Here is a 57,671-nt window from a genome sequence, read left to right as displayed (position 1 = left end):
TTCGGCTTCGGCGGCGAATTCCGGCCGCGATTCCAGTTCGTCGTCGCGGGAAATCTGATCGCCGCGCTTGTCTTCCATGCGCTTGAGGGCAAGGCGCCGCTCGCCCAGCGACAGCCAGCGCAAGGCCATGCCGGTCAGCACGGCGATGGCGAGGAAGGCGATGGCCGACTCGACCAGATGAGCGGCCAGCGCCATTGCCGTGAGGAAATAGCCGGCGGCGGCGAGCACCGCCAGTCCCAGCGAATGCGCGGTCAGCACGATGCGCAGCAGCTGGCGCAGGCGTGCGGGTTCGTTCTGGCCGCTGCGCTGGCTCCACAGCGCACCCGGCGCGAGCAGGCGCCAGCTGACCCGCGCCAGCAGCAGGCTGGCGACAATGAACAGCAGCCGCGCCAGACCGGCACTGGCCAGTTGTTCGCCAAAGTAGAAATAGACAGAAAGGAAGAATTGCACTGGCAGGAAGCTGATCAGCATCCAGCGGCGCAGGAAGTTCAGCGCCTGGCGGCGCCCCTGCGACCAGCGGAAATGCGCTGCCGCCAGTCCCTTGTCGGCATTCAGCCAGCGCACGAACTCCAGCGCGTACAGCGGGGCGATCAGTTCGGCCGCGCCCTGCGCCAGCACGTCGGCGAAGGGGTAGCCGCTTTCGCCGGCGCGCACGAGCAGGCGCGAGATCAGCGCAACCAGGGCCGGCCAGGGCGCGGCGGCGACCAGGGTCAGCAGCAGCGCGCGGCCGCTCAAGCGGTAGCGGTCGGTGCGAATGCGGCGCAGCGGCTGGGCAATGGCGTCCAGCGCCGCCGGTACGCGCCGGCGCAACAGCCAGAGCCCGACGACGATGGTGATGCCCAGCAGCGGCGGCCAAGGTCGCGCCCAGGCCAGGCGTGCTGTCTGACGGGCGGTTTCCCACCAGCGGCCGGGCTGGGCCAGATCGGCCACGCCGCTGGCGACTTCCAGCGGCAGCTTGCGGTCCAGCGGCGCGTGGCTGGGAGTCCACAACAGGCGTGCATCGAGCAGGTCGCGCAGGGCGGCGGTGTCGCGGGCCAGTCCGCTGAGTTCCTGTTCCGCATCGGCCAGGGCGTCGGCCAGGCGGTTCTGCAACAGGGTCAGCTGCGGTACCACTTCGGCCCGTGTCGCGAACAGGCGGTATAGCGACTGGCGCACGGCGCTGCCGGGGGCGGCCTGTTCGGGCGGCAGGCGCTTGAGTTCGGCGCTGACCGGGGCGGCCGGGTCGGCCAGAAGCTGTGTGGTTTCGCGCAGTTCGATCAGGGCAATGCGGGTCTGTGCCAGCTCCGTCTGCAGCGCCGCCAGGCGGCGCTTGAGCAGCGGTACCGATTGCAACTTGCGCCGCTCGGCCAGCAGCACGAGGCCGACGGCCTCGCTGACGCCGCTGTACTTGACGCGCTCGGCTGTGTTCTTCAGTGCCAGCGCGGTTTCGCGGCTTTGCCGCGCATAGGTGTCGCGCGCTTCGCGTACCTCGGCCAGGTGGCCTACGGTCTGCACCAGTTCGCTGCCGTAGGCGGCATTCCGCTGCGCCACGTCGCGCAGCACTTCGTTGCCTTCGGTCAGGTCGGCGGCCTCTTCGTGCAGGCGCGAACTGAGCGCAATCGCCTGGGCACGGGTACGGTCCAGGATCAGGCTCTGCAGCGCGTCGACCTTGTGCTGCAGTTCGCCCACTTCGCGCTGACGCAGGCGCAGCCGGGCCGATTCCAGGCGCAGGCGCGGATCGTAGCTGCGCAGTTCCTCTTCCAGTAGGGCGATACGTGTCAGCGCCAGGCGCAGTGCGGCCTGGCCGCGCAAGCGGGCCGCCTCGGCCAGCAGTGCCGGCGCCTGTTTGTCGGCGATGGCGGGCTCGCGCGCCTTGTCCGCATCGGCCTGGGCGGTCTTGAGTTCGTCGCGGATCTGTGCCGGGCGTTCATGCTGGCCGATGACGCGGGCCTGCAGCTGTGCCACGGCCGCCTGCGCTTCGGCCAGGGCGGCGCGTTCGTCGCTGCGCTGGGCTTCGAGCTGGGCCACGCTGGCGCGCTCCGAGAGGCCGGCGCGCCAGGCCAGCAGGCTGGCGGTGTTGTCCTGCAGCAGTTGCTGCTCCAGGGCCTGGGCCTCGTCGTCTGCTGTCGCCGCGCTCGCACGCAGGTCGCGCAGCTCGCCGGCACTGGCGCTGGCGCGTTCGTCGTCGGTCTGGGCTGCATCGAGCAGGGTCTTGATCGCCTCGCCCTGCAGCGCATCGGTGTTTTTGCCGTCGGCCAGGGTCTGGCGCGCGCCCTTGATCGCGGGCAGCAGGCTGTGCGGCAGCGTGTCGCCGGCAGCGCCGCCTGCGGCTGGGCTGTCGGGCAACAGATCCTTGAGCCAGCGTCGGCGCAGACGGCTTTCTTCACCGACGTCGATCTCGGCCAGAGCCCGGTCGAGGATCTGCTTGAGTTCGGGCCAGTCCTTGCGGATGGCAAAACCCAGCGCCTCGTCGGTGCCGATCTGGCCCAGTACCAGCAGTTGGTCGCGCACGCCGCTGCGGTTGGCGGCAGCCTGGGCGGTGACGAGGTCGCCGACCAGCATGTCAACCTTGTCCTGGTTCAGCGCGGCCAGCGCTTTGCCTGTGGAGGGGAACAGCTGGACCCGCGCCTTCGGCGCAACCTTGTTCAGCGCCTCCAGGCAGCCATGTTGCTCGGCTACACCGATGCGATGGTCGTCGATCTGGTCCAGCCGGGCGAGACCGCCACCGCGGCGCACAAACGCCGCACAGGGCAGGCGCAGATACGGCGAACTGAACAAGGCGATTTCGGCACGATCGGCAGTGGCGAAAGCGCTGGACAACATATCGACACGGCCATCGCGCAAGGCCTGCAGGGCGTCCTTCCAGCTTTTTACCGGGACCAGGCGAAAGCGCAGGCCCGAGCGTTCGGCTACCAGGCGCAGGTAGTCGGCGGCCAGTCCTGTCTGCTGGCCGTTCGCATCCAGGCTGTCGATGGGGGCGAATTCCGGATCGGGCGCAACGCGGATTTCCGCATGCTGCTGGCGCCAGGCCTGCAGCGGGTCGGTAGCAGCGGGGTCCGCCGCGGCAGCGGCCCAGGTTCCCAGCGCCAGCAGGTATGCGATCAGGTGCGGCCACAAGCGTGTCGGCAAGTTTCTAGACTCCGTTCTGGGTTCGGGCAGCCCGGCTGCGGTGCCGGCCGGCGCTGCAGCACAGCCGCTACACCCCCGGCGCCTTATTGCCGTATGCTTGCCGATCCTTTGTTGTTCCGCAGCCGCGCGGCGGCCACGTTGTCGTGGCGACGGCGCTACGAGCTTTGGTCCCGCGCTTGCGCTGACCGCAGGCGGGACGATAACATACCGCTCTTTTCCGCCTACGATTCGCTTCTGGAGCCACCATGAAAGCCGACATTCATCCCAAGTACCACCCGGTGGTGTTCCAGGATGTGACCACCGATTTCTCCTTCCTGACCCGCTCCACCATGTCCAGCAAGGAAAAGGTCAAGTGGGAAGACGGTCAGGAATATCCGCTGATCAAGATCGATATTTCCAGCGCCTCGCATCCGTTCTATACCGGTAAGCACAAGATCATCGACACCGGTGGTCGCGTGGACAAGTTCAACCGCCGCTACGCGGCCAAGAAGTAAGTCTGCCGGTTTCCGCGGCGTTCGCGCCGGCGGGAATGCCAGTTCAGCAAACGCCGACCCTCGTGGTCGGCGTTTGCATTTGCGCGCACGCAAAGCGCGCGGTAGCCGGTCCGCCGGCAGCGGCGGCAACTGGACCAAAGTCGCAACAATGCGGGCTTATGCTCCGGACGGCATACCGTTTCCGATTCAAACGCGTGTGCGATAATCGCGCATTGTCCTGCGTGGCCCGGCCTAGGTTCTGGCCACGCGCTGGCCGTTTGCACGCCGTCGCGACCGGCCGTTTCGAACCGAACTAAGTGACCAGGAGTCTGCCGTGTCCGAGAAGACCGTTCTCATTACCGATGCCGCATCCAACCGTTCGACCAGCCTGCCGGTGGTCAGCGGCACCATGGGCGATCCCGCCTTCGACATCGGCAAGCTGAACAAGGACACCGGCTACTTCACCTACGACCCGGGTTTCATGTCCACCGCCGCGACCAAGAGCGCGGTCACCTTCATCGACGGCGACCAGGGCATCCTGCTGTATCGCGGCTACCCGATCGAACAGCTGGCCAAGCAGTCCAACTTTCTCGAAGTGGCGTATCTGCTGATCAACGGCGAACTGCCCAAGCCCGACGAATTCGCCAAGTTCGACCATGAAGTCACGCATCACACGATGATGCGCGAGTCGCTGAAGAACTTCTTCCAGGGCTTTCATTACGACGCGCATCCGATGGCCATGCTGATGGCGGCAGTCGGCTCGCTGGCGGCGTTCTATCACGACTCTCTCGACATCAACGATCCGGCCCAGCGCAAGATGGCGGCGATCCGCCTGATCGCGAAGATGCCGACCATCGCGGCAGCGGCTTATCGCTATTCGATCGGCTGGCCGATCCGTTATCCGCGCAACAACCTGGAATATTGCTCGCGCTTCCTGCACATGATGTTCGAAGTGCCTAGCGAGCCGCTGCAGATCAATCCGGTGGCGGCCAAGGCGCTGGACCTGCTGTTCATCCTGCACGCCGACCACGAACAGAATGCCTCGACCTCGACCGTGCGCCTGGTCGGTTCCACCGGCGCCAACCCGTATGCCTGTGTCGCTGCCGGCATCGCCGCGCTGTGGGGGCCGGCGCATGGCGGTGCCAACGAAGCCGTGCTCAAGATGCTGGCCGAGATCGGCGACGCCAAGAACGTAGGCAAGGCGGTGGAACGCGCCAAAGACAAGAACTCGGGCTTCCGCCTGATGGGCTTCGGCCATCGCGTCTACAAGAACTTCGATCCGCGCGCGACCATCATCCGCGAGATGTGCCACAAGGTGCTCGGCGAGCTGGGCGTGAACGATCCTCTGCTTGATGTGGCGATGGAGCTGGAACAGGCTGCATTGAAGGATTCCTACTTCGTCGAGCGCAAGCTTTATCCGAATGTGGATTTCTACTCCGGCATCATCTACAAGGCGCTGGGCATCCCGACCGAGATGTTCACCGTGATGTTCGCTATTGCGCGCACGGCCGGCTGGGTGGCGCACTGGCTGGAACAGCACGAGACGCCGGACGCGAAGATCGGCCGCCCGCGCCAGGTGTATACCGGCGCGCCTACGCGCGCCTACGTGGCCGCCGAGCAGCGCTGAGCGGAAAAGCCTTTCTGGCGTGCGACGCAAGCCCCGGCGAAAGCCGGGGTTTTTGTTTGTCCGGGCGCAACTGCTTCAGTGTCGAAGCCGACCTGCCATCGTCCTGCGCGTGAATTGCCACCATGCCGTCGGCTGGTCGCGCGGCGTCCCTCGTTTCTGCCGTGCCGGCACTGCGGGCGGCGCGGGAACGCGGCGATGCTGCCGCAGCATCCTGATCCCGTCCGCGAGGCGGAAACGGGTGACTGCCTGCGCTGTGCCTGATGTGCCTACCGGCTGGGGGGGGGCGGCGCAATTCGCTACGCTCATCGGCGCCCTACAAAAGCGAGCGCGCCGCGACCGCACAGGGAGTCGATGAATGTGGCGAATTCGCGAGCTCGCTGTGTGGCCGCAATCATGCCCGGTGCTTGCGACAGCGTCGGGGCAGTTCGCCAGGCCGATCGCCCGCTGTGGAGCAGTGGATTAGGCGGAATCGTCCAGCAGTTGCCTGGCTGCGGCCAGGTTCGCACGGCGCATCGGCTTGCCGTCGATGCGGTCCAGCGGCGCCTGGCGCAAGGCGTCCAGGGGCAGCAGGGTCAGATCCAGCGGCATGTCGTCGGCACTGAAGCGATAGGCGTCGACACGCTCGATTTCCTCGGCCGACCAGCGCAGCTGGCGCTCGATCTGTTCGTAGGGAATGCCGTTTTCGTCGAGGAATAAAGCCAACGCCTCGGGGTTGTCGCAGAACAGGTGCAGGCAGACTGCGGAATACTGGTCGGCGGTGCCTTCCAGCACAGCACCGACCAGGCGCGGTTCGAACGCATGGAAAAACTGCATCGCCTCGACTGCGCATTGGCGCAGCGCGCGCAGGTAATCCAGGCGGTCTTCGCCGCCAAACAGGCGCTGATACTCGCGCAGGGCGTTTTCGATCTCGGTATTGCGCGGCAGGTGACGCTCGTCCTGTATGCCCAGACGCTGTGCCGCGCGCAGCTTGGCCTGGTGATAGTCGCGCAGGCCAAGCTCGCTGATCAGGCGAGCCGCCTCGGCGGCGATGCGCTGGCGCTGGTCGTCGCGGCGATCCTCGCCACGGCGACCGCGATGGTGCGTGGATTCGCCCATCAGAAGATGTCGTAGGCCTCGCCCTGCTGGCCTTCCTCGTTCTGCGCATCGGGCGGCGGGGCAGCCAGGCGCTCGATGTCTTCGCTCTTGAAGATCTCCAGGATGGAGCCGCTGTCGTCGCTGGACGCGAGATAGCCGGTGCTGGGATCTATGCGTGCGGTGCTGATGCCCGGCGGTGGCACGAACGGCGTTTCCGCCTTGCCGTCCAGGGCGACACGCATGTAGTCGACCCAGATCGGCAGCGCCGCCCTGGCGCCGAACTCGCCGCGACCCAGCGAGCTGAAGTCGTCGAAACCGACCCAGACACTGGTCACCATCTGGTCGTTGAAACCGCTGAACCAGGCGTCGCGATGTTCGTTGGTAGTGCCGGTCTTGCCAGCCAGGTCGTTGCGCTTCAGTTCCATCGCTGCGCGGCCGGTGCCGCGGCGGACCACGTCACGCATCAGCGAAGTGACCAGGTGCGCCGTGCGCACGTCCAGCGTACGCGGTGCCAGGCGCGGCTTGCCTGGCTCGGCTGCAGCGGCGTCGGGGCTGGGCACTGCGGCGGCGTTGGCGCTGCGGATTGGATTGAAGCGCGGACTATTGCCGGGCTGGGCCGTGGGGACGGCCGGATTGGTCACCGCCGGCACGGCTTCCCGTGCCAGGCGTGCATCGTCGAGCAGGCGCTCCGGGCAATTGCGGCAGGCCCGCGGTGCATTCGCCGCGTAGACCTCCTTGCCGTCGCGGTCGCGGATGCTGGCGACGAAATAGGGATCGACCAGCATGCCGCCGTTGGCGAGAACGGAATAGCCGCGTGCCATGGTCAGCGGCGCGACGGAAGCGGTACCCAGCGACATGGACAGGTTTTCCGGCATCGCTTCCAGCGGCAGGCCGAAGCGAGTGATGAATTCGCGTGCATAGCGCACGCCGATCGCATCGAGCAGGCGTACCGAGATCAGGTTCACCGACTTGACCAGGGCCTCGCGCAGGCGCATCGGGCCCTCGAACTTGTCGTCGTCGTTGGACGGTGCCCATATGCCGTCGGGGCGCGACGGATCGGGAAATACCAGCGGCGCATCGTTGAGGATGGAACTGGGCGTGAAGCCGTGCTCGAACGCCGCGGCGTAGAGGAAGGGCTTGAAGCTCGATCCGGGCTGGCGCGCGCTCATGGTGGCGCGGTTGAATTTGCTGCGGCCGAAGCTGAAGCCTCCGACCAGTGCCCGGATGGACCCATCTTCCGGATCCAGCGACACCAGTGCTGCCTGGGCGGCGGGCAATTGTGCCAATGTCCAGTTTTCCTCATCGCCGCGGGCAACGCGGACAATGTCGCCGACCTTGACCACCGCATCGACGCTCTTGGGGGCTGCGCCGCGGCTGTTCTCGCTCTGGTACGGACGAGCCCACTCCACCGCTTTCTTTTCCAGCACCACGCTCTGGCCATCAGCCATATAGAGCTGGGCATGATCCTTCGCGGTTTCGGTGACCAGGGCGGGAATCAGCCCGGCCAGCGGGCGGAAACTGGCCAGTTCGCGGGCGTAGTCTTCGGGTGTCGCATCGGGCTTGAGTTCCGCATGCGCTTCGGCACCGCGATAGCCGTGGCGCCGGTCATAGTCGATCAGCGCGCTGCGCACCGCCTGATTGGCCGCGTCCTGCATGCGGCTGTCCAGCGTGGTCTTGATGTTGTAGCCGTCACTGAGCGCATCGTTGCCCAGGCGTGCCAGCGCTTCGACGCGGACCATTTCGGCCAGATACGGCGCCTCCACTTCGATCGGTGGCTCGTGCGCGTAGGACTTGTCCGGTTCTGCCGTGGCGGCCTTCATCTGCTCTTCGGTGATGAAGTTGTTCTCGAACATGCGTGCAAGCACGTAGTTGCGCCGTTCTTCCGCGCGCTTGCGGTTGAACAGCGGATTGCCCGACGACGGGAACTTGGGTAACGAAGCGAGCATGGCGCATTCGCCCAGATCCAGCTGGTCCAGCGTCTTGCCGTAGTAGAACTCGGCCGCTGCGCCGACACCGTAGGCGCGGTGGCCAAGGAAGATCTTGTTGAGATAGAGCGAGAGAATTTCGTCCTTGCTCAGCGCACCTTCGATGCGCAGGGCAAGGAACAGCTCGGAAATCTTGCGCGTATAGGTTTGTTCGGGGCTAAGGAAAAAGTTGCGCGCCACCTGTTGTGTAATGGTGGAACCGCCCGGTCCCTTGTCGCCGCCCGTGCGCACCAGATGCCATACGGCACGGAATATTCCCTGCACATCGAAACCGGGGTGTTCGTAGAAGCGCGCATCTTCGGCGGCGAGGAAGGCGTTCTTTACCTTGTCCGGCACATTCTCGATCGCGACCGGAATGCGCCGCGTCTCGCCAAAGGTGGCGATGAGCTTGTCATCTGCGGTATAGACGCGCAGGGGCACCTGCAGGCGTACATCGCGCAGTGTCTCTACCGAGGGAAGGCGGGGTGAGATGAGCCAATAAGCGATGCCTACCGCGAGGCATCCGAGCACGGCTCCGGTCAGCGCGAGATACAGCGCGTAACGGAACAAACGAAAGAAAAGGCGCATGAGGAGCCGGGAATGTGATGACAGTCAAAGTCGGCGCGACCGGGCCCAGAGTATAGATCCTGCCCCCGTTTGCCGATAGCAGAAATATCCGCTCAGGGCCCCGGTTAGTGTGACAAAACCCATGGATTTTCATGGTCTTGGAGAATATTCTTCGGGTCGTTGCCATTTGGTTAAGTTTCGTATTTAATGTGACTGCGCATCTTTCGCTCGTAAGAGCGCGTGGGAAGGGGAAAAATGTGGGCCTGTTCAGTCCGAAAGCGCCGCCGCTGATTGGGGTGGACATCAGTTCGACGGCGGTTAAGCTCCTGCAGCTCAGCCAGTCGGGCGGTCGTTACCGCGTCGAGCATTACGCGGTAGAGCCGCTCCCACCCAATGCTGTGGTCGAGAAGAATATTGTCGAGGTCGAAGCCGTCGGCGAGGCGATCCGTCGCGCGCTGGGCCGCTCGGGGGCCAAGACCAAGTTTGCTTCCGCCGCGGTTGCTGGTTCGGCCGTGATCACCAAAGTGATCCCGATGCCTGCCGACCTCAGCGAGGAGGATCTGGAAGGCCAGATCCAGGTCGAGGCGAACCAGTACATTCCCTATCCGATCGAGGAAGTCAGCCTCGATTTCGAGACGCTGGGGCCAGTCAAGGACAACCCTGACATGGTCAACGTACTGTTGGCCGCCTCGCGTACCGAAAACGTCGACCTGCGCGTCGCCGCGCTGGACTTGGCCGGGCTTTCGGCCAAGGTGGTCGATGTCGAAGCGTTCGCGATGGAGAACGCCTTCAAGCTCATCGCCGACCAGCTCGCGGTGTCCAAGGACGCGGTAGTCGCTGTCGTCGATGTCGGCGCGACCATGACGACGCTGATCGTGCTGAAGAATCAGCGCACCATTTATTCGCGCGAGCAGGTCTTCGGCGGCAAACAGCTGACCGACGAAGTCATGCGCCGCTACGGTCTGTCGTACGAGGAGTCTGGCCTGGCCAAGCGCCAGGGCGGCCTGCCCGAATCCTACGAAATCGAAGTGCTGGAGCCATTCAAGGAAGCCATGGTCCAGCAGATCAGCCGATTGCTGCAGTTCTTCTTCGCCGGCAGCGAATACAGCAAGGTCGATCAGGTCGTCCTGGCCGGCGGTTGCGCCTCGATTGCCGGCGTGGCCGACATGGTGGAAGAACAATTGGGCGTTCCCAGCGTGGTCGCCAATCCGCTGGCGAACATGTCGCTGTCCTCCCGCGTGCAGGCGCAGACGCTGGCCCAGGATGCGCCGGCGTTGATGATCGCCTGCGGCCTTGCGCTCAGGAGCTTCGACTGATGGCCAGAATTAATCTATTGCCCTGGCGCGCCGAACGGCGCGCCGTCCGCCAACGTGAATTTGCCATGATGCTTGGCGCGGCGGCCGTGGCAGCGGTACTTGCCGTGGGCGGTGTCTGGTACTGGATGAATTTGCGCATCGAGAACCAGGCCGATCGCATCAGTTACCTGCAGGAACAGATCAAGGATGTCGAGAAGAAGCTGACCGAGATCAAGGAGCTGGACAAGACGCGCAGCAAACTGCTGCAGCGCAAGCAGGTGATCGAGCAGTTGCAGGCTAACCGTTCGCAGATGGTGCATATGTTCGACGAACTGGTCCGTACCATTCCCGATGGCGTGCGCCTGACTTCGCTCAAGCAGGTCGGCGACGTGCTGACGCTGGAGGGCGTGGCCCAATCCAACGCCAGCGTGGCGACGTACATGCGCAATGTCGAGGCATCGCCCTGGCTGGGACATCCCGATCTGAAGAAAACCGAAATCAAGCGCACGAGCGAGAAGCGCATGCCGTACGACTTTGCGATGGATGTGAAGTTGCGCAAGCCGGCGAGCGCCGAAGGCGAGGAGGGGCAGGGTGGCGATGCTGCCGGGGCTCCGCCTGGCGCAGCAGCGCCTACGGCGGCGGCACCTGCCGCGGTTCCCGCAACGCCCGCGCCTGACGCACAGGGGGCAAAGAAATGAAGGCCTCGGATTTCAAGAATCTGGATTTCCAGAATTCGGGCAACTGGCCGCAAGGGGTAAAAATGACCTTTTGTGTGCTGCTGTTCCTGGTCATCTGTCTGGTTGGCTGGTACTTCTGGATCAAGGGGCAGCAGGAAGACCTAGAGGCCAGGGAGTCGCAGGAAATTTCTCTGCGCAGCGACTTCTCGATCAAGCAGGCCAAGGCAGTCAATCTCGAAGCCCTGCGCCAGCAGCTGGAAGAAATGAAAGACATGCTGCGGCAGATGCTGCGCCAGCTGCCTAGCAAGACCGAGATGCCGGAACTGCTGGTCGATATTTCGCAGACGGCGTTGTCCACAGGCATCGAGAACGATCTGTTCCAGCCAGGTGCCGAGACGGTCAAAGAGTTCTATGCGGAAAAACCGATCAGCCTGCGCATGGTCGGTTCCTACCACCAGTTCGGCGCTTTCATCAGCGGCGTGGCCTCTTTGCCGCGAGTCGTCATCCTGACCATGCACGATGTGTCGCTCAAGCCTAAGGGCGCAACTACCGGCACCCGGGTCAGCCAGGCTCAGGCTGCACTGATGAACGGCGGAACGCTGTCGCTTGAAGGCACAGTGAAGACCTACCGTTACGTGGAAGACGACGAGACGCCCGAAGCGGCTGAAGCAGCCGGCAAGCCAGGTGCCAAGGCGCCGGCCAAGCCTGCGGGAGGGAAGTGAGCATGCGCCTGCGAACATTCGTCGTTCCCCTGTTGGCCATGCTGGTGCTGGCGGGTTGCACTGCGGGCCGGCGCGACCTGGAAGACTGGGTCGCTGCGGAAAAAGCAAAGAAGGGCGCGCCCATCGATCCGTTGCCGGTGGTCAAGACTTTCGAAACCTTCGAATACAAGGCCCAGGACACTGGCGGTGCCGACCTGCGCGATCCCTTCAGCCCGAGTGCGGAAGAGGCGCGTCAGGAAATCGCCGAAGGTGGTGCAAATGGTCCGACTCCCGACAAGGGCCGGACCAAGGAGCTGCTCGAGGCTTTCCCGCTCGACGGCTTGGCCATGGTTGGCACGCTGGGGATCGGCACTGCCATAGAAGGCTTGGTGAAAGATCCGGACGGGGTGGTCCACCGTGTCCATGAAAACAACTATCTCGGTCAGAACTACGGCCGTGTCACATTGATTGCCGAAGACCGCATCGAACTGGTCGAGCTGGTTCCCAACGGTGCCGGCGGCTGGATGGAGCGTCAGGCGTCCATGGCGCTCGGCGAAAAATAGAGGCCCATTGGGGGTGACTTTCATGACTACGACAGCTGCCAAAAATTCTGGACGTTCGTCCGGTCCCCTCAGTCGTCTGCTGCAGCGATGCCTTCCGGCGTTGATGCTCGCAGGTGCCCTGGGCTCCGGATCTGCCAGTGCCGAAAACGTACTTGAGAAAATCAGCTACAACACCTTGCCTGGCGGCCGGGTGGAAGTAACGCTGCAGCTCTCTGCGCCGGCCAACGATCCTCAAATATTCACCACCGATACGCCACCGCGCATCGCCCTGGACCTGGCCGACACGCGCAGTGCCCTGGCTCAGCGCAATGTGGAAATCAATACCGGCTCGACCACGGCAGTGTCTGCGGTGGAAGCCGCCGGCCGCACCCGGGTCGTGGTCGACCTTGTGCGTCCGTCCAGCTATGAAAGCAAGATCGACGGTCGCAATCTGATTCTGACCATCGGCAACGGCGTGACCGGTTCGGCCACGGCCACCGCCATGGTGTCGAACGATCCGAACAAGGCGGTCGCGGCACGGGGCGTCGAGGTGTCCAACGTCGACTTCCGCCGTGGCAAGAACGGCGAAGGACGCGTCGTTATCACCTTTACCGGTGAAGGCGCGACGACCGACGTGAAGCGCGAAGGCGACAACATCACGCTCGATCTCTACAACGCCAAGCTGCCGCCGAATCTGGCCCAGCGCCTCGATCTGCTGGATTTTGCCACGCCGGTGCAGTTCGTCGAAGCCCGTTCCCGCGGTGCTGGCGCGCGCCTGGAAATTACCGCCAAGGGGCCGTACGAGCAGCTGGCCTACCAGTCCGGTAACGAATACGTGCTGGAAATCTCGCCGAAAAAGGCGGAAGTCGACAAGAAGAAAGAGAAGGGTGCTCCGCCGGAATACACCGGTGCCCGCGTTACCTTCAACTTCCAGGACATCCCGACCCGTTCGGTGCTGCAGCTGATCGCCGACGTGTCCGATCTGAATATCGTGGTCGCCGATTCGGTTACCGGCAACGTGACCCTGCGCCTGATCAACGTGCCCTGGGACCAGGCACTGGACCTGGTGCTGCAGGCCAAGGGGCTGGACAAGCGTCGTCGCGACAACGTGATCTGGGTTGCGCCGCAGAAGGAAATCGCCGAGCGCGAGCAGGCGCTGGAAGATGCGCGCATTGCCTTGGAACAGCGCGTGGAACTGGACTCGGCCTATATCAAGGTCAGCTACGGTAAGGCCAAGGATATTGCGGCCCTGCTGACCAGCAAGAGCGGCGGTGGCGGTGGCGGTGGCGGTGGAGGCAATGAAACCTCGCGCGGCTTCCTCTCTTCTCGCGGTTCCGTCACCTTCGACGAACGCACCAACACTTTGCTGGTCAACGATACGCCGGAGAAGTTGGTCGAAGTGCGCAATCTCGTACTTACCCTGGATCGTCCGGTGCAGCAGGTGCTGATCGAGTCGCGCATCGTCATCGCCAATGACGATTTTGCCAAGGAACTCGGCGTGCGCTTTGGCGTGAGCGGCGGCTACGAGGACAACAACGGCAACGTGGTTTCGCTGTCGGGTTCGCAGGTAGCTGCCGATACCATGGCCAATGTCGCGCTGAACAACCGTTTTGCCGGCAATCGCGGCACGCCGGTCAGCGTACCGGGACAGACCCCGGGCGGCATCGCTACGCCTTCATTGGGCAATCGCTTGGGTGTGAACATGCCGGTTTCCTCGCCGGCCGGCAGTTTCGGCCTGGCTATTCTCGGCGCCGACTATCTGCTTGACCTGGAACTTTCCGCCGCACAGACCGAGGCTCGCGGCGAAGTGATTTCGAGTCCGCGCGTGATCACTGCCAACCAGCAGGAAGCCGTGATCAAGCAAGGCCAGGAAATCGGCTATGTGACCCTTCAGGCGTCCGCGACCGGCGGTGCCGGCCAGGCCACCGTGAACTTCAAAGATGCGGTGCTGGAACTGAAGGTCACACCGACCATCACCAACGACGAGCGCGTGGTACTGGCTCTCAATGTGAAGAAAGACAACATCGCGGCGCTGGTCGCCAATCCGGGTGGCGGCTTCGTACCGCAGATCGACAAGCGCGAAATCAACACGACGGTACTTGTCGACGACGGCCAGACGGTCGTGCTCGGCGGTGTCTATGAAGTGGAGACCCGCGACGATGTCAAGAAAGTGCCCTTCCTCGGCGACATACCCGGCGTGGGCGCACTGTTCCGTAACAAGACCAGTAGAAACGAGAAGGCAGAGCTGTTGATTTTCGTGACCCCACGCATTCTCAACGAAAGCCTGAAATAGACGCTTGAGCTCGCACGCCCGGCCGTTGACAACGGTCGGGCGTTGCGGCCAGAAACGCAATAAATTGCGAGCTTGGAGAGACGACATGAGAGTTTTTAATCGTTGCCTCGGTCTGCTGGCTGCCAGCCTGATGCTGGCCAGCTGCGGCGGCGGAGGCGGTAGCGGCGGCGACGGTGCGTTCCAGCCCACGCCGAGCGGAACCTTGGATTTGCGCGCCAGCACTACGCAATTGCCGTTGAACATTGGCGATGTGGCGCCGTTCGGCGGATCGCCGTTCATGAGCGAAGTCGATGTGACCTGGCGCCGTGCCAACGGCGATCTGGTGACCGGCCAGGAAATTGCGGTATCGATCAATCCGGTGGCAACGGCTTCGTTCTCTACTTTGGACGATCCGACCACGCCCATCTTGCGGGACGATCAGGGGCGTTACCTCAGCGGCAACGAGTTCCTCACGCGCCTGGGCAGCGGCCCGGTGGACGTTACCGGCGGCCACGCGACCATCTTCGTGCACTCGTCGTCGACCTCCGGTACCGCGACGCTGACGGTTACGGCGCGCGATACCGGTTCGAACACGACCATCGCCAAGACGCTGAGCTTCACCATCAATCCGTCGACCACGCCGTTGCCGGCGTCGATCGCCGTCGGTGCCAGCCCGACGCATGTCTACCTCAACGATACCGGCGGCAACAGCAGCTCGATCCTGTCTGCTGTCCTGCGCGACGGCAGCGGCCAGCTGGTACCCGATCCGGTCACCGGCAACACCGCGTACAACAATCTGCAGTTCGACGTGGTCGGCGGGGCCAATAGCGGCAACCTCAGCGCACTGGGTGCCGGCGGCGCTGTTTCGGGGGCCTCGATCAAGACCCGTACCATCCAGGGTACGGCTTCGGTCTCCTTCACTGCAGGCACCATCCAGGGCCCGGTGCAGATTCGCGTCACAGCAGATCGTGCCGACGGCAATGTGGACAACGGAATCACCAATCCCGTGTCGGTGGTGCAGACGATCAGTGTGTCGGACGGCAAGCTGTTCAGCCTGTCCATCACTTCACCCTCGCAGAGCGCGATTCTGATCAACCGCGTGCTGAATACGCCGATTTCTGACGACAGCTCCGAACCGTTGCCGAATATCGCCAACGGCAGCTACTCGCTCGTGGTCAGCGCGCTGGCTACCGATCGCCAGGGCAATCCGGTTCCCGAGGGCACGGTAATCCGTTTCGGCGCAATCGACTCGCCGCTGACCGGCTTCCCGGCCCAGGGCTCCGGCACCTTCGTAATCGGCGGCAACGACGGCAATCCGCAGGAATCCGGCACGCTGTTCACCGCGCCGACCGGCCGCTTCACCGGCACCGGCGACCGTCCGGGCCCGGGCGATACGCTGCTCGCTTTCGGCGACCTGGTCCCGGGCAACCGCGATCTCGAAAGCGCGCGCACGATTGCTTCGATCAACAGCCTGACCAGCCTCAACGTCAGCGTGCCGTTCAATCGCAACGACGACACCGGCAACAGCGTCGACTACGGCTCGGTGATCCCGTACGTGATCGGCCGTGCCCAGGACGTCGCTGTGCGCGATACCGGTAGCATCGACATTCCCGAGTTCCCGGATACGGGCACGCTGGGCGTCACCGACCGCTTCGGCGTCGCCAGCGCACTGATGACCTATCCCATCCGCAAGCTGGGCAAGAGCGTCTACCTGTTTGCCCAGGGCGATGGTGTCGGCGTCAATAACGGACAGAAGAAGGTCACCGACATCTCCGGTATCGTCTTCCCCGGTGTGGCCGATGCAACGCTCAGTGCGAACCCGGAAGAGATCCCGGGCAACACGACGGCCTTCGTCACCGTTTGCATCGTCGACAAGTACAACGCGCCGCTGCAGGGCATCTTCATCAACTATTCGTTTGCCGGCCTGCCGGTCGGTGCCGTCGGTTCGGTCGACGGCAACGGTCCGCAAGGCAGCACCGACACGGCGACCGGTCCCTCGGGCTGCGTGCTGGCCCAGGTCGTCACCACCGGCATGGGGGCTACGACTGGCGGCGGCACTACTGGCGAGCCCCGCGTGATCTTCTCCGCCATTGGCCTGAGCGACACGGTCAATATCATCGCGACGGGCAATCGCTCATTGACGGCGCAGCCTGGCGCGTTCCGCGGCGGCGGCGGTGTGATTACCCTGACCTTGCGCGACGCCGCCGGCAATCCGGTTCCTGGTGTGTTGATCACTGGCGAGTGCACTTCGCCTGTCGGCCTTAGCATACAACCGGGTGTTACCAACGCTCAGGGCCAGACCACAGCGACGGCGATCGACAACGGTCTGAACGGGTATGGCACGTCGGAAGATGCCGAGTGCACCTTCACCGCTGCCTCCGGCGAAGAGACCACGGTCACCTTCACCGGTATCGACTTCTGCGAGTCAGGTGCGGTCAGCCCGCCGCCTCCGCCGGAGCTTTGCGGCGGTACGGTCGATACATTCGACCTCACAGTCAATGTGAACCCGATGGCGGCTGGCAATCCGGCCTGCGGCCTGACCGTCACCAGCACGCCGACAGGCATTGCCTGCAGTGCGCCGGCCGGTAACGCTGCCGTCAGCTGCGTCGCCCCGTTCAACGAAGGTGTAGCCGTCAGCCTGACTGCCACGCCGACCGGTGCAAACTGCCCGCCTGCCGCATTGCCGCCCAATCCGCCATCGCGGACGGTGATATTCAGTGGCCAATGCGCGCAGACCGGCCCGCTTACCGCCAACGCAACCATGAGCTCGGCGCGTGCCTGCAACGTGTCCGTGACGGTTCCGTAAGCGAATTACGCAAACCGAGTAACGACAAAGGCCGCCGCGAGGCGGCCTTTGTCGTTACCGCCGTTGTGCCGTCGTTGACTACCGATGAGGGCTGCGCTGGCCGAAATCCGTACTGGAGCAGCGTGACAATGGCAGCGAGGCGTGCAGCAGATGCCCTGTCCCATCCCGCGAGCATGGGGTGCCCTGCAGCAACGGGCGCCTGCTAGCATCGGATCATCCCCGGAGGCAGCTTCTTATGGCCGCAACCTCGTTCCGCGTCGACGTGCCCGCCGGCAGCGTGCTGTTTCATCAGGGCGATGCGCCGACCTCGGCATTTCTGCTGGAGAGCGGTTCCATCGAAGTCATTACCGTGCATGGCGACGTATCGCGCCGACTGGGCGTGCTCGGTCCCGGCGACCTGCTCGGCGAGATGGCGGTACTCGACGATTCGCCGCGCAGCGCCACCGCGCGGGCGCTGGCCGACTGCGTGCTGATGCCGATCGACCGCAAGCAGTTCGCCGAGCGCCTGGATTCGGCCGACCCGGTGGTACGCGCCCTGCTGCTGAGCCAGATTTCGCGTTATCGCTCGGCCCTGGCACAGATGTCGGGCCAGATCGAACCGTCTGCCGCGTCCCTGCCGGTACCGCGCAGTTCCGACGCGTCGGTCGCGCTGGACAAGATCCGTCTCGAAGGCCATCTGCGCGAGGCTTTGGACAAAGGCGAACTGGAAGTCCGCCTGCAGCCGATCCTGGACATTGCGCACCATCGCATCGCCGGCTTCGAAGCACTGACGCGCTGGACCCATCCGGAGCGCGGGCCGATCTCGCCCGCCGAGTTCATCGCGCTCGCCGAAGAAACCTCGCTGATCGTGCCGGTCGGCGACTACGTGCTCGACCAGGTCTGTTCGGCACTGCAGCAACTCGCTCCGGGCGATGCCGCAGACCCCCTGTTCGTGGCCTTGAATGTGTCGGGCCGCCAACTGGCCGATCCGGCGCTGCTGGACCGCTTTCTCGCCGTCATCCGCGCGCATGGCCTGCAGCCGGCGCAGCTGAAGATCGAGATCACCGAAAGCCTGGTGCTGGACTACGTACAGGTCAGCCGCATCATCGAGCGCTGCCACGCCGCCGGCATCAAGGTGGCGCTGGACGATTTCGGCACCGGTTATTCCAATCTCGGCCATTTGCACAAGCTGGAATTCGATACCTTGAAGCTGGACCAGGGATTCGTGCGCCAGATGCACGAGCCGCGCTGCCTGGCCATCGTGCACGCGGTGGTGGTGATGGCGCATTCGCTGGGCTGCAACATCGTCGCCGAAGGCGTTGAAACCCAGGCTCAGCTCGATTCGCTGCGCGAACTGGGCTGCACCTACGCCCAGGGCTATCTGATCGGCAAGCCGCTGGCCCTGGTCGATGCCGTCGCCCTGGCGACAAGCGCGGCGGCATGATGACGCGCAGGCGCGCATGCCCCTGCCTTTCGGCGCTTGCGAAAGAGTGGGGTGCTGCCACTAGTGTCGCGCCGGCCGGGTCTGCGGCTGCCTGCTTCTGCCGCGGTCCGCGCCCGGTATGTTGCGCCGTCGTAGTGGCTGGTCGTCGCGATGAGCGACTCGGCTAAACTTTCTCGTTCCGTGGCGGTCATACCGCCGTTTTCGACGCCTTGCTGGTGAACTCTCCATGGATCAACCCGAACCGCAGCGCACCTCGTCGCTGATCGAAACCTTTTCAGCGCTGCGCGACGAGCTGTCCGCCTGCATCATCGGTCAGGCGCATCTGGTCGACCGCCTGCTGATTGCCCTGCTGGCTGACGGCCACCTGCTGGTCGAAGGCGCGCCCGGACTGGCCAAGACCACCGCGATCAAGGAACTGGCCAGCCGAATCGAGGCCGATTTCCATCGCGTCCAGTTCACCCCTGACCTGCTGCCCGCCGACTTGACCGGCACCGAGATCTACCGGCCGCAGGAAGCCCGCTTCGAATTCCAGCGCGGCCCGATTTTTCACAATGTGATTCTGGCCGACGAGGTCAACCGCGCCCCGGCCAAGGTGCAGTCGGCCCTGCTCGAAGCAATGGGCGAGCGCCAGGTCACCATCGGCCGCACCACGTATCCGCTGCCGCCGCTGTTCCTGGTCATGGCGACGCAGAACCCGATCGAGCAGGAAGGCACGTATCCGCTGCCGGAAGCCCAGCTCGACCGCTTCCTCATGCATGTTTCCATCGGCTATCCGGACGCCCAGTCCGAAACCGCCATCCTGCGCCTGGCGCGGGAGCGTGCACGTGCCGAACTGCACCACGTTCCGCCGCCGCGCAAATGCCTGAGCCAGGCCCAGATCTTCGCCGCGCGCGAGGCTGTGCTGGATCTGCATCTGGCACCGGCACTGGAGCAATACATCGTCGAACTGGTGGTGGCCACGCGCAATCCGGCCCGCCATGGCGACGATCTCGCCCGCTGGATCGCGTTCGGCGCCAGTCCGCGCGGCACGATTGCCCTGGACCGTTGCGCCCGCGCCCATGCCTGGCTGCGCGGCCGCGACTACGTATTGCCCGAAGACGTGCACGCAGTCGCGCCCGACGTACTGCGCCATCGCGTACTGCTGAGCTACGAAGCCGAAGCCGAAGGCGTGCGCAGCGACCAGGCGATCGCCCAGTTGCTGGCGCGCATCGCCCTGCCTTGAGCCGCGCATGAGCTTGCCTGGAAATCCGGCCGTCGCCACCGCGGCGCACCAACGCGGCGCCGCCCGCGGCGGCGTCGAAGTGGTGCTGGACGATCTGATCGCCCAGCGCATTGCCGCGCGCAGTCTGGTGCTGGCCGCCTCGCGCAAGGTGGCCGCGGCCCAGGCCGGCATCAAGACCTCGCGCTTCCGCGGCCGCGGCGTCGACTACGTGGAATCGCGCAGCTACCAGCCCGGCGACGATATCCGCAGCATGGACTGGCGCGTCACGGCGCGGACCGGCCGGCCACATACCAAGGTGTTCCAGGAAGAGCGCGAACGCAGCGTACTGCTGTTGCTGGATCACTCGCCCAGCATGCATTTCGGCACCCGTGTCTGCTTCAAGTCGGTGCAGGCGGCGCGCGCCGCGGCACTGATTGCCTGGAGTGCGATCCGCGGCGGCGACCGCGTCGGCGCGCTGGGTTTCGGCAGCGGCGTGACCGGCGAAGTGCGACCGGCCGGCGGTCCGCGGGGCGTGCTGCATTGTCTACGCGCGCTGAGCGACTGGGACACGTTGGCCCGCGTCGACCGCAGCGACAGCGCCACGCCACTGTCGGCCGCGCTGGAACGCGCACGCCGCCTGGCCCGTCCCGGCAGCCTGGTCATCCTGCTCAGCGACGGCTTCTGTGCCGATGCGGCTGCCGAAGCACCGCTGGCGCGGCTGGCGGCGCATGGCGACGTACGCCTGCTGACGCTGACCGATGCGCTGGAACTTGCCGCGCCGCCGCGCGGACGCTACGCCATCGAAGTGGCCGGCGCGCGGCGCTGGCTGGAGTTCGGCGGCAGCGCCGATGCGCAATGGGTGGCCGGCTTTCGCGCGCGGCGCCAGTTGCTGCTCGATCAGTGCAAGCGCCTGGGCATCGCCAGTCTCGCGCTGGATACGCGCGATGATCTCAGCCGCCGCCTTGCCGCACTGGGCCTGGCCCTGGCCACGCGCCGGAGCCCCGGCTGATGGCCGCGCCCGACCTGCCCACCCTGCGCGATATTCATCTGCCGCCGTCGCCGTCCTGGTGGCCGCCGGCCCCGGGCTGGTGGCTGCTGGCCCTGTTGTTGCTGGCCGCGCTCGCCTTTGCTCTGTGGCGTCTGCGCCAGGCCTGGCGCAGACGCCGCCGGCATCGCGCCATCCTGGCCGAATGGGACCGTCTGGGCAGCCCCCCGGCCGATGCAGCGGCGCTGCCTGCCTGGCTGGCCCAGGTTTCCCAGTTCCTGCGCCGGCTTTCGCGCGCCGTGCGGCCCGAGGCCGCGGCGCTGCAAGGGGCCGACTGGATCCGTTTTCTTGATCGCCACGACGACGGTTTTGCCGCCTACGCCGACGCCCTGACCGATGCGCCGTACCGGCCCGCCAGTGCCGGCATCGACGCGCCGCGGCTGCAGGCGCTGGTGCGCGGCCATGTCTGGCGCGTGCTGCACAGCGAGTTGCGCAATGTTTGAATTTGCCTGGCCCTGGCTGTTCCTGCTGCTGCCGCTGCCCTGGCTGGCCGCGCGCTGGCTGCCCGCCAGCGCCGAGCAGGGCAGTGCGCTGCACCTGCCGTATGCTGGCGTGGTCGATGCGCTGAGTGCGGCCTCATCGTCGCGCCGTGACGCGCGCCAGCGCCTGTGGCCCTGGCTGGTCTGGTGCCTGCTGCTGGCCGCCGTGGCGCGGCCGCAATGGATAGGCGAGCCGGCCGACCTGCCGCGCAGCGGGCGCGAACTGCTGCTGGCGCTGGACGTGTCGGGCAGCATGAATATCGCCGACATGTCCCTGGGCGGACGCCAGGCCACGCGCTTCCAGGCCATGCAGGCCATCATCGGCGACTTCATCGAGCGTCGCGGCGGCGACCGCGTCGGCCTGATCCTGTTCGGTTCCAACGCCTACCTGCTCACGCCGCTGACCTTCGACGTGAAAACGGTGAAGACCCAGCTGGAAGAATCTGTCGTCGGCCTGGCCGGCCGCGAGACCGCGATCGGCGATGCGCTGGGCCTGGCCGTCAAGCGCCTGCGCGACCGGCCCGAGGCACAGCGCGTGGTGGTATTGCTGACCGACGGCGTCAATACCGCCGGCGAGATCGATCCGCGCAAGGCCGCCGAGCTGGCCGCCGCGGAAAAAGTAAAGGTGTATACGGTCGGCCTGGGCTCGGAGCGCATGCGCGTCGACGATTTCTTCGGCAGCCGTACCGTCAACCCATCTGCCGACCTGGATGCGGGACTGCTCACCGAGATGGCGCAAAAGACCGGCGGGCGCTTCTTCCGCGCGCGCGACACGCAGGAATTGGCAGGTATCTACCGCGACATCGACCAGCTCGAACCCGCCGCCGACCAGAGCCAGCGCTACCGCCCGGTGGACGAATGGTTCCATCTGCCGCTGGGCCTGGCGCTGCTGCTGGCCCTGCTGCCGGCGCTGTCGCTGCGACGCCGGCGGGAACCTGTGGAGAGTGCGGCCTGATGGATATGTTGCATTTTCTGCGTCCCTGGTGGTTTCTGGCCTTGCTGCTGCTGCCGCTGCTGTGGCGTGCGCTGCGCGCCGACGGCGGTCTGCAGCGCAGTTGGGCGCGCGCCGTCGATGCGCATCTGCTGCCGCATCTGCTGGCCGGTGCCGAAACGCCGCGCCGCGCACCGCTGCTGCTGGTGTCGGTGGCCTGGACCATCGCCTGCGTCGCCGCGGCCGGGCCGGCCTGGGAACGCCTGCCCACGCCGCTGTACCGCAACCAGGCGGCGCGCGTGATCGCGCTGCAGCTGAGCCCCAGCATGCTGGCGGCGGATCTCAAGCCGACCCGGCTGACGCGTGCCCGTTTCGCCATCCGCGACCTGCTCGACGTGCTGGCCGACGGCCAGGTCGCCCTGCTCGGCTATGCCGGCGACGCCTTCGTCGTGGCGCCGATGACCGACGACGGCGCCACTGTGCGCAATTTGCTGATGGAACTCGATCCGGGTGTGATGCCGGTCGCCGGCAATGCCACCGGCGCGGCGATCCGCCGCGGCGTGGAACTGCTGCACCAGTCCGGCGCGGCGCGCGGCGAGATCATCCTGGTGCTGGACGAAGCCTCGGCCGATGCCCAGGGCGAAGCCCAGGCGGCGCTGCGCCAGGGCGTGCGCGTTTCGGTGCTGGCCGTGGGCACGGCGGCCGGAGCGCCGGTCAGCCTTCCACAAGGCGATTTCTGGAAAGATAGCGCCGGCAATATCGTCGTGCCGCGCGTCGATGCCGCCAGCCTGCAGACGCTGGCCCGGGTTGGCGGCGGCAACTTCCGCGTGCTCGATGGCAGCGCCGCGCCCGACCTGGCCGGCCTGGTCGCCGCCACCGGCACGGCCAGCATCGACGCCAAGGATTCGCCTGGCGTGGACAGCGCCCATTGGCTGGATCGCGGCCCCTGGCTCGCCCTGTTGCTGCTGCCGCTGGCCCTGGCCGGTTTCCGCCGCGGCTGGCTGGCGGTGCTGCTGCTGGCCTGCCTGGGCGTGCAGCAGCCGGCGTATGCGCTGTCCTGGAGCGATCTGTGGCAGCGCGACGACCAGCAGGCCTGGCAGTCGCTGCAGGCTGGCGACGCGGCCCAGGCGGCGGCCCAGGCCAGCGACGCCGACCTGCGCGGCGCGGCGCATTTCCGCGCCGGCGATGCGGAGGCTGCGGCCAAGGACTGGTCGCACGGCGAATCTGCCGATGCCGCCTACAACCGTGGCAATGCGCTGGCGCAGCAGCAGAACTACGAAGCGGCGATCGATGCCTGGAATCAGGCCTTGCAGCGCGACCCGCAGCATGCCGACGCCCTGGCCAACAAGCAGGCCGTGGAAGACTGGCTCAAGCAGCAAGAGCAGAAGCAGGGCAAGGACAAGAATTCCTCGTCCAAAGACCAGCAGCAGCCCCACGGCGCCAAGCCCGACCAGCCGCAGCAGGGCAACCAGAATTCCTCCGATTCAACCCAGCAGTCGCAGGACGCCAGCGCCGGCGAAGACGGCCAGCAGCAGGACGGCCAGTCCGGCCAGCAGGGGGAGGCGGCGCAACAGGGCCAGCCCGGTGCCGAGTCCAAGGGCGAAGACAAGTCCGGCACGGCCGGCGAAACCCAGCAGCGCCAGGACCAGGCTTCCAAGCAGGGCCAAGCCAAACCCGGCGAGCGCGACGAAGCCGCCGGCAAATCGGGCCAGCCCTCGGCCAAGGCCGATGCGAGCCAGCAGCAGGCCTTCCAGCAGGCGATGGAAAAGGCTTTGCAGCAGGGCAAGGACGCTGCCGGCCAGGCCCAGCCCGGCCAGAAAGATGAAAAGGGCGAACAGCAGGCCGTGACCGCCGGCACGCCGCAGGAATCGGCCGAAACCACCGCCGAGCGCGAACAGCGCCAGGCAGTAGACCAGTGGCTGCAACGCGTGCCGGACGATCCGGGCGGCCTGCTGCGGCGCAAATTCCAACTCGAATACGAACGCCGCCAGCGCGGCGGACAAGGCGGCGAGCAATGAACACCTTCCCGCGATGGGCGCTACGCACGCTGCTGGCCTTGCTGCTGGCGGCGCTGGTCTGGCCGGCCTTGGCTGCCGATACCGTGCGTGCATGGCTGGATCGCGACAGCATGCAACTGGGCGAAACCGTCACCTTGAACGTCGAAACCAGCGGCGCGCTCGGCGAGCCCGATTTCAGCGGGTTGGAAGCCGACTTCGAATTGCTCAACCGCTCCAATTCCAGCTCGGTCAGCATCGTCAACGGCAGTGCTTCCAGCACCCAGCTCTGGGCCATAGGGCTGAAACCGCGGCGCGAGGGCAAGCTGACCGTACCGGCACTCAGCGTCGGCACGCACAAGACCGCGCCGGTCGAGCTGAACGTCGGCGCCGCGCCCGTGGTGGCCAGTGCCAAACCTGGCGACGACCTGTTCGTCGAACTCAGCGCCGATCCGCTCAATGCCTATGTGCAGCAGCAGGTGCGGGTGACGCTGAAACTGTTCTATGCCATCAACCTGACCGACGGCGGCCTGGACGAGCTGACCGCGGCCGATGCCGTAGTGCAGAAGCTGGGCCAGGACCGCAGCTACGAAGCCGAGCGCGACGGACGGCGTTACCGCGTGCTGGAGCGGCGCTATTCCGTGACCGCGCAGAAAAGCGGCAACCTGGCGCTGCCCGCAGTCAATTTCCGCGGCCGCGCGCTCAGCGGCAACGACCCGAATGCCATGTTCTTCGGCCGCGGCCGTGCGGTCAGCGCGCGCTCCGACGCGCTGTCCATCGAGGTACGTCCGCGCCCGGCCGAGTCGGGCAACAGCCCGTGGCTGCCGGCGCAATCGCTGGAGCTGCGTATCGACGGCGCCAATCCCGCGGCGCCCGCCCGGGTCGGCGAGCCGCTCACTGCGACCATTACCGCGACGGCCCAGGGCCTGGGCTTCGAACAGCTGCCCGAACTGGAAATGCCGGCCATCGAGGGCGCGGAAATCTATCCCGACAAATCCACTACGCGCTCGCGCGAGAACAACGGCTGGATCATCGGCGAGCGCAGCCGCAAGTTCGCCATCGTGCCCAAGCGCGCCGGCACCTTGCATGTGCCGGCGATGCAGCTGAACTGGTGGGATACCGCCAGCAACAAGGCCGCCCTGGCGCAGACGCCGGCCTTCGACGTGGAAGTTGGCGCCGCGACGGCGGCCGATGGCGCGGGCACTGCGGCGGTGCTGCCCAATGCCGCACCGACCGAAGCCGCAACGCCGGGCCTGGCGACCGCTGCGTCCGGCTACGATTCGTCGCGGGCGGAAATCTGGCGCCTGCTCGCGATCGGCAGTTTTGTCTTGTGGATTTTGACCCTGCTGGCCTTTCTGTACTGGCGCCGCAGCCCGGTATCGCTACCCGTTGCTGCGGCCAGCCCGGCAGCGGCACCGGGTTCGCGCAAGGCTTTCGACCAGGCCGTGGCCGGCAACGATGCCGCCGCCACGGCGCGCCAGCTGCTGGCCTGGGCACGGCACGAAGGCGCAAGCGCGCGCAACCTGGGCGAACTGGCGGCACAGCTGCAGTCGCCTGTGCAGCGCGACGCCATCGCCGCGCTGCAGGCCAGCCTGTATGCGGCAGACGCCACGACATCGGTGCCGGCCGGCTTCGCCGCCAGCTTCAGCCGCGGCCTGGAACTGGCAAGCCGCGCGGCCGCCAACGACGATGCGGTACTTCCCCCATTGTGGAAAAGTTGATGTCTGTGGCGCAGGCGTGACGCCGGCGCCGCAGCGCATTGCAGGGCTGGCGACCTAGGTTGCGGCTTTCTTCAGCGCAACGAAACGCACGTAGTCGCGCACATAGTCGTCCGCCTCGTAGTGATGCGAGGCGAACACCAGCAGCACGGCATCGCTGGAATACTTGTACTGGATGCCCCAGGTGATCGGCGGCATAGGAATGCCCAGCTCGGGCCGGTCGAGCAGGAATTCCTGCTGCCGCTCGCCGTCCCACCGCTGCGCGCCGCACTTGGCCGTTACGCGGTCGCCGCCGCCGCCGACGTACTCGATGAATATGTGATCGCAGATAGTGCAGTCGCTGCCGATGTGCGCCTGCGGCAGCCCATGGGCGAAAGCCTATACGCGGGTGTCGTCGCCGATTGCGCTGCTTTCGCAGCAGGCCAGGGGGTGGACGTAGAAGCTCATGGACGCATGCTCATTCAGTGCCGGCGGCCTGGACGCCGTCGTGCGCGCCCAGACGCGCCGTTTCGCCGCTGCACCAGACATTGGGAAAATGGGAAAAATACTTGGCCTGGAAGCGGCTGCCGTCGCTGTCGCCGAGCAGCCCCAGCGGCAGCGACGGAAACGCCGCCAGGCAGGCCAGGCGGCCGGGCAGCTCTGCCTGCGCCACGCCGCTGGCGTCGAGCACGTCGATCTTCATGCCCAGCCCGCGGCAGCCGCTTTCGTCGCTGTACACCGGCAGCAGCGGACAGCCCAGCACCAGGTGCGACAACCCGCCCGCGTCGCCCCACAGCGTCGACAGCATCAGGCGCGACTTGATGCGCGCATAGACCTGCTCCACGGCCGCTGCGGGCAGCGGCGCACCGAAGGCGAGCACGGTCTTTAGCGACAGCAATTTGTGCGTCTGCTGCGGCTGCAGACCGCTGTCGAGAAAGGCCTGCAATGGATCCGCAGCGATGGCCAGCACGCTGACGCTGTGCTGGTCGAGCAGATCCCAGCTGCCGGCCCTGGCCAGGTCGAAATCCGCATCGGCCATCACCAGGGTGGCGCCGACAGCCAGGCCGGACACCAGCCAGTACCACGCGCTCTGCCCCGGCTGCGCGCTGAACAGGATATGGTCTTCGCGCTTGAGGTCGGCGTGCAGCAGCAGTTCCTTCAGGTGCTGGATCAGCGTGCCGCCGGAGGAGTGCAGGCTGATGTCGCCGTCGTCGCCGCACAGCGCGAACAACGGATGATCGAAGCCGGCCAGCTCGAACTGCAGCGGCGGCGCCTGTGCAACCAGCAGTTCGCTCCAGTTGGCATGGCCGGGGCGATGCATGTCGACAAGAATGGAAAGTTCAATTTTGGGAACTTTATCGGCTGCCGCCGCCGTGGCGACGAGCAGGCGTGGCTGCAGTGCGGCGGCCGCGGCCTGCAGGCGCGCAGCGTCGCAGTCTGCCGGCAATGCAGACCAGATCGCGCCGGCGGCGACGGCCGCAAGCAGGGCGACTACGGCTTCGATGCCGTTCGGCAGTATTGCCAATACCGTATCGCCGGGCCGCAGTCCCAGCGCGCGCAGACCCGCTGCAGCGCGGGCGACCTGCTGCTGCAATTGGGCATAGCTGAGTTCCTGCCGGTGACCATAGGCATCGCTGCCGATCAGGGCGCAGCGCTCGTCGCGGAAACGCAGCAGGTTCTGGGCGAAATTCAGCCGGATGCCGGGAAACCAGCGCGCACCGGGCAGGCGTCCTGCATCGACGATCACCTCGTGGAACGTGCCCGAGGCGCGAATGCCGCAGAACTCCCACAGCATCGGCCAGAAACGTTCCGGGTGGCGTATCGAGAAATCGTAGAGCGGAGCGAAGCGGCGCAGATCGTCGTTGCCGGTCTGCTCGCGCACATAGCGCACGAAACGGTGGATGTTGGCGCGCTCTATGCGCTCGGAACTGGGTTCCCAGATCGGTTTCTTCATGGCTTGGTGCCTGTCTTCCGTGGCGCCGCGGTTCCGGGTAACTCCGTGGCTGGGGCCAAGTTTGCCAGAGCTATCCGGCCTTGGCGCAAGTCCATTGCAGTAGCAGTTGGCGTTCAGCAATGTGCACGCGCCGCTGTGGCGCGCCGCCGCGCCGGATCGACTACCCGGTCGTCCGGCGCGTGGCAGTGCAAGACGAGCGAACGGGCAATTCCCCTACGCGGCCTCAGAAGCGATAGCGCACCTTGGCGAGAAACTGGTCCGCATCGCGCAGGCTGAGCGCGTCGGTAAACAGGTCAATGCTGTCGTCATGCCGTTCGCGCCGCTCGTAGCCGCCGCGGCTGTAGACCAGGTACAGCTCGGACTGCGGTGCAAACTCGTAGCGGTAGCGCAATTGCAGGCCGAAATTGTTGACGCTGAAATCGTCCGCCGTGCCGTCCGGGTACAGGCTTCCACGCGGGCCGATGCGGTACGCCGTCGCGTCGTGCGCGTCGATGGCGAACCACTGCAGCTTGGCGCGCAGTTCGTGGCGCGCGCGGGGAAACCAGTTGATGTTCACCGCCGTGTCCCACTGCGTGCGGCGATAGCTGGCAAGGCGGTCGCCGTCCAGCCAGATCAGCCAGTCGCGGCTCCAGCGCGGACTGATTTCGCCGTCGATGGACAGACGGTCGTTGACGCTGTAGCTGATGCTGGATTCCAGCTGCAGCGCCCAGTCGTCCACGCCTTCCTGCAGTGCCCAGACGCCGAGCTGGTACTGCCATTTGCCGCGGCGCGCGCTCTCGAATTCGGTGAACAACGATTGCCGTGCGTCGCGCCAGATCTTGCCGTTGCCGCGCGTGATCTGGTCGTCCCAGCCGGCGCTGTCCAGGCGCAGTTCGAGGAAATGCGAACCGCCGGCGCGAAATTCCGCGTTGCGCGTGAGGTAGCCGTAGGCACTCAGCCGGTCGCCGTCGTCATTCGCCCGATATATGCCGATACCGCGCCAGGTGATGGCAGCGATGGACGAATCGGCCGGCAGGTTGCTGCGCTTGTAGCTCGACTCCCACAGCGCGCGATTGAAATTGTTGCGCGGCATATAGCCGGCGTCGTTGAAATCCAGCGCGCCGCCGAGGTGAGTCAGTATGGCGATGTGCTGCCATTGCGGCGTCGGATTGGACAGCAGGCGCAGCACGCCGCCGCTGTCGCGGCTGTTGACCCCGGCCTGGTCGATGTCGCTGAGCAGAAACTGGCCTTCCAGGCGCAGACCCGGCGATATGGCCCAGCGCCAGTCGTTCGCCATCACCTGGGCCTGGCGGTCCAGTGCGGGGCGATCGACCGAGGTGATCAGCGTGCCTATGCTCGACTCGCCGATCGGATACAGCAGCCGTGCTGCAGCAAAGCGGCGGCCCGCGTCGTCGGCTTCCTCGGCCAGCAGCGCGCCGTATTTCAGATTGCCCGCATTGCCGTTCACCTTCACCGCCGCGGCGATGTCGGCCGCGTTGCCGCTGCCGTCGTCGGAAGCAGCGCCTATGCGCCGTGTATACAAAATCACGCCGTCCGGCGCACTTTGCAGGTCGAACAGCGCCTGGTTCTCGGTGAAGAACGGGCGCTTGTCCGAGTAGAAGGTTTCGATCGCGTCGAAGTTGACCACCAGTTCATCCGACTCGACCTGGCCGAAATCCGGATTCACCGTTGCCGTGAGCTGGAAATCGCCGCTGGGCTTCCAGAACAGGTCGGCGCCGGTACGCAGCTCGCTGCCCGGATGCTTCAGGTCGTACAGCGCCGAGACGTACGGAAAGAAATCCAGCACCTGGCTGCGGTACTGCGCAATCATGACGCGCTCGAAGCCCGACAGATAGACCGAATTGTCGTAGAACACCGGCGGCATGGCCGACCGCTCGCTGCGCGAGGCAACGACGCGATCCACATTGACCGCCACTTCGCGCGTCGGCGTGCTGCTGCCGCGCATGGTTGCGATGGTCCAGGGCAGCAGGATTTCCACGCTCCAGCCGGCCTCGTCTTCCTGCACCGCGTGCTGCCAGTCCGCGTCCCAGTCGGTGCTGAAATTGTTTTCGTTGGTGATGATCGCGTCTTCGATCGAATCGGACATCGATACGGTGAAGTTGTAGCCGGTCTTGCCGTCCGCATCGAAATCGATGTTCACATTGACGCGATCGGCATTGCGGATGCGGTCGCGCGGCGTGAACGGCTTGACGCGCGGAATATCCGCCGGCTGTTCGCAGCGGAAGGCGAAGGCAATGCCTTCGGGCGTGGACAGCATGCGCGCTTCGGTGACGACCGTGGCCGCGTCCAGCGTATACGGCTGCACGCGCTTGAAATCGCGAAAGACGTGGGCGTCGCGCCATTGCGCTTCGTCGATGCGTCCATCGATGCGCAGTGCCGTCTGTGCCGAGGCGGCGGCGGGAACCAGGGACAGCAGCAGGAGGCGCAATAGCATGAGAAGTCGTATCGGTATTGGACGGCGGGCGGATGCTAAGCGGTGTTGATGCCGGAAATGCGCGACAAGGTTGCAGCCAGCGCCAAATCGGTGAGCTTTTGCGTCGGAACGAAAAGGCCCGCGCGCGGCGGGCCTTTTCGCTTGCAGCAGGTTTTGCAGGTTCAGCCCAGTGCGGCTTCCAGCTGCGGCACCAGGGTGAACAGGTCGCCGACCAGGCCGATGTCGGCAATCTCGAAGATCGGCGCTTCGCCGTCCTTGTTGATCGCGACGATGGTGCCTGCGTCCTTGATGCCGGTCAGATGCTGGATGGCACCGGAAATGCCGATGGCCAGGTACAGCTCGGGCGAGATGATCTTGCCGGTCTGGCCGACCTGCATGTCGCTGGGCACGTAGCCCGCATCGACCGCGGCGCGCGAGGCGCCGACGGCAGCGCCGAGCTTGTCGGCCAGCTTGTAGATCACGCTGAAATTTTCCGCCGAACCGACACCGCGGCCACCGGACACGACGCGGCCTGCGCTCTGCAGGTCGGGACGGTCGCTCTTGCCCTGCTGCAGTTCGACGAAGCGCGTATGTGTCGGCAGTTCGGCGCTGATGCTCAGCGCTTCGACGGCAGCGCTGCCACCGGCTTCCGCCGCGGCGAACGAGGCTGTGCGCACAGTGCCGATCAGCGTGGCGGTTGCCGGAGCTTCCACGGTGATGATGGCGTTGCCGGCGTAGATCGGGCGCTTGAAGCTGTGCGCGCCCAGCACTTCGGCAATATCGGACACCTGGGCCACGCCTAGCAGTGCGGCAACGCGCGGAGCGAGGTCTTTGCCGAAGGTGGTCGACGGCGCCAGCACGTGGCTATAGCCCGCCGCGGCAGCGACCACCTGCGGCGCGTAGACCGCAGCCAGCGCATGCGCATTGGCCGTGTTGGCCACGGTCAGCACCTTGCCGACCCCGGCAATCGCGGCGGCTTCGGCGGCAATGGCGTCGGGCGCATCGGCCAGCACGAGGATGTCGATGCTTTCCGCATGGAACGCCTTGGCGCAGGTGACGCAGCGCGCGGTGCTGGAATTGAGCTTGCCGTTGAGGTGTTCGGCGACGATCAGAACTTTGCTCATGAACTTTATCCCGTTGGTTCTGCCCCGGCCGGCGCGATGCGCGGCAGCCCGGGCGGAGGAATTACACCAGGCCCTTGGTCTTCAGCAGCGCTACCAGTTCGGCCACGTCCTTGACCATCACGCCCTTGCTGCGCTTGGGCGGTGCGGCATAGGCAGTGGTCTTCAGGCTGTCGCCCGATTCCACGCCGAGGCTTTCCAGCGGAATGCTTTCCAGCGGCTTGCTTTTGGCCTTCATGATGTCGGGCAGCTTGGTGAAGCGTGGCTCGTTCAGGCGCAGGTCGGTGGTGATTACCGCGGGCAGATCGATCTCGATGGTTTCCAGGCCTGCGTCGACTTCGCGCGTGACCTTGGCCGTGCTGCCGGAAATCTCCACCTTGGAGGCAAACGTGGCTTGTGGACGGTTCCACAATGCGGCAAGCATCTGGCCGGTCTGGTTGCAGTCGTCGTCGATGGCCTGCTTGCCCAGGATGACCAGGTCGGGCTGTTCTTTCTCGATCAGCTTGAGCAGGGTGCGGGCGGCGGTCAGCGGCTGTATCGCTTCGCTGGTGACCACGTGGATGGCGCGGTTGGCGCCCATGGCGAGGCCGTTGCGCAGGTGCGCCTGGCAGTCGGCCGGGCCGATGGTGGCGACCACGACGTCGGTCGCGATGCCCTTCTCGCGCAGGCGCAGCGCTTCTTCCAGGGCAATTTCGTCGAAAGGATTGGCCGACAGCTTGACGCCTTCGGTGACCACACCGGAGCCGTCCGGTTTGACCTGGATGCGCACGTTGTAATCGACAACGCGCTTATAGCCGACGAGGATCTTCATGCAACGGATTCCGTTCTGGATGAGGGAAAGCGGCGCGGGCCGCGGCCGGAAAGCCGCTGATTCTACCGCGCCGGGCGGGCCGCGGCAGGTCAGTTGGTCCGGACAGCTTGCAGCCGCAGCAGGATGGCGGCGGCGAAACGGTCGGCTGAGCCGGCGCCGTGGGCGAAGAATAGGGAGGGCTCGCTGAGTTCAAGCTCCAGAAGACGCGGGCTGCCGCCGGCGTCCTGGATCAGGTCTACGCGCACGTACAGCAGCGGGTCTTGCGACGGAATCCGGGCCAGCGTTTCGCGCGCCAGCTGCATTTCCGCCGGGCTGGGCAGGCGCGCGGTGATGTGCTCCGCTGCGAACAGGGCGCGGGTGGAATCCTCGCCGCGGCGCAGCAGCGGCCCCTTGCGGATGGCATGGCTGAACTCGCCATTGAACCAGAGCAGCGCGGTCTCGCCGTGCTCGTCCACGCGCGCCAGATAGGGCTGCAGCAGCGCACTGCGGCCAGCGTCGAGCAGCCGCCGCAGATGCGCCAGGGCGGCATCGCGCGCGCTGGCCACATGGCGCTGCGCATCGCGCGAACCGGCGCCGACGCAGGGCTTGATCACGAATTCGAAGTCGTCCTGGCCGGACGCATACGCGGCGAGGAACGCATCCAGCGCGGCAGTGGCGTCGGCGCCGGGTTCGGCGAATTCGCCGGGCACCGTGGCGATGCCGGCGCCGGCCAGTTCGCCCAGGTAATGCTTGTCGGTATTCCAGCGCAGTATCGGCGGCGGATTGAGCAGCAGCGTCTGCGTGGCGGCACGCTCGGCCCAGGCGAGGAATTCGGCCAGGCGGTCGCTGTAGTCCCAGGGCGAACGCAGCAGCACGAGCGAATAGCGGCCCCAGTCGGCCTGTGCATCGTCCCAGTCGACCACGGCCACTTCGGCGCCGGCGCGCTGCAGCGCCTTGACCAGCGGCGGCAGGTCTTCGTCGAGATCGCGCGCGGCGCGGGCGGTGACCAGGGCGATATGCGGTGCGGACATGGCGGACTCCTTGCGCGTTGTGCGACCGCAGAGTCTAGCGCGACGTGGATGCTCTCCCGGGTTGGCACCGGCGAGTCCAGGTCAGGTGGCCCGGACTCGAGCAACTGCGCTGCCGCATCATTCCTTGCCTTGCGCGACACCAGCACCAGCGCTCCATGCGACAGAGCTCATCCAGCCAGTCCGTGCCCGCGCTGTACTGCACAGACCGACACACGAGTGCGCTGCTGGTGCAGTGCGCAAGCGGAGCGCCGGTGGCATCGCCAATATGGGCGAAGGTTCGAAGCTTGCGCTCAGGGGAGTCCAAGGATGGCCTGTTCCTCTCGCATTTGAATCTTGCCCTCGTCCTCCGGCGCGGAAGCGGGTTGAGACGGACAGTTCTGCAGCGCGCCAGCGTCATTGAACTTGATTTCGCCGCCATCGCGCGGGGTGGCGGAGGAAAACACCGGCAACGGAACGCTGTCCACATCGGGTCCGTCGCCTGCACCTGCGGAAGTGCTCCAGTAGATAGGTTGTGCAATGTCGCCCCAGAGCAGGCCGCGGCGTTTTTGTATCGGGTCGAAGCACCACGTATCCACGCCGGTTGGCGGCGGGCTTACGAAGCAGTTTTCGTAGGGTGTTGCGAGCACAGAAGGGGCTACGATTTCCTTGCTTGCCTGGCGATATTGTCCGCGCGTGAAAGACGAACGGAGCGAGGCGTGCGGCGACGTCTGCATCACAGGAACGGCGCGTATGGGGAATCGCTGGGTGGCGTTGTCCGGTCGGCCGACAATCAAGGCGAGCCGCAGATGGCCTGGCTGGGGTGGGATGCCCAACGCAACGGCGCCGCTGGCACCGGCAAAGCGGAACAGTAATTTCGAAGGAGAGCCCGCGCACGCATAAAATGAGTACACATTGCGCAACGGGTACGTCGCGAACTGCGGCATATAGTTCGTGCCATTCCAGAAATAGTCGGTGTTGTTCCAGAAGGAAACGAACGTCGGTTCGCTGACGTCGTACGTGCCCAGCGCGATGCCATCCGCTTCGGAACCTCTGAACAAGTCCTTGTGCTGAAATAGCGTCAACCCGCCATCAGGAACCGGTCGATGTCGCAGATGAGCTTCGGTGATTCGGAGTACGCGAGCAAGCGCAAGCGGACGCGCCGTGAGACGTTCCTGGCGGAGATGGAGCAGATCATTCCGTGGACGATTCTGCTGAACCTGATTGAGCCGGTGTATCCGAAGGCGGGTAACGGTCGGCCGCCGTATCCACTGAAGGCGATGCTGAAGGTTCATCTGATGCAGAACTGGTTCGGGCTGAGCGATCCGGCGATGGAAGAAGCGCTGTACGAGATCGCATCGATGCGCCAGTTCGCTGGTTTTTCGCTGACCAAGCCGATTCCGGACGAGACGACGATTCTGAACTTCCGTCGGTTACTGGAGACGTTCGAGCTGGCGCCGGAGATTCTGGCGCGGGTGAACGGGTATCTGTCGCGGAAAGGTCTGCTGCTCAAGCGGGGAACGATCGTGGATGCAACGATCATCTCGGCGCCGAGTTCGACCAAGAATGCCGAGGGAGAGCGTGATCCGGAGATGCATCAGACGAAGAAAGGCGAGCAGTGGTATTTCGGCATGAAGGCGCACATCGGTGTTGATGTAGATTCAGGCCTGGTGCACACGGTAACGACGACGGCGGCCAACGAGGCAGACGTCACTGAAGCGGAATACCTGCTACACGGCAAGGAGCAGGTGGTGTACGCGGATGCGGGCTATAGCGGTGCGGACAAGAGCGCTGCGCGCAAAGGTCTGGAGTGGAAGATTGCGCGCAAGCGCGGCAGCGTGAAGGCCATGCCGGAAGGGCGAGAGAAGCTGGTGATCGAGCAAGCGGAGAAGCAGAAGGCCAGCATCCGAGCGATGGGTGAGCATCCATTCCGTGTGGTGAAGCGCCAGTTCGGCTACGTGATGGTTCGCTTCAAGGGATTGGCGAAGAACACAGCGCAGGTCGTAACACTGTTCGCGCTATCGAATCTGTGGATGGCGAGAAAGCGATTGTTGGCGATGACGGGGAAGTTGCGTCCGCAGGTCGCTTGTTGAGGGCGAAAGGCCGCAAATTGCGGCCTTCGCGCTGCGATTCTTCCGAATTCGTGGTCAATTCCAGCGCGCACGGCGCGAAATAGCACTTTTGGCGCGTGGCGCTGACTTGTTCAGACCTTCCCTAAGCCCAACAGTGTCCATAGTGAGATCCGGTTCACTGTGAATTCCTTAGTCGGCAAACCAGCGTCAATGCATCGACGCAACGCCCATTGCACGAGCAATGGCCAAAAGCACGGCGACGAGCACGACGGCCCAAGGGAGCGTCAGCAGCCACCAGGGATTGTTCTGCCGAATCATCAGCGCTAGACCGCCGCCTACCGACAGTACCAACGACCCAATGTAGGCGTAGCCGTAAAGCGCGCCGACGCTCGGCGGATTGAAGGCGGACGGCGTTACGAAAGCGAAGACAACGACAGCGGTTGCCACAACATTCGCGGCAAGGACCATAGGCCCAAGCCAGCCGCCCAGGCCGCGTGGGCGAGCGCTTGCGGCCAAGCGGTCGGTGGGAGGGATGGGGGGGGCTTCGCGAAGCGGTGAGTTCATAGTTGCTTTCTCACATCGCATCGATGCGCCAGACGCCGGTGGCATCCCGCGTGAAGTGAATAGGATAGCCGCGCAACTTGCCGGAAACTTCGCGGACTGCCACCACGTCCGCTCCATCGAGTCCGAGGGTGCCATCGGCAAGTGTGCCAAGACCTGCGCCGGCAATGGGCATTTTCGCTCCCATCGCCGTGAAAAATGCCAGGAGTTTGGGGTGGAGCCCGCCGGTAACCGATCGCACGGCTCCGGCAGCGTCCTGCGCGACCAGCCTGGCTTTCAGGTTGGCATATACGGAGCAGACGTTCGTTCTTTGCTCTGCCAAGTCAACAGCGATGACCTTGCGGCTCACGATGCGATGGCTGTTGTCCGACAGCGTGATGTCGGCTGTTGCCGTATATACGCCTGGGCCTGCGTACATGGTCAGCGGGATGGGGCTTGAACCGTTGTAGTCGGGGGTTCTATCGGTGGAATAATCTATGATTATATTTTGTGCAGTCAACTCTAGGCCCGGGCGTAGGCGAATGGCAAAACCTACAGGTAGTGGCGCGAAGCCTGCATCCGCGTCGGCTTCCAACGTAGCGTCCGGTTCGATGCTGGATACACTGATCGTCGTACTGGCGGTTGCTGAAAGTCCATCGGGAGTCGTGGCCACCGCGGAAAGTTGGCTTGTTGTTGCGTCGAGCGTCAGCGTACGCGTCAGGAACGTGCCGTTGTAGACGTAGGCGCGTTCGCCATTCACGGCTACGCCGACGTTAGGCTGTCCGGAGATTGTGCCGCTGATTTGAACGTGCCGTCCGGTCAAGCTGCCGCCAGTAGGAGAGGTGATGCTGATAGTTGGGGCAATACCGCTCGCTGGCGCACCGACGTTACCGTAGGCAGGCCCCAAGCCGGTGCTGGTCGGACTGTTGAATCCATCCACAAAGATGACGTCGTAGACCGCGTTCTGAAGCCCGCAAATTTCCGCTCTCGTATCCTGAGGTATCCAAAAAATCAGGAAGCTAGCGGTCGCGGCTAAGAAAATGTAGAAAGGGTTGAAAAACTGTGCGATGACTTATGTGCGTGATTTCAAGCACAACGGCGGAATGCTGGAGGGAAGAGGGCACATCGTTTGGACTCTGAATACTGTCGCATGAAGCGTGGGCAGACCGGCGTAAATCCAATTGAGCCGATGCTATCACGGAATTTTCGGAGCTATGCGTACGTTTCGGTATTGATGAATTTTCCATTTGAAGTTGTCGAGCGGATCGTTGCAACAACAATCTGTAAAAAAAACCGGCGCGAGGCCGGTTTCTTTTTGTGCGTTTCCAATCCTAGCTATTCCTTGCGCAATACCAGCACCGGCGAAGTACGCGCAATGCGCCGCGTACCGAGCCAGCCGGCGAAGGTGACCAAGGCCACCGCCGCGACTACGCCGATGGCGAACGACAGCAGCGGCGGATGCCAGGCGATGCGGAAAACGCCGCGGCCCAGCGACAGGCCTGCGCTGATTGCACCGAGGGCCGCGATCAGGCCGGCGATCAGGCCGAGCAGGGCAAATTCGCCGAGTACCGTGGACAGCAGCTGTCCACGCTTTGCGCCCAGCGTGCGCAGCAGCGCGGTCTCGAAGCGGCGCTCCTCCGCACTCACGTTCAGGGCGGCAATCAGCACCAGCAGGCCGGCCAGCAGGCTGAAGCCGAGTACTGCCATCACGGCGCTGCTGACGCGATCGATGATGTCGCGCACGCGGTCGAGAATCGCGTTGATGTCGATCATCGACAAATTGGGAAATTGCCGCGAAATACTGCGCAGTTCCACCGTTCGTTCCGCCGGCAGCCAATAGCTTGCGATCAGGCTGTGCGGCAGTTCGGCTGCAGTGGCCGGATCGAGCAGGACGAAGAAATTCACCCGGAACGAGGTCCAGTCGACCTGGCGGATGCTGCTGATCTGTGCATCGATGCGGCGGTCGCCGATGGTGAAACTCAGCGTGTCGCCGAGTTTCAGACCAAGCATGTCGATCCACATCTGCTCTACCGAAATCTGCGGCGCGGTGGCCTTGCCGTCGAACCAGGCGCCGCCCTTGAGCACATTGGATTCGGGCAGGGCAGGGCTCCAGGACAGTCGCGTCTCGCCGTTGATCCAGCCGGCGGCGCGGCGGTCTTCGTAGTCTTCCGCACGCGGAGCCTTGCCGTTGATGGCGACGAGTTTGCCGACGGCCAGCGGCAACACATTCAAATTTTTCGCGCCGAGGTTTTGCAATTGCGTTTCCACGCTGGTGCGCTGTTCGGTCTGCAGATTGAGCAGGAAATGGTTCGGCGTCTGCGGCGGCAGGTCGGCGCGCCAGGCGGCGAGCAGGCCGGGGCCGACGACGGCGAGCAGCAGCAGTGCGGTAAAGCTCAATGCCAGTGCCGTGGCCTGGATCAGGCTCAGGCCGCGGCGACGGGCCAGATTGGCCAGGCCAAAACGCAAGGCCCCCGGCAGGCTGCGGCCCAGGCGGCGCAGCAGCACGATCAGCAGCAGGCCGGCGCAGACCGTGGCCGCGGTAACGCCGAGCAGGCTGCCGGCCAGTGCCGACGCAATGGTGCTATTTCCACTTTGCGTCATGATCAGGCCGAACGCGACCGCAGGCGGCAGCAGGTACAGCAGGTCGAAACGGCGCGGACGCAGGCCGACCGCGCGCTGGAATACACGCATCGGCGGCACGTCGCGCAGGCGCGCCAGCGGCGGCAGGGCGAAGCCGACCAGCACGGCCAGGCCAACCGCGATCGCCGCGAGTGCCGGCAGCAGGCTGGTTGCCGGCGCCGCGGCGGGCAGCAGGTTGCCGGCGTAGTTCAGCACGATCTGCTGCAGTAGCAGGCCGATGCCGGCGCCGGTCAGGCAGGCGGGCAGGCCGAGCATCAGCACGGTCAGGCTCAGGCTGGCGAGTACGCGGTGCTTGCCCAGGCCAAGCGCGCGCAGCAGGGCGACCTCGTCGATCTTGCGTCGCGCATAACGCTGCGCCGCGAGGGCGACGGCGATGCCGGACAGCAGGGCCGACAGCAATGCGGCCAGGCGCAGGAAGGATTCGCCGCGCTCGAATGCGGTGCGCAGGTTCTGCTGTGCCTCGGCCACGGTGACGAGTTGCGCGCCGTCTTTCAGGTTTGCCTTGGCGAAAGCCTGGAATTGCGCCAGCGCGGCCGCATCGCCAGCCAGCATCAGCTTGTGCCGCGCGCGGCTGCCGACGCCGAGCAGGCCGCTGGACTGGGCATCGTCCAGCGCCACGATCAGCCGCGGCGCCAGCGAAAACATCTGCCCGCCGTCGGGCTGGCGCAGGATTTCGCCGGCGATGGTCAACGGCTTGCCGGCGAGTTCCAGCGAGTCGCCGAGCTTGAGGCCCAGCGCATTGATCAGCAGTCCGTCCGCGTAGGCCTGGCCGGGGCCGGGTGCGTTGACGTCGCGCTCGCTGCCGTCGCTGCCGCGGATGCGCAGCACGCCGCGCAGCGGATAGCTCGCATCGGTGGCGCTGACCTGGGCCAGCTGGCTCTTGCCGTCGGCAAACACCACGCTGGGAAATTCGGCGCTGCGGTTCTGCTGCAGATTCAGGCGTTGTGCTTCGGCGGAAAACTCCGGCGCAATCTCGCGCCGCGCCGATACGCCGAGATCGCCGCCGATCAGTTCGGCCGCACTCGCCACGATGGCACGTTCCACCCGCTGGCCCAGCGTGGCCACGGCGGTGAGCGCGGCCACGGCCAGCACCAGCGCCGCAGCCAGCGTGCGCAATTCGCCATGGCGGAATTCGCGCCGCAGCGCGCGCGCGGCAAAGCGGAAGATATTCATGCGGCCTCGTCCACGCGGCGACCGCCGTCCAGGCGCACCACATGGCGGCAGCGCTGGGCCAGATTCAGATCGTGGGTGACCAGGATGAGCGTAGTGCCGCGCGCCTGGTTGAGATCGAACAGCAGATCCGAAACCGCGCGGCCGGTGCGCGCATCCAGGTTGCCGGTCGGCTCGTCGGCGAACAGCAGCCGCGGCGAATGCACGAAGGCGCGCGCAATCGCCACGCGCTGCTGCTCGCCGCCGGACAACTGGTGCGGATAGTGGTGCAGGCGTTTTTCCAGGCCTACCGAAGCGAGTGCCTGCTGCGCTGCGCTGCGTGCATCACCGCCGCTGTCTTCCAGCTCCAGCGGCAGCATCACGTTTTCCTCGGCGGTCAGTGCCGGCAGCAGGTGGAAGCTCTGGAACACGAAACCGATGCGGCGGCGGCGCAGGGCCGCACGCGCTTCTTCGTCGAGCCGGTTCAGATGACTGCCGTCAAGCACGATGTCGCCGCTGTCGGGGTTGTCCAGGCCGGCGAGCAGCCCCAGTAACGTGGTCTTGCCCGAGCCCGACGCGCCGACGATGGCCAGCGTCTCGCCGGTGGGAACCGTAAGGCTGACTGAATCGAGAATCTGCAAATGGCCGTCGGGGCCGGCTACGGCTTTGCTAACATCGCTGGCACTCAATATCACATCGGCGGACTGCGGCATGCGTCGTTTCCTGATTTTGGTTTTATTGCTTGTTCCACTTTTCTGTTTCGCTGCACCGGCCGCGAAAACCGGCACGGTGCTGGTGCTGGGCGATTCGCTCTCCGCCGCCCACGGCATTGCCGCGGACGCCGGCTGGGTCACCTTGCTGCAGCAGCGCCTGGCCAGGCAGACGCCGACGCGTGCGGTGGTGAACGCCTCCATCAGCGGCGAGACCAGCGCTGGCGGCCTGGCCCGCCTGCCCCGGCTGCTGGCCGAACACAAGCCTGCCCTGGTGCTGCTGGAGCTTGGTGCCAACGACGGCCTGCGTGGCCTGCCCTTGAGCGAACTGCGCGCCAACCTGGTGCAGCTGTTGCAGCACGTCCGCGCCGCCAAGGCGCAGGCCGTGCTGCTGGGTATCGAACTGCCGGTGAACTACGGACCGCAGTACCGCGACGGCCTGCGTCAGCTGTATCGGGACGTGGCGGTTGAATTCAATGTGCCGCTGGTCCCGTTCCTGCTCGAGGGCGTGGCGCTGGACCCGAACCTGATGCAGGACGACGGCCTGCACCCGACGGCGGCCGCCCAGCCCAAGCTGCTGGAGACGGTGTGGACGGTACTTGCCGCGCAGTTGTAGCAGGTTTGTTTTAGGGCGGAATTAGCCCGCGCGACAGCAGGCGCCAGACGCTGCGGCAGGCCGCGTCAGGGGCCGCCGGCAGGTCTGCAATCCGCTGCGACACTGTTCACGCCGCCATCACCGGAGCGCCGCCACTCTTCACAAATGTGAAGACCCACTTGGCCGCCTGGGAGGCACGATGAAGCAGCGCGAGGAACCGGCAGGACTGATCCTGCTGATCGAAGACAATCGCGGCATCGCCGAGATGGTCGGCGAGTACCTGGAGCGCCGCGGCTACGGCATCGACTACGCCACGGACGGGCTGACCGGCCTGCGCCTGGCCACCAACAACAGCTACGACGTGATCGTGCTCGATCTGATGCTGCCTGGCATGGACGGCATCGACCTGTGCCGCCGCCTGCGCAACGAAGCGAAGAAATCCACGCCGGTACTGATGCTGACCGCGCGCGACACACTGGACGACAAGCTGGTCGGGCTGGATGCGGGCGCCGACGACTATCTGGTCAAGCCATTCGAGATCCGCGAACTGGAAGCGCGCGTGCGTGCGCTGATCCGGCGCGACCGCCGCCTGGTCAGCGCCGAAGTGCTGAAAGTATCCGACCTGGTACTGGACACCGCCACCCTGCGCCTGACGCGGGCTGGCCAGGAACTGGTCGTCTCGCCGATCGGTATCAAGCTGCTGACCATCCTGATGCGCGAATCGCCACGCGTGGTCAGCCGGCGCGACATCGAGCGCGAGATCTGGGGCGACACCTTGCCCGATTCCGATACCTTGCGCTCGCACCTGTACAACCTGCGCAAGATCATCGACAAGCCGTTCCAGCAGCAGCTGCTGCATACCATCCACAGCGCGGGCTATCGCCTGGCCGATCTCGATGCGGAGCTGGCCGCAAGCAGCCAGGCCTGATCGATGCGGCGGCCGGCTGGCATTCGACGCAAGATCTGGGTCGTCTTCGTACTGCAACTGGCGGCGATCAGTTTCGCTACCGTGGTCGGCGTCTACGGCGCCGCCACGATACTGGAAGACCTGCTGATCAAGCAGGCGCTGAAAGACGAGGCGCAGCACTATTTCCGCCGCTTGCAGGAGCGGCCGGCGGCGGAGCTGCCGAATACCTACAACCTGCGCGGCTACCTGATCGCCGACGAGGCGCAGCGCCCGGGCCTGCCCGAGGAACTGCGCCCGCTGGGCGCGGGCTACCACCATGTGCGCGGCGGCGGCCGCAACGAACTGGTGTACGTGAGCCAGGCCGAGCAGGGCTGGCTGTTCCTGGTGTTCAGTCAGGAACAAGTGCACAAATTGGCATTCCTGTTCGGCTTCGTGCCGCTGACGGTGGTGCTGCTGATCATCTATCTCACCACCTGGCTGACCTATCGCGCCTCGCGCAAGGCCCTGTCGCCGGTAGTGGCGCTGGCCAGCGTAGTCCGCGACTGGGACCCCAAGCAGCCCGACCTGGCCGCGCTCGACCTGGACAACCTGCCCGGCGATGTCGACCACGATGTGGAAGTGCTGTCGCGCGCCTTGCACAGCTTCGCCACGCGCATCGACGAATTCGTCGAGCGCGAGCGCAATTTCACCCGCGATGCCAGCCACGAATTGCGCAGCCCGCTGACTGTGATCAAGCTTGCCGCCGACGTGCTCGACGACGAGGAGCAGCTGACCGCCTTCGCGCGCCGTTCCGTGCGCCGTATCCGTGCGGCCACGCGCGACATGGAAGCGCTGATCGAAGCCTTCCTGATCCTGGCGCGGGAATCCGATACCGGCCTGCCGGAAGAAGATTTCCTGATCGGTGAACTGGTGGCTGACGAAATGGAACAGGTGCGGCCGCTGCTGGAAAACAAGCCGGTGCACCTGGTCCTGCAGCGCGACGGCGATTTCTGCCTGCACGCGTCGCCGCGCGTATTGTCGGTGGTGGTGGGGAACCTGTTGCGCAACGCCTGCCACTACACCGAACACGGCCGCGTCGTCGTCACCATCGGCAAGGATTTCGTGCGCGTCGAAGACACGGGCGTAGGCATGAGCGACGACGAACTCGCCCACGTCTTCCAGCCGTTCTACCGCGCCGAGCGCAGCCAGCGCGGCGGCCATGGCGTAGGTCTGACCATCGTCAAGCGCCTGTCCGACCGCTTTGCCTGGCCGCTGCAGATCCAGAGCGTACTGGGCCAGGGCACGGTTGCGACGGTGCAGTTCCCCGCCGCGATATCGCCTGGCGATGGCGATTCGCCTTGCGATCCGGTGCAGGGTTGAGTCTCGCCGCTCGGCAGCGCGATGTGGGCCGATAGGGCGCCGATGCCGATGAGCACAGCGAATTGCGCCGCGTAATGCGTGCGACGGAGGCCGGCTGCGATGCCTGGCGGTGCAATTCGCGTTGCTCATCGAACCCTGCGGGTAACCGCGCTGCGCTGTGGCAGGGCGCTGACGAGCGCAGCGAATTGCGCCGCCAGCCAGTGGGACGAAGGAATTTCGCCTGCCTCGCGGTGCTGGCGCTCGCGGTGAACGCACTCTGAAAAAGTGCGCCGCTAGTCCTCGACCAGGCCTGTTTCCACCGCCCGCGCCGGGTTGGCGAAGATCGCCATCGCCGTGCGCATGCGCTTGAAGCCGAGTTTCAGATAGAAGCCTTCCTTGCCCGGATTCGCATACAGAATGATCTTGCGATGTCCGGCGGAAAGATCGCGCAGCCGCGTAACGATGTCGCGGCCCAGGCCTGTGCCCTGGTATTGCGGATGTACGGCGACGTCGCAGATATACGAACAATCGACGCCGTCGGCCAGTGCCCGCCCGACCCCGGCCAGTATGCCGTCGGCGTAGACGAAGCAGGTATAGCGGCTGTTGCCGAAGGACGTTCGCAGGTCGGCGGGTTTCTTCTCGCCCAAGGGGGCGATGCGATAGAGATTGGACAGTTCGTCCCAGTCGACGCTGTCGCTATCGAGTTTCCATTCCATCGTTGTCACCTCAATACGTCGTTTGGGGTAAGCCGCCAGGCGCACCCCAACATCGAGGAGTTCCCGCAACAAAAGCCTGTGCCGGAGGAACGCTTTGCTTGTGTTCCGGCGACGGGCCTTCCTTCGGCATGGGCTGTTTGATGGTGATATACCCCGGTGTTGGGCGCACCTGCGGCTTGTCCCAACCTACGATTTCTCTTTTTCTTCATTTTTCCAGGCGGTAATTCAGCCCTGCGCGGTTTTCCGTCGTCGCGTTCTGCGCTTCCAGCTCCCACATGCGCGACAGCTTGTAGCGCAGGGTGATGACTTCGCCGGGAGTGAAGATGCCGACGCCGTAGCTCAGGTACAGTTTGGGAGAAAGATACTTGCCCACGGTAAGAGCAGCACCGCCCAGGGCCGCGTTGTCGCTGACGCCGGCATCGACGCCCAGGCGCGCGCCTATGCCCTTGGCGAGCAGGTCGCCGGTGGCGGAACCCAGCGCCTGTGCGGCCGCGCCGACCAGGTCGCCTTCGCCGCTCTTCAGTGCCGACAGCGGCCGTCCGGTGATCAGGTAGGAAAGTGCTTCGGACTGTTCCATCGCCGGCTCGGAGAACACCGTCAGTACCGGCACCTGGGCCGTGCCCTGTACGCGCAGGCCGGCGGTGACTTCCTTGAGTTCGCGCACGGCCTTGAGGTCGAGGCCGGGGTTGTCGATTGCGGTACCGGCGAACAGCAGGCGGCCGGTCTGGATTTTCAGATCCTGGCCGTAGGCCTTGTAGGTGCCGCCGACGCGGATTTCGCCGCGGCCTATGGTCTGGCGGCCAGGGCGCTCGACCACGACCAGCTGGCCCTTGAGGTCGCCGTCGAGGCCGAAGCCCTTGAGCTTGACGTCGTCGCCCAGGCGCAAGGTGATGTCGGCGGTCACGGGCAGGGCGTCCTTGCTGTCGACCTTGTCCGCGTCGACGATGATCACGTCGGGCGAGGTCTTGGCCGCACCGCCGCCGGGCAGCTTGGTCAGGTCGATGTCGGCCTTGGGCATGCCGACTTCGCCACTGGCGTAGAGGCCTTGTGCATTGCGCTTGACGCTGAGCTTGGGCGCGACGATGACGTGGGCGGCGGGAATGTCGGCGGCGAGGAAATCCTGGCCTTCGATGTTCACTTCCAGCGGTGCGTCGTCGGCCAGGCCGCCGTTGCCGGATACGTTCAGGCGGCCCTTGCCCGAGCTGACGCCGCCGCTGACGACGATGCGCCCGGCGCCGTCGATGTCGACGCCGACCTTGCCGTCGACCAGCTTGAGTCCGGCCTCGGGGATTTCCGCGGCGAAGCCGTCCAATCCGACTGTGCCGCTGAGCGCGGGTTTGGCGACGGTGCCGGAGAGGTTGATGCGGCCGTCGACGCGGCCCTTCACATTCACCACTTCGGCCGACAACAATTCCACAAAGGAAATGCTCCCCAGGGCGATCTGGATCTGCCCCGACAGGGCCTGCTCGGCACCGTCGACGGCGATGTTGCCGTCGATGCGGCCGTTGTCGGACAGCTGCGCCTGCAGCGTGATGCGCTGCTGCTGCGGCGCGAGCGTGGCGCTGAGGCTGAGGTTGTCGTATTGCAGCAGCGCTTGCTCGGGCCGGTCCGGATAGGCGATGCGGCCCTGCGCCGAGGCTATGCGCGCGCTGCCGTTGAGTTCGCCCTTGGCACTGCGGCGCACATCGCCTTCGCCGTTGATCTCGCCGTCGAGGCGGAAGGTGGCGTCGGGCGAGGCGAGGGCCGCCAGCATGGCCAGCGGCAGGCGTTCGATGCGATAGCTGCCCTGGGCGCTGCCGTCGGCCGCCTGGTTGCCGGCGACGCAGAGCTTGGGGCCGTTGGCGACCAGGCACAGGTCGCCCAGCTTGGCCACGCCGGCCTGCCAGGACAGGCTGGCCGGCGCGTCGAGATTCCACTCGGGCTGGTCTTTCAGGGCCAGCTTGAGCTGGTTCAGCGTGCCGCTCCAGTTTTCGCCGGCCAGCGCGCCGCGCAACTGCAACTGCGCCGACAGCGCATCGCCGCGGGCGTTGAGCACGAGTTCGTGCGCGCTGCGGTCGCCCTTGCCGTCGAGGCTGACGCGGTCGAATTGCTGTCCGCCGGCGGTCACGCCGGTGGCGAGCAGTTCGAGGTTGCCGCGCGGCGCGCCGATGTCGGCGACATCGACATTCACTTCCAGCGAGGTGGCGCGATTCTGCTCAAGCACCAGGTTCTGGCCGTTGAGATTGCCGCTCAGGCCCAAGGCCGGCCATTTGCCCTTGAGCTGGAACTGGCCGCGCACGCGGCCCTGTGCCTGGGGCAGCACGTCGGCGAGCGAGGCGATGCTGAAGCCGATCTGCGCGTCGGTGGTGTTCTTGCCGCCACGGCCCTGGATGGCGAGGTTGCTCTGGCCCGAGGCCAATGCCAGGGTGCCGTCGACGACGAACTCCGGTGCGATCTTCAGATCGGCGGTGCCGCTGACCGGGCGCTGGCGCAGGCTGCCATCGAGCTTGTCCAGCTTGAGCGTGGCACTGATGCCTTTTTCTTCGCTGCGGCCTTCGCTGGCCAGCGTGAAGTTCAGCGCGCCGGGCCATTCCGGCGCAAATGCCCCGGGATCGAGCTGGCTGGCCTGTACGTCGAGTTTCCAGCCGAGTACCGGCTTGAGCAGCACGTCGCCGCTGGCCAGCAGGAAGCCGGCCTTCGCCTGCTGTTTTTGCTCGATGCGCACTTCGCGCAGGTGGACGATATCGCTGCTGCCGTTGACGGCGAGCGCGATGTCCATGGGCTTGCCGGGCTGGCCCAGCTGCAGCTGGCCCTTGACGGTGTACTTTTCCGCATTGCCGGCAAAGTCCACCTGGCCCTGGCTGGCCAGTTCCTGGCCGGCGAGTTCCGCCGGCAGCAGTACGTCGGTCCAGCCGAGCTTCAGGTCCGCACTGCCGGCCTGCTCGCCCAGTGGTACCTGCCCGCTGAGTTTCAGTTCGCCGCGCACATCGCTGGCGCGCAGCGCCAGCGATTCGATGGTCAGCTGAGTCGCATCCAGGGTGTAGACGGCAGGGCCGACCAGCACACGGCGCTGGTCGATATCGACGGTGCCGCCGAATTCGCCGCGTTTGGTGCTGAATTTGCCGGCGATATCCAGCGCCAGCGATTTCAGCGTGCTGTCCTTGAGCAGCAATTTCGGATCGAACGCCGGCGCCTGCACGCGCACGTCCCAGTCGCGCTGGTCCAGTGCAATGCCGCCGCCGGCACTGGCTGCGCTGGCGGTGAGCACGATGGGTTGCGCCAGCGCGACCGAGAGCCTGGGCGAATTGCCGTCGTTGCCGAAATCCAGGGTGCCAGCGTAATCGGTGCCGTCGAGCTGCCAGCGGAAGCGGCCCTTGGCATTGCCGCGGTAGTCGCTGAAGGACTGCAGGTCGGCGTCGAGATCGACTTCGCCCTGTTTTGCACGCAGGGCGAGCTGCTTGACGACAAGTCCGCTGGAACCCCACCAGGCGTTGGCGGAGAAACTGTCGGCATCGAAGACGGGCTGGCTGTCGTGGCTGACGGCAATGCGTTCCAGCAGCACGCGGTCGACGCGGATGTCCAGCGGTGGCTGCAGGCTGAATGGTTCGTTCGAAGCGGGCTGCGGCGGCTGCGTGGCCGTGGCTACGACGATGTCGCTGGCTTCGAGGTTTTCCACATGGGCGGTTTTCGACAGCAGAGCAAGAATGGCCACGTCCAGCGTGACCTTGCCGACCTGCGCGTCGACGCCGGCGTCGCGCCAGCGCACCTGGTGCAGTACCAGCGGTCCGGCCAGCTTGCCTTCGCTGGAACCGATGCTGAGCTTGCCCGCCGTGGCGCCCAGCGCCCGGTCCAGTGCGAAACGGGCGCCTGATTCGGTCTGCAGCAGCCAGAGCAGGCCCAGTGCCAGCACCAGCAGCAGGGCGGCAACGGCGCCGATGATCCATTTCAGCCAGCGCTTCACAGGTCAGGTCCTATGACGAGGTGGATCTGCACGCCGTCCTTGGGCTCGCGCAGCGGTACGCCCAGGTCGAAGCGCAGCATGCCTACCGGCGAACGCCAGCGCAGGCCTATGCCGGTGCCTATCTTGGGATGGAACTTGGTGCCGGAAAACGCGTCGCCAGCGTCCACAAAGGTGGCTATGCCCCATTTGCTGCGAAAGTAATATTCGTACTCGGCGCTCGCCGCGATCAGGTGCTTGCCGCCGATCACGACGGGGGCCTTGGTCGGATCGACGATCCGTTCCGGCCCGACCGTCTGGTAGGCATAGCCGCGGATGGAGCGGTCGCCGCCGGCGAAGAAGCGCAGGTCCGGCGGCAGCACGTCGAATTTGTCCACCCAACTGGTGCCGACGCTGCCGCGCAGGATCAGGCGCTGGCGCGGCTGCAGGGCGCGTATCCATTTCACGTCGCCGCGCAGCTGCACGAAGTTGGTATCCGACAGCACGCCTTCGGCGGCGGCGCGGGCGAGCAGGCTGAGCGAGTAGCCGCGGCGAACGAACAGCGGGTCGTCGGCGCGCTTGCGCGTGAGCGCGGCTTCCGGATAGAGGATGGTGGAGTTGCCGCGGAAAGCCACTTCCTTGCGGTCGCCGATCTCGAAATCGCCGGTCTGGAAATGCAGGCCGAGGTTGCGCGTGAAGCCCATCCACTGGCGCGTTTCGCTGGCCACCAGGGTGGTGATTTTTGAGCGCGTGGTCTTGGTGTTCTCGTCGCGGTAGTTGATGCCGTAGTTGAGGCTGCGGTTGTCCGGGCCGGGCAGCGGTATCTGGTACAGGGCCGAGGCGGTCTTCAGGCGCTGGGCGACGATGACTTCGCTCTTGAGCTTGTGGCCGCGCCGGTTCATCCAGCGCCGGTCCAGCCCGCCGCGTACGCCGAAGCCGGTATCGGTGCCGACGAAGATGCCGCCGGTATAGATGCTGCGCTTGGCCGGTGCCAGGGTGACCTTGATCGGCACCACGCCGTCGGCGGCGTTCTCGATGTCGGGGTTGACGTCGACGATGGAGAAATAGTCGGCGTCGTTGAGGCGCTGCTGCAGCGCCAGCAACTGGTCTTGTGTATAGAAATCGCCTTCGTTCCAGGGCTGGTAGCGCAGCAGGAATTCGACGGGAAACTGCGCGCCTTCGTAACTGGTCTTGCCGATGCGGTAGCGCTGGCCGGGTTCCCAGGCCAGGCTGATGGCTGCCTTGTGGTCGCTGCGGCTGACTTCGACGCGGTGCGTCTTGAGCTTGGCATCGAGGAAGCCGTCGGCGAACAGGGCAGCCTGGATCACCGCCTTGCCGCGCTCGTAGGCGGCGTGGTTCATGGGCTGGCCAAGCTTGGGCTCGAACGCGCGCAGTGCGCTGCGTACGGATTTGAGCTGGCGTGCCTCGCCGTCGAGTTTCAGATCCAGCGTGGTGACGCTGACGGGGTCGCCGGTGGTGACGTTGATGGTCGCGGTCCAGCCCTGCGGTGTCTCCTTCAGATCGCCGCTGACTTTGGCGTCGTAGTAGCCGTAAGGCTCCAGCGCCGCGGCGATCTGCGCCGGAGCACGCTCGTACAGGCGGCGTGCCTGCGCGGCGCTGACTTCGCGGCCGGCGTACTGGTTCAGATCCAGTCCGGCCAATGCGGCCAGCTTGAGTTCGCCGTCGATGCCGCCGACGGTGGTGGTGATGGTGGCGGCACTCGCGCCGGTACCGCACAACAGCAGCAGCCAGGCCGTACGCGCAGCGATGTGCGCAATGGCGGCCGCGGGCCGGCTGGCGGCTGGCGTGCTCAGGGGCGCGCCGGGCAGCGAGGTCGGGTAGTCCTTCTCGGGCATGCTTCCGATCCGTGCAAACGAGTCGATCTTATAGCAGGGTCGGTGTTTGGCCGGCACCCGCTGCGCCGCAGGCAGTGAGGCAAATCACTGTTCTTTGGCGAAATGTTGCATTGTGGGCGGCGATGCCGGCGGAGCGCGCGAACGTCAGGCGGCGGCGTGCTGGATCGCATACAGCAGTACGGGTTCGGCGTGACCGGGCATCACGACCTGGCGTTCGAACACCAGGCCGAGCTTGCTCAGCACGCGTGCCGAGCCAAGGTTGGCGGGCACGACCATGCCGACGATACGCGTGAGCCGCAGGTGGGCGAAGCCGTGGCCGATGACGGCATGACCGGCTTCGGTGGCATAGCCGCGGCCCCAGCAATCGGGCAGGAAGCGATAGCCGATATCGATCTCGCCGCCCAGGTCGGGAACGACTTTCAAGCCGCACCAGCCGACCAGGCGACCGCTGTCGCGCTCAATCACGCCAAGGCGGCCGTGGCCATGCCGGCAATAGTCGGCGAGAGGCTTGTCGCGCAGCAGTGCACGGACTTCATCGAGCGAAGTACGCACCGGTTCGCCGACATGGCGCAGGATGTCCGCATCGCTGACCAGCGGCCAGTACGCTGGTGCGTCGTCTAGCGTCAACGGCCGCAGCAGCAATCGCTGCGTGCGCAGGCTGTCGATCTCGCCGGGAGTCTGCAGAACCTCGAACATGCCGCGTCATTGCCGTCGGGTGGAAGGAGCAGGACGCCCATTCCACCCGATTGTATGCAGCGAATCCAGAGCGCCGAACGGTGCTAGAAGGAAACCAGTCGCGGGAACAGGCCGATCAGTCCGACCACGATGAGATAGATCGCCACGACGTAGTTGAGCAGGCGGGGCTGGATCAGGATCAGGATGCCAGCGATCAGGGCGAGTAGCGCGGAAACATTCACGACCATTGCAGACACTCCGTTGTTGGGCCAGATGCGGCCTGAAGTGTAGCGGGCGGGCGTGTAGGTGCCGTGTTCGCCGCGGCCAACCGGCGGCCGCGGCGAAGACCCTGTCAGGCCAGGTTCAAGGCCGCGGCCAGGCGTGCGCCGTAGTCCGCGTCGGCCTGGGCGAAATGCGCTACCGCGCGACGCTGGATGGCTGCATCGACACCGGCGATATGCCGCGCGATGTTGCCGATCAGTGCCTGCTTCTGCGTTTCGTCCATCAGCCGGTACAGCGCACCGGGCTGGCTGTAGTAGTCGCTGTCTTCGCGATGGTCGTAGCGCGCGACAGTGCCGCCGAAGGCTTCGTGCAGCAGCGGCTCGGCCAGGGCCGGATTGTCGCGCGGACCGTCGCGGCCGTTGGGTTCGTAGTTCGGATCGGTACCGCCGTTGTCGTCGCTGCGCATGGCGCCGTCGCGATGGGCGCTGTGGAACGGACAGCGCGGCTTGTTCACCGGCAGCAGGCCGTGATTGACGCCGAGGCGGTAGCGCTGGGTATCGCCGTAGGAGAACAGGCGGCCCTGCAGCATGCGGTCGGGTGAGAAGCCGATGCCGGGCACCACGTTGGCCGGATTGAAGGCCGACTGCTCGACTTCGGCGAAATAATTGTCCGGGTTGCGGTTGAGTTCGAGGATGCCGACGTCGATCAGCGGGTAGTCGGCGTGCGGCCAGACCTTGGTCAGGTCGAAGGGGTTGATGCGATAGGTTGCTGCATCGGCTTCGGACATGATCTGCACGCGCACGTTCCAGCTGGGGAATTCGCCGCGCTCGATGGCGGCGAACAGGTCGCGCTGTGCGCTTTCGCGATCACCGCCGACCACGGCGGCTGCTTCCGCGTCGGTGAAATTGACCACGCCCTGGCGCGACTTGAAATGGAACTTGACCCAGAAGCGCTCGTTCGCCGCATTCAGAAAGCTGTAGGTGTGCGAGCCGAAGCCGTGCATCTGGCGATAGTTGCGCGGCAGGCCGCGGTCGCTCATGAGGATGGTGACCTGATGCAGCGATTCCGGATGGCGCGTCCAGAAATCCCAGGCTGAGGTGGCATTGCGCAGGTTGGTGATCGGGTCGCGCTTCTGCGTGTGAATGAAATCGGGAAATTTCAACGGATCGCGGATGAAGAATACCGGCGTGTTGTTGCCGACCAGATCCCAGTTGCCTTCCTCGGTATAGAACTTCAGCGCGAAGCCGCGCACGTCGCGTTCCGCATCCGCCGCGCCGCGTTCGCCGGCGACGGTGGAAAAGCGCAGGAATACCGGCGTTTCCTTGCCGACCGCGGAAAATACGCTGGCCTTGGTGAAGCGGCTGATGTCATGGGTGATGCGCAAGGTGCCGTAGGCGGCAGAGCCCTTGGCATGCACGACGCGTTCCGGAATGCGCTCGCGGTCGAAATGGGCGAGCTTTTCGATCAGCCAGAAATCCTGCAGCGTGGCCGGGCCGCGCGGGCCGGCGGTTTCGCTGTTCTGGTTGTCGGCGATGGGGCGGCCGGCGGCGGTAGTGAGGGTCTTGCTGCTCATGGCGTCTGCTCGTGGGCGGGGGACGCGGCAAGACTAGGTCTGCATGGGTGATAGGGCAAATCGATTGGGCAGATGGAAGCGATAGGCTTTCGCTATGCGAGTAAAGATATTTATTTAAAAATGTAATTGTGTGAACGGGTTGGGGTAAGCCGCAGGCGCCTCCGACATCGAGGTGGTTCCGCAACAAAAACCCCCTGCCGAAGGAACGCCCTTGCCGGTGTTCCGGCGAAACGAAGACTTCTTCGGCATCGGTTCTTTGCTGGTTTGATACCTCGAGGTCGGAGCGCGCCTGCGGCTTGTCCCGACCTACTTTGAATGTCCGACAAGTCGCCTTGTTCAGCTGGCGAGAGTCAGCGCCGATTCGCGTGCCTGCCGCCGGCGCCGGCGGGCTTTCATCACATACGGCTCGACGAACAGCCAGATGCCGCTGAGGGTGGCCAGCAGCAGGCCGAAGGCGCTGGTCGCAAACCAGCCGAACTTGATGCCGTCGCCGAACCATGAGCCGTCGTGCAAGGCTTCGATGGTGTCCGAGCGCCGCAGCTCCACTTGCAGCAGCTGGCCGCTGCCCGCGTCGAACTGGGCTTCCTGGCCATTCTTGCCGATCAGCTTGATCAGTCCCTTGGACGGGCGCAGTTCCAGCCGCTCCACGTCTTTCCAGCTGCTTACCCCCAGTTGCGGACTGGCCTGGGCCGCGGCCAGCAGCACGGGCCATTCGGCGATGGGCAGGGCCAGCTCGCGCTTTTGCTCCGGCGGCTGTACCCAGGGCAGCGATTTCTTGAACTGCAGCAGCAGGCCGGTGACCGAGATAAGGGCCATGGGCAGGGCCAGCCAGACGGACAGCCAGTAGTGAACCTTGCGATTGAGATAGCCGGCGCGCATGCGGAAAAGCTTTGGCGGAGTGCGGTTCCTGACTATGCCCGGCTTGAGGCGGCTGTTCATCGGCCTGAAGAACCATGCTTGGCATGGGTCTGCAGGCTTATGTCTTTAGTTGGGGGCGCGATCGGAACGCCGTATGCCCGACGTTCCGATTTTTGGCACGAAACACCATCCGCATCCAACCCTGCGGCCGTTAGGCGTTCAGCACGATGCGCGAACCGTCGGTTCCACCCATCGTCTTTCAACGGCCTGCAGGGGAGGGCTCAAGCGGGATGTCGAGTCAATGGCAAACCCCGCGCAAGGCCAGCATGCGGCCTTGCGCGCACTGCCGAGCGGATGACTGGTCGTTCAATCCTCTTCATGCCGCGGTTTATACGAATCCACCAAGTGCTTTTGTACCTGGGCCGGCACGATTTCGTAGTGGCTGAATTCGATTGCATAGCGGCCGCGGCCGCCGGTGAGGGATTTGAGTTCGGTCTGGTAGTCGGTCACCTCGGCCAGCGGCACCTGCGCCTTGATGATGATTTCGCCGCCGCGCAGCGAATCGGTGCCGCTGATGCGGGCACGCTTGCTGGCCAGTCCGCCGGTCACGTCGCCCATGTGGTTGTCGGGTACGAAGACTTCGAGGTTGACCACGGGCTCCAGCAGCGTGGGCCTCGCCTTGGCGATGGCGTCGAGGAAGGCTTTCTTGCCGGCGGCGACGAAGGCGACTTCCTTGGAGTCTACCGGATGGTATTTGCCGTCGTAGACGGTGACGCGTACGTCCTGCATCTGGTAGCCGGCGACCGCGCCATGGTCGAGCACCTGGCGCACGCCTTTTTCCACGGCCGGCAGGAACTGGCCCGGAATGGTGCCGCCCTTGACCGCGTCGACGAATTCGAAGCCGCCGCCGCGCTCCAGCGGTTCTATGCGCAGGAACACTTCGCCGAACTGGCCGGCGCCGCCGGTCTGTTTCTTGTGGCGGTGGTGGCCTTCGGCCTGGGTGCCGACGGTTTCCCGGTAGGCGATGCGCGGCGGCCGCGATTTCACTTCCACGCCGTAGCGTTCCTTCATGCGCTCGAGCATCAGCTTGAGGTGCAGGTCGGACAGGCCGCGTACCACGGTTTCGTTGAGTTCCTTGTTGTGGTCGACACGGAAGCAGGGATCTTCCTCGCCGAGCTTGGCCAGGGCCGTGGCCAGCTTCTGTTCCTGGCCCTTGTGCGCCGGCTCCACGGCGAGGCCGAACATGGGGACGGGGAATTCCAGCGGCTTGAGGTGGATCTGGTCTTCGTCGTGGGAGTCGTGCAATACCGCATCGAAATGGATTTCGTCGATCTTGGCGACGGCGGCGATGTCGCCGGGTATGGCCTGGTCGATCTCGACGTGGTCCTTGCCCTTGAGCTTGAACAGGTGGCCGACCTTGAACGGCTTTTTGCCGTCGTCGATGAACAGCTGGGTGTCTTTCCTCACCGTGCCCTGGTAGACGCGGAAAATGCTCAGTTTGCCGACAAAGGGATCATTCACGATCTTCCACACGTCGGCGATGACGTGGGCGGCCGGGTCGGGCTGGGCCTCGATCGGCGTGGCATCGGCGCCACTTCCCTTGACGAACGGCGGCGGGTTGCCTTCCTTGGGATTGGGCGCCAGGCGCTCGATCAGTTCCAGCAGCTCCTTGACGCCGGCGCCGGTGCGTGCCGAGACGAAGCAGATCGGCACCAGGTGGCCTTCGCGCAGGCACTGCTCGAACGCGTCGTGCAGTTCTTCGCCGGACAGGCCCTGCTCGCCTTCGTCGAGGTAGTGGCCCATCACGGTCTCGTTGATTTCGACCACCTGGTCGATGATGCGCTGGTGCGCCGCGGCAACGCTGTCGAAGTCGGCCACGCCGTCGGGCTTGAAGAAGCAGTCGACGACGGACTTGCCGCCCTGCGCGGGCAGGTTGATCGGCAGGCACTCGGGGCCGAAGGTTTCGCGCAGCTGCTCCACCAGCGCGCGGCAGTTGCCGCCGTCGATCTTATTGACGACCAGTACGCGGCAGAGGTTGCGCGCCTTGGCGTACTCCATCATGCGGTGGGTCGAGTACTCGATGCCATTGTGTGCATTCACCACAATGGCGCAGGTTTCCACTGCGGCCAGTGCCGACAGGGTAGGCCCGCGGAATTCCGGGTGTCCCGGCGTATCGATGAGGTTGATGTGGCAGTCGCCGCGGTCGATCGAGGCGATCGTGTCGGCGATCGAGTGCTGGCGTTCCTTTTCCATCGGGTCGAAGTCGGACACGGTGCTGCCGCGCTCGACGCTGCCCTGGGTCTGGATCAGGCCGCCTGACTGCAGCAGGGCTTCGAACAGCGTTGTCTTGCCCGCGCTCGCGTGGCCCACGAGCGCGATGTTTCGGATGCCTTCGGTAGTGTAGGACATGACGTAACCCTCCCAACGAGCGTGGAAACAGGGCCGTCATGGTCGTCCGCAAAAGGCGCTATGCCCCGGCAGGCAGCGTGGGGCGGGCGGTCATGGCGGGTACGCAGTCGCGACGGGCGACCACGCCGGGCTAGCCTTGCCCCTTGTCATGCAAGCGTCAAGCTGCATTGCGACAAGCGCGCCACGGCGGGGTGCAAAGCGCAGCCCTGGCGTGATTCGTGCGCGGCGTTGCAGCTTCGTGCGCTGGCGCGGTTCTGTCATCTGCGCGAAAACTGGCTTACATCTGTGCTGCGCACCCTTGCGCCTCCTTTTTTACGGAGACGTCGGGATGGCACTCGGCAAGAGCATGGACAGGCGCGGCTTTCTGCTGCGCGCGATGGCAGCGGCAGGCGTGTTGACGGTAGGCCCGCGCGCGTTCGCCAGCATCAACGAGGCGACGCGGGCGGTACACGGCTGGGAGCGCCTGCGTGCGATGAATCCACAGCTGATCCACGCACTGCGCGCCGGGCTGGAGCCGCCGGACGCGAACGGCATTCGCCTGCCGGCCGGCTTCAGCTCGCGCGTGGTCGCGCGCACCGGCCAGCCGCCGGTGGCGGGCGGCTCGTACAGCTGGCACCGCGCGCCGGACGGCGGCGCGACGTTCGCGACCAGCGACGGCGGCTGGATCTATGTGAGCAATGCGGAAGTCGGCTCGGCCCAGGGCGGCTGCGGCGCGCTGCGCTTCAACGCGGCCGGCGACGTGGTGGATGCGTATTCGATTCTGAGCGGCACCAGCAGCAATTGCGCCGGCGGCGCCACGCCCTGGGGCACCTGGATTTCCTGCGAGGAAACCGACAGCGGGCATAGCTGGGAGTGCGACCCCTACGGCGTACGGCCGGCGGTGAAGCGCGCTGCGCTGGGCACCTTCAAGCACGAGGCGATTGCGGTCGATCCGGTGGCGCAGCGGGTGTACCTGACCGAAGACCAGTCCAGCGGACGTTTCTATCGCTTCACTCCGGCGGCCTATCCGGATTTCGGTACCGGCCTTCTGGAAGTGGCCGAGGCGGTCGGTGCGGACGAGAACGTGCCGCGGGCAGTGACCTGGCACGCCGTGCCCAATCCGAACCCTGATCTGGCCCTGGGCCAGACCGCGACGCGCCTGCAGGTGGCACAAAGCACCGTGTTCAAGGGGGGCGAAGGCATTTATTTCCACAATGGCATCGTGTTCTTCACCACCAAGGGCGACAACCGCGTCTACGCCTACGACACGCGCAGCGGCATGATCGAGATCTTCTACGACGATGCGTGGTTCGCCCAGCCGGAACTCACCGGCGTGGACAATCTGATCGTCGATGCCAAGGGTTTCGTCTACGTAGCCGAGGACGGCGGCAATCTGCAGTTGGTGCTGCTGGCGCCGGAAGGCCAGGTGCTACCGTTCCTGCAGGTGGTCGGCCAGGACAGTTCGGAAATCGCCGGCCCGGCGTTTTCGCCGGACGGTTCGCGCCTGTATTTCTCGTCGCAGCGCGGCACCACCGGCCAGTCCAGCGGCGGCATCACGTACGAGATCAGCGGGCCGTTCTATGCGGGCGACATGATCCTGCAGTCAGGCTTCGAGCCGCGCATCGCGCAATAAAATACGACTGATAAAAAAACCCGCCTTCGGTCGAAGGCGGGCGCAGGGCAGTAACGTAGGGCGCCGATGAGCGCAGCGAATTGCGCCGCCAGGTCCCGCGACGGAGTCGGCGGGAATGCCTCGCGGTGCAATTCGCTGCCGCTCATCGCACCCTGCGGGATGCCGGGTTTCAGTCGAAGCGGCCGCAGAAGATCGAGCACTCGTCTTCGATCGTGACCGATTCGAGGTCGATGACCATGACGTGCTGGCCGCCCTGGCCTTCGGTCACCGACCAGCCAACCTTCTCGAACATACCCGGGCCGAAGGTGCGGTTGATGTTGTTCGGTTCCACCGAGTCGAACAGGTCGCCGCCCGGATTGAACAGTTCGAACTCCATCGATGTGGCGGGGGTGACCAGAGGCGTGTCGAAGATGTGGATGCCGTCGGAACGCGGGTAGTCGTTGGCGAGGCCGTTGGTGGGCGGGAAGGGCACATCGCCCGACAGCGTGTCGCTGGCGCTGCCGGCCTGCAAGCGGAAGCTGGGCAGCACGATCGGGTAGCGCACGAACTTTCCAGTTTCCACTTCGTAGCCTTTCGGCTCCATGCGGAAGCTCATGGTGACGGGCGCGTCGGCGGCCACGCCGGCAAACGGCCCGGCGGCGATGTCGTTCCAGAACACCTTGCCATGGGCTTCGACGATGACCTGCTGCGGCCGCACGTTGTCCAGCTCGATGACGAAGGAA

Annotated in this window: 43 protein-coding genes (2 of these 43 only partly in view); 20 read left to right on the top strand and 23 right to left on the bottom strand. The window is 65.4% G+C overall.

From position 1 onward, the window contains the following. Nucleotides 1–3,108 carry the 5' portion of a mechanosensitive ion channel domain-containing protein gene (locus DFR29_RS16890; protein WP_133819786.1) on the bottom strand. It extends 1,002 nt beyond the left edge of the window, so 3,108 of the gene's 4,110 nt are visible here — the first part of the coding sequence; the start codon lies at nt 3,106–3,108; its stop codon lies off the left edge, out of view. Nucleotides 3,109–3,353: 245 nt separating this feature from the next. On the opposite strand from DFR29_RS16890, the gene DFR29_RS16885 reads away from it, so the two are divergent. Both DFR29_RS16885 and DFR29_RS16880 read left to right on the top strand, forming a co-directional pair. Next, a complete protein-coding gene (locus tag DFR29_RS16885; protein ID WP_133819785.1) occupies nt 3,354–3,602 on the top strand; it encodes a type B 50S ribosomal protein L31 in 249 nt (82 codons plus the stop codon). Nucleotides 3,603–3,915: 313 nt separating this feature from the next. Next, nucleotides 3,916–5,208: a citrate synthase gene (locus DFR29_RS16880; RefSeq protein ID WP_133819784.1), complete on the top strand. Its 1,293-nt coding sequence runs from the start codon at nt 3,916–3,918 to the stop codon at nt 5,206–5,208. Between the two features lie 459 nt (nt 5,209–5,667). Here DFR29_RS16880 and DFR29_RS16875 read toward each other — a convergent pair whose 3' ends face one another. Both DFR29_RS16875 and DFR29_RS16870 read right to left on the bottom strand, forming a co-directional pair. Then, nucleotides 5,668–6,303, bottom strand: coding sequence for a hypothetical protein (locus DFR29_RS16875; RefSeq protein WP_133819783.1), 636 nt, complete (start codon nt 6,301–6,303; stop codon nt 5,668–5,670). Beyond that, a complete protein-coding gene (locus DFR29_RS16870; RefSeq protein ID WP_133819782.1) occupies nt 6,303–8,834 on the bottom strand; it encodes a penicillin-binding protein 1A in 2,532 nt (843 codons plus the stop codon). Before DFR29_RS16870 ends, DFR29_RS16875 begins: the two co-directional genes overlap by 1 nt. 236 nt (nt 8,835–9,070) lie before the next feature. Between DFR29_RS16870 and DFR29_RS16865 the strand changes: the two genes are divergently transcribed. From DFR29_RS16865 to DFR29_RS16805, 13 genes are all read left to right on the top strand, one after another. Then, the gene (locus tag DFR29_RS16865) at nt 9,071–10,129 is read left to right on the top strand and encodes a pilus assembly protein PilM (RefSeq protein ID WP_243746088.1); all 1,059 of its coding nucleotides are present in this window, start codon (nt 9,071–9,073) and stop codon (nt 10,127–10,129) included. After that, complete coding sequence (locus DFR29_RS16860; protein WP_133819780.1) at nt 10,129–10,806, top strand: PilN domain-containing protein; 678 nt, start codon at nt 10,129–10,131, stop codon at nt 10,804–10,806. The genes DFR29_RS16865 and DFR29_RS16860 overlap by 1 nt, the downstream gene beginning before the upstream one ends. Then, nucleotides 10,803–11,507: a type IV pilus inner membrane component PilO gene (locus tag DFR29_RS16855; RefSeq protein WP_133819779.1), complete on the top strand. Its 705-nt coding sequence runs from the start codon at nt 10,803–10,805 to the stop codon at nt 11,505–11,507. The genes DFR29_RS16860 and DFR29_RS16855 overlap by 4 nt, the downstream gene beginning before the upstream one ends. Before the next feature lie 2 nt (nt 11,508–11,509). Next, nucleotides 11,510–12,049, top strand: coding sequence for a pilus assembly protein PilP (locus DFR29_RS16850; protein ID WP_133819778.1), 540 nt, complete (start codon nt 11,510–11,512; stop codon nt 12,047–12,049). A gap of 103 nt (nt 12,050–12,152) precedes the next feature. Then, nucleotides 12,153–14,321, top strand: a complete 2,169-nt coding sequence (locus DFR29_RS16845; protein WP_243746087.1) for a type IV pilus secretin PilQ — start codon at nt 12,153–12,155, stop codon at nt 14,319–14,321. An 85-nt stretch (nt 14,322–14,406) separates the two neighbouring features. Then, the gene (locus DFR29_RS16840) at nt 14,407–17,106 is read left to right on the top strand and encodes an Ig-like domain-containing protein (RefSeq protein ID WP_133819776.1); all 2,700 of its coding nucleotides are present in this window, start codon (nt 14,407–14,409) and stop codon (nt 17,104–17,106) included. Nucleotides 17,107–17,341: 235 nt separating this feature from the next. After that, complete coding sequence (locus DFR29_RS16835; RefSeq protein ID WP_133819775.1) at nt 17,342–18,529, top strand: EAL domain-containing protein; 1,188 nt, start codon at nt 17,342–17,344, stop codon at nt 18,527–18,529. A gap of 226 nt (nt 18,530–18,755) precedes the next feature. After that, nucleotides 18,756–19,751 (top strand): AAA family ATPase, encoded by a 996-nt coding sequence (locus DFR29_RS16830; protein ID WP_133819774.1) that lies wholly within the window; start codon nt 18,756–18,758, stop codon nt 19,749–19,751. A 7-nt stretch (nt 19,752–19,758) separates the two neighbouring features. Next, nucleotides 19,759–20,739, top strand: coding sequence for a DUF58 domain-containing protein (locus DFR29_RS16825; protein WP_133819773.1), 981 nt, complete (start codon nt 19,759–19,761; stop codon nt 20,737–20,739). Next, nucleotides 20,739–21,218 (top strand): DUF4381 family protein, encoded by a 480-nt coding sequence (locus tag DFR29_RS16820; protein WP_133819772.1) that lies wholly within the window; start codon nt 20,739–20,741, stop codon nt 21,216–21,218. Before DFR29_RS16825 ends, DFR29_RS16820 begins: the two co-directional genes overlap by 1 nt. Next, entirely contained in the window at nt 21,211–22,209 is a 999-nt protein-coding gene (locus DFR29_RS16815) for a VWA domain-containing protein (protein WP_133819771.1), read from the top strand. Before DFR29_RS16820 ends, DFR29_RS16815 begins: the two co-directional genes overlap by 8 nt. After that, entirely contained in the window at nt 22,209–24,203 is a 1,995-nt protein-coding gene (locus tag DFR29_RS16810; RefSeq protein WP_166654151.1) for a VWA domain-containing protein, read from the top strand. Before DFR29_RS16815 ends, DFR29_RS16810 begins: the two co-directional genes overlap by 1 nt. Further along, nucleotides 24,200–25,900 carry a BatD family protein gene (locus DFR29_RS16805; protein ID WP_133819769.1) on the top strand — a complete coding sequence of 567 codons (1,701 nt, stop codon included), beginning with the start codon at nt 24,200–24,202 and terminating at the stop codon, nt 25,898–25,900. Before DFR29_RS16810 ends, DFR29_RS16805 begins: the two co-directional genes overlap by 4 nt. 54 nt (nt 25,901–25,954) lie before the next feature. Here DFR29_RS16805 and DFR29_RS16800 read toward each other — a convergent pair whose 3' ends face one another. The 7 genes from DFR29_RS16800 to DFR29_RS16770 all read right to left on the bottom strand — a co-directional run bounded on the left by DFR29_RS16800 (nt 25,955) and on the right by DFR29_RS16770 (nt 34,222). Beyond that, a complete protein-coding gene (locus tag DFR29_RS16800) occupies nt 25,955–26,209 on the bottom strand; it encodes a WxcM-like domain-containing protein (RefSeq protein WP_166654159.1) in 255 nt (84 codons plus the stop codon). 145 nt (nt 26,210–26,354) lie between these two features. After that, complete coding sequence (locus tag DFR29_RS16795) at nt 26,355–27,830, bottom strand: AMP-binding protein (protein WP_133819767.1); 1,476 nt, start codon at nt 27,828–27,830, stop codon at nt 26,355–26,357. A gap of 223 nt (nt 27,831–28,053) precedes the next feature. Continuing rightward, a complete protein-coding gene (locus tag DFR29_RS16790; RefSeq protein WP_133819766.1) occupies nt 28,054–30,264 on the bottom strand; it encodes a DUF5916 domain-containing protein in 2,211 nt (736 codons plus the stop codon). A gap of 161 nt (nt 30,265–30,425) precedes the next feature. Beyond that, nucleotides 30,426–31,367 (bottom strand): electron transfer flavoprotein subunit alpha/FixB family protein, encoded by a 942-nt coding sequence (locus DFR29_RS16785; protein ID WP_133819765.1) that lies wholly within the window; start codon nt 31,365–31,367, stop codon nt 30,426–30,428. 61 nt (nt 31,368–31,428) lie between these two features. Next, nucleotides 31,429–32,175 (bottom strand): electron transfer flavoprotein subunit beta/FixA family protein, encoded by a 747-nt coding sequence (locus DFR29_RS16780; RefSeq protein WP_133819764.1) that lies wholly within the window; start codon nt 32,173–32,175, stop codon nt 31,429–31,431. A gap of 89 nt (nt 32,176–32,264) precedes the next feature. Beyond that, nucleotides 32,265–33,185 carry an ATP-grasp domain-containing protein gene (locus DFR29_RS16775; RefSeq protein WP_133819763.1) on the bottom strand — a complete coding sequence of 307 codons (921 nt, stop codon included), beginning with the start codon at nt 33,183–33,185 and terminating at the stop codon, nt 32,265–32,267. 290 nt (nt 33,186–33,475) lie between these two features. Then, on the bottom strand, nt 33,476–34,222 hold the full coding sequence (locus DFR29_RS16770) for a hypothetical protein (RefSeq protein ID WP_133819762.1): 747 nt from the start codon (nt 34,220–34,222) through the stop codon (nt 33,476–33,478). Nucleotides 34,223–34,267: 45 nt separating this feature from the next. On the opposite strand from DFR29_RS16770, the gene DFR29_RS16765 reads away from it, so the two are divergent. Beyond that, a complete protein-coding gene (locus tag DFR29_RS16765; protein WP_133819761.1) occupies nt 34,268–35,254 on the top strand; it encodes an IS5 family transposase in 987 nt (328 codons plus the stop codon). Between the two features lie 186 nt (nt 35,255–35,440). Here DFR29_RS16765 and DFR29_RS16760 read toward each other — a convergent pair whose 3' ends face one another. The 4 genes from DFR29_RS16760 to DFR29_RS16745 form a co-directional block, all read right to left on the bottom strand. After that, nucleotides 35,441–35,701, bottom strand: coding sequence for a hypothetical protein (locus DFR29_RS16760; RefSeq protein WP_133819760.1), 261 nt, complete (start codon nt 35,699–35,701; stop codon nt 35,441–35,443). Nucleotides 35,702–35,807: 106 nt separating this feature from the next. Then, nucleotides 35,808–36,713 carry a hypothetical protein gene (locus DFR29_RS16755; RefSeq protein WP_243746086.1) on the bottom strand — a complete coding sequence of 302 codons (906 nt, stop codon included), beginning with the start codon at nt 36,711–36,713 and terminating at the stop codon, nt 35,808–35,810. A 395-nt stretch (nt 36,714–37,108) separates the two neighbouring features. Further along, a complete protein-coding gene (locus DFR29_RS16750) occupies nt 37,109–39,586 on the bottom strand; it encodes an ABC transporter permease (protein WP_133819758.1) in 2,478 nt (825 codons plus the stop codon). Beyond that, nucleotides 39,583–40,275: an ABC transporter ATP-binding protein gene (locus DFR29_RS16745; protein WP_133819757.1), complete on the bottom strand. Its 693-nt coding sequence runs from the start codon at nt 40,273–40,275 to the stop codon at nt 39,583–39,585. The genes DFR29_RS16750 and DFR29_RS16745 overlap by 4 nt, the downstream gene beginning before the upstream one ends. On the opposite strand from DFR29_RS16745, the gene DFR29_RS16740 reads away from it, so the two are divergent. The 3 genes from DFR29_RS16740 (at nt 40,274) to DFR29_RS16730 (ending at nt 43,133) form a co-directional block, all read left to right on the top strand. After that, nucleotides 40,274–40,888: an arylesterase gene (locus DFR29_RS16740; RefSeq protein ID WP_133819756.1), complete on the top strand. Its 615-nt coding sequence runs from the start codon at nt 40,274–40,276 to the stop codon at nt 40,886–40,888. The two genes, DFR29_RS16745 and DFR29_RS16740, sit on opposite strands and share 2 nt — an antisense overlap. Nucleotides 40,889–41,066: 178 nt before the next feature. Beyond that, the gene (locus DFR29_RS16735) at nt 41,067–41,795 is read left to right on the top strand and encodes a response regulator transcription factor (protein ID WP_133819755.1); all 729 of its coding nucleotides are present in this window, start codon (nt 41,067–41,069) and stop codon (nt 41,793–41,795) included. A gap of 3 nt (nt 41,796–41,798) precedes the next feature. Next, entirely contained in the window at nt 41,799–43,133 is a 1,335-nt protein-coding gene (locus DFR29_RS16730; protein ID WP_133819754.1) for a sensor histidine kinase, read from the top strand. 272 nt (nt 43,134–43,405) lie between these two features. On the opposite strand, the gene DFR29_RS16725 is transcribed toward DFR29_RS16730, so the two are convergent. From DFR29_RS16725 to fusA, 8 genes are all read right to left on the bottom strand, one after another. Beyond that, nucleotides 43,406–43,828, bottom strand: a complete 423-nt coding sequence (locus tag DFR29_RS16725; RefSeq protein ID WP_133819753.1) for a GNAT family N-acetyltransferase — start codon at nt 43,826–43,828, stop codon at nt 43,406–43,408. A gap of 205 nt (nt 43,829–44,033) precedes the next feature. Then, nucleotides 44,034–47,768, bottom strand: a complete 3,735-nt coding sequence (locus DFR29_RS16720) for a translocation/assembly module TamB domain-containing protein (protein WP_133819752.1) — start codon at nt 47,766–47,768, stop codon at nt 44,034–44,036. Continuing rightward, entirely contained in the window at nt 47,765–49,600 is a 1,836-nt protein-coding gene (locus DFR29_RS16715; RefSeq protein ID WP_133819751.1) for an autotransporter assembly complex protein TamA, read from the bottom strand. Before DFR29_RS16715 ends, DFR29_RS16720 begins: the two co-directional genes overlap by 4 nt. Before the next feature lie 144 nt (nt 49,601–49,744). After that, a complete protein-coding gene (locus DFR29_RS16710) occupies nt 49,745–50,296 on the bottom strand; it encodes a GNAT family N-acetyltransferase (protein WP_133819750.1) in 552 nt (183 codons plus the stop codon). A gap of 83 nt (nt 50,297–50,379) precedes the next feature. Further along, entirely contained in the window at nt 50,380–50,523 is a 144-nt protein-coding gene (locus DFR29_RS16705; protein ID WP_133819749.1) for a DUF3096 domain-containing protein, read from the bottom strand. A gap of 104 nt (nt 50,524–50,627) precedes the next feature. Continuing rightward, complete coding sequence (locus DFR29_RS16700; RefSeq protein WP_133819748.1) at nt 50,628–52,070, bottom strand: catalase; 1,443 nt, start codon at nt 52,068–52,070, stop codon at nt 50,628–50,630. Between the two features lie 336 nt (nt 52,071–52,406). Further along, the gene (locus DFR29_RS16695; RefSeq protein ID WP_166654150.1) at nt 52,407–52,949 is read right to left on the bottom strand and encodes a PepSY domain-containing protein; all 543 of its coding nucleotides are present in this window, start codon (nt 52,947–52,949) and stop codon (nt 52,407–52,409) included. Between the two features lie 345 nt (nt 52,950–53,294). After that, nucleotides 53,295–55,337: an elongation factor G gene (fusA, locus tag DFR29_RS16690; RefSeq protein WP_133819746.1), complete on the bottom strand. Its 2,043-nt coding sequence runs from the start codon at nt 55,335–55,337 to the stop codon at nt 53,295–53,297. A gap of 328 nt (nt 55,338–55,665) precedes the next feature. On the opposite strand from fusA, the gene DFR29_RS16685 reads away from it, so the two are divergent. Further along, nucleotides 55,666–56,949 (top strand): alkaline phosphatase PhoX, encoded by a 1,284-nt coding sequence (locus DFR29_RS16685; RefSeq protein WP_208113623.1) that lies wholly within the window; start codon nt 55,666–55,668, stop codon nt 56,947–56,949. A 169-nt stretch (nt 56,950–57,118) separates the two neighbouring features. Here DFR29_RS16685 and DFR29_RS16680 read toward each other — a convergent pair whose 3' ends face one another. Beyond that, a protein-coding gene (locus DFR29_RS16680; RefSeq protein WP_166654149.1) for a hypothetical protein crosses the window boundary here: on the bottom strand, nt 57,119–57,671 show its 3' end. Its footprint extends 1,013 nt past the window's final position; 553 of the gene's 1,566 nt are visible here — the last part of the coding sequence; its start codon lies beyond the right edge, outside the window; its stop codon occupies nt 57,119–57,121.

Origin of the sequence: Tahibacter aquaticus (assembly GCF_004363655.1) — a bacterium.
GTDB classification, from domain to species: domain Bacteria; phylum Pseudomonadota; class Gammaproteobacteria; order Xanthomonadales; family Rhodanobacteraceae; genus Tahibacter; species Tahibacter aquaticus.
The sequence above is the reverse complement of the archived record's forward strand: the minus strand, read 5'-3'. Positions and strand labels throughout refer to the sequence as shown.

Coding starts and splice junctions, on each gene's coding strand:
- DFR29_RS16885 (WP_133819785.1), top strand. CDS start 3,354: ATGAAAGCCGACATTCATCCCAAGTACCACCCGGTGGTGTTCCAGGAT.
- DFR29_RS16875 (WP_133819783.1), bottom strand. CDS start 6,303: ATGGGCGAATCCACGCACCATCGCGGTCGCCGTGGCGAGGATCGCCGC.
- DFR29_RS16870 (WP_133819782.1), bottom strand. CDS start 8,834: ATGCGCCTTTTCTTTCGTTTGTTCCGTTACGCGCTGTATCTCGCGCTG.
- DFR29_RS16860 (WP_133819780.1), top strand. CDS start 10,129: ATGGCCAGAATTAATCTATTGCCCTGGCGCGCCGAACGGCGCGCCGTC.
- DFR29_RS16855 (WP_133819779.1), top strand. CDS start 10,803: ATGAAGGCCTCGGATTTCAAGAATCTGGATTTCCAGAATTCGGGCAAC.
- DFR29_RS16850 (WP_133819778.1), top strand. CDS start 11,510: ATGCGCCTGCGAACATTCGTCGTTCCCCTGTTGGCCATGCTGGTGCTG.
- DFR29_RS16845 (WP_243746087.1), top strand. CDS start 12,153: ATGCTCGCAGGTGCCCTGGGCTCCGGATCTGCCAGTGCCGAAAACGTA.
- DFR29_RS16840 (WP_133819776.1), top strand. CDS start 14,407: ATGAGAGTTTTTAATCGTTGCCTCGGTCTGCTGGCTGCCAGCCTGATG.
- DFR29_RS16835 (WP_133819775.1), top strand. CDS start 17,342: ATGGCCGCAACCTCGTTCCGCGTCGACGTGCCCGCCGGCAGCGTGCTG.
- DFR29_RS16830 (WP_133819774.1), top strand. CDS start 18,756: ATGGATCAACCCGAACCGCAGCGCACCTCGTCGCTGATCGAAACCTTT.
- DFR29_RS16825 (WP_133819773.1), top strand. CDS start 19,759: ATGAGCTTGCCTGGAAATCCGGCCGTCGCCACCGCGGCGCACCAACGC.
- DFR29_RS16820 (WP_133819772.1), top strand. CDS start 20,739: ATGGCCGCGCCCGACCTGCCCACCCTGCGCGATATTCATCTGCCGCCG.
- DFR29_RS16815 (WP_133819771.1), top strand. CDS start 21,211: ATGTTTGAATTTGCCTGGCCCTGGCTGTTCCTGCTGCTGCCGCTGCCC.
- DFR29_RS16810 (WP_166654151.1), top strand. CDS start 22,209: ATGGATATGTTGCATTTTCTGCGTCCCTGGTGGTTTCTGGCCTTGCTG.
- DFR29_RS16805 (WP_133819769.1), top strand. CDS start 24,200: ATGAACACCTTCCCGCGATGGGCGCTACGCACGCTGCTGGCCTTGCTG.
- DFR29_RS16795 (WP_133819767.1), bottom strand. CDS start 27,830: ATGAAGAAACCGATCTGGGAACCCAGTTCCGAGCGCATAGAGCGCGCC.
- DFR29_RS16790 (WP_133819766.1), bottom strand. CDS start 30,264: ATGCTATTGCGCCTCCTGCTGCTGTCCCTGGTTCCCGCCGCCGCCTCG.
- DFR29_RS16785 (WP_133819765.1), bottom strand. CDS start 31,367: ATGAGCAAAGTTCTGATCGTCGCCGAACACCTCAACGGCAAGCTCAAT.
- DFR29_RS16780 (WP_133819764.1), bottom strand. CDS start 32,175: ATGAAGATCCTCGTCGGCTATAAGCGCGTTGTCGATTACAACGTGCGC.
- DFR29_RS16775 (WP_133819763.1), bottom strand. CDS start 33,185: ATGTCCGCACCGCATATCGCCCTGGTCACCGCCCGCGCCGCGCGCGAT.
- DFR29_RS16765 (WP_133819761.1), top strand. CDS start 34,268: ATGTCGCAGATGAGCTTCGGTGATTCGGAGTACGCGAGCAAGCGCAAG.
- DFR29_RS16760 (WP_133819760.1), bottom strand. CDS start 35,701: ATGGTCCTTGCCGCGAATGTTGTGGCAACCGCTGTCGTTGTCTTCGCT.
- DFR29_RS16750 (WP_133819758.1), bottom strand. CDS start 39,586: ATGAATATCTTCCGCTTTGCCGCGCGCGCGCTGCGGCGCGAATTCCGC.
- DFR29_RS16740 (WP_133819756.1), top strand. CDS start 40,274: ATGCGTCGTTTCCTGATTTTGGTTTTATTGCTTGTTCCACTTTTCTGT.
- DFR29_RS16745 (WP_133819757.1), bottom strand. CDS start 40,275: ATGCCGCAGTCCGCCGATGTGATATTGAGTGCCAGCGATGTTAGCAAA.
- DFR29_RS16735 (WP_133819755.1), top strand. CDS start 41,067: ATGAAGCAGCGCGAGGAACCGGCAGGACTGATCCTGCTGATCGAAGAC.
- DFR29_RS16730 (WP_133819754.1), top strand. CDS start 41,799: ATGCGGCGGCCGGCTGGCATTCGACGCAAGATCTGGGTCGTCTTCGTA.
- DFR29_RS16725 (WP_133819753.1), bottom strand. CDS start 43,828: ATGGAATGGAAACTCGATAGCGACAGCGTCGACTGGGACGAACTGTCC.
- DFR29_RS16715 (WP_133819751.1), bottom strand. CDS start 49,600: ATGCCCGAGAAGGACTACCCGACCTCGCTGCCCGGCGCGCCCCTGAGC.
- DFR29_RS16710 (WP_133819750.1), bottom strand. CDS start 50,296: ATGTTCGAGGTTCTGCAGACTCCCGGCGAGATCGACAGCCTGCGCACG.
- DFR29_RS16705 (WP_133819749.1), bottom strand. CDS start 50,523: ATGGTCGTGAATGTTTCCGCGCTACTCGCCCTGATCGCTGGCATCCTG.
- DFR29_RS16700 (WP_133819748.1), bottom strand. CDS start 52,070: ATGAGCAGCAAGACCCTCACTACCGCCGCCGGCCGCCCCATCGCCGAC.
- DFR29_RS16695 (WP_166654150.1), bottom strand. CDS start 52,949: ATGCGCGCCGGCTATCTCAATCGCAAGGTTCACTACTGGCTGTCCGTC.
- fusA (WP_133819746.1), bottom strand. CDS start 55,337: ATGTCCTACACTACCGAAGGCATCCGAAACATCGCGCTCGTGGGCCAC.
- DFR29_RS16685 (WP_208113623.1), top strand. CDS start 55,666: ATGGCACTCGGCAAGAGCATGGACAGGCGCGGCTTTCTGCTGCGCGCG.